Annotated in this window: 54 protein-coding genes (1 of these 54 only partly in view); 25 read left to right on the top strand and 29 right to left on the bottom strand. The window is 72.8% G+C overall.

Translation table 11 applies throughout. From position 1 onward, the window contains the following. The 3 genes in view from Msi02_RS29280 to Msi02_RS29270 are tightly spaced (each overlapping or abutting the next) and all read left to right on the top strand, a layout consistent with a single transcriptional unit that may run on beyond the window. On the top strand, positions 1-679 hold the 3' portion of the coding sequence (locus Msi02_RS29280) for an ABC transporter ATP-binding protein (protein WP_204051218.1). 335 nt of this gene lie to the left of the window's left edge; only the last 679 of its 1,014 coding nucleotides appear in the window; its start codon lies beyond the left edge, outside the window; its stop codon occupies positions 677-679. After that, complete coding sequence (locus Msi02_RS29275) at positions 676-1,683, top strand: ABC transporter ATP-binding protein (protein ID WP_079316988.1); 1,008 nt, start codon at positions 676-678, stop codon at positions 1,681-1,683. The genes Msi02_RS29280 and Msi02_RS29275 overlap by 4 nt, the downstream gene beginning before the upstream one ends. Beyond that, complete coding sequence (locus Msi02_RS29270; protein WP_204051217.1) at positions 1,680-2,591, top strand: GNAT family N-acetyltransferase; 912 nt, start codon at positions 1,680-1,682, stop codon at positions 2,589-2,591. The genes Msi02_RS29275 and Msi02_RS29270 overlap by 4 nt, the downstream gene beginning before the upstream one ends. Before the next feature lie 2 nt (positions 2,592-2,593). On the opposite strand, the gene Msi02_RS29265 is transcribed toward Msi02_RS29270, so the two are convergent. Continuing rightward, entirely contained in the window at positions 2,594-3,700 is a 1,107-nt protein-coding gene (locus Msi02_RS29265; RefSeq protein WP_204051216.1) for an exo-beta-N-acetylmuramidase NamZ family protein, read from the bottom strand. A gap of 29 nt (positions 3,701-3,729) precedes the next feature. Between Msi02_RS29265 and murQ the strand changes: the two genes are divergently transcribed. Further along, entirely contained in the window at positions 3,730-4,632 is a 903-nt protein-coding gene (murQ, locus tag Msi02_RS29260; RefSeq protein WP_079317004.1) for an N-acetylmuramic acid 6-phosphate etherase, read from the top strand. Positions 4,633-4,635: 3 nt separating this feature from the next. After that, positions 4,636-5,655, top strand: coding sequence for a serine hydrolase domain-containing protein (locus tag Msi02_RS29255; protein ID WP_204051215.1), 1,020 nt, complete (start codon positions 4,636-4,638; stop codon positions 5,653-5,655). 60 nt (positions 5,656-5,715) lie between these two features. Here Msi02_RS29255 and Msi02_RS29250 read toward each other — a convergent pair whose 3' ends face one another. Beyond that, positions 5,716-6,519 carry an SDR family NAD(P)-dependent oxidoreductase gene (locus Msi02_RS29250; protein ID WP_204051214.1) on the bottom strand — a complete coding sequence of 268 codons (804 nt, stop codon included), beginning with the start codon at positions 6,517-6,519 and terminating at the stop codon, positions 5,716-5,718. A gap of 109 nt (positions 6,520-6,628) precedes the next feature. Between Msi02_RS29250 and Msi02_RS29245 the strand changes: the two genes are divergently transcribed. Then, positions 6,629-7,225: a TetR/AcrR family transcriptional regulator gene (locus Msi02_RS29245; RefSeq protein WP_204051213.1), complete on the top strand. Its 597-nt coding sequence runs from the start codon at positions 6,629-6,631 to the stop codon at positions 7,223-7,225. Positions 7,226-7,253: 28 nt separating this feature from the next. Here Msi02_RS29245 and Msi02_RS29240 read toward each other — a convergent pair whose 3' ends face one another. Further along, the gene (locus tag Msi02_RS29240) at positions 7,254-7,853 is read right to left on the bottom strand and encodes a TetR/AcrR family transcriptional regulator (protein ID WP_079316978.1); all 600 of its coding nucleotides are present in this window, start codon (positions 7,851-7,853) and stop codon (positions 7,254-7,256) included. A gap of 140 nt (positions 7,854-7,993) precedes the next feature. On the opposite strand from Msi02_RS29240, the gene Msi02_RS29235 reads away from it, so the two are divergent. From Msi02_RS29235 to Msi02_RS29220, 4 genes are all read left to right on the top strand, one after another. After that, positions 7,994-8,938, top strand: a complete 945-nt coding sequence (locus tag Msi02_RS29235; protein ID WP_204051212.1) for an SDR family NAD(P)-dependent oxidoreductase — start codon at positions 7,994-7,996, stop codon at positions 8,936-8,938. A gap of 237 nt (positions 8,939-9,175) precedes the next feature. Further along, positions 9,176-9,724, top strand: a complete 549-nt coding sequence (locus Msi02_RS29230) for a TetR/AcrR family transcriptional regulator (protein ID WP_079316974.1) — start codon at positions 9,176-9,178, stop codon at positions 9,722-9,724. 23 nt (positions 9,725-9,747) lie between these two features. Continuing rightward, on the top strand, positions 9,748-11,904 hold the full coding sequence (locus Msi02_RS29225; RefSeq protein WP_204051211.1) for an MMPL family transporter: 2,157 nt from the start codon (positions 9,748-9,750) through the stop codon (positions 11,902-11,904). A 102-nt stretch (positions 11,905-12,006) separates the two neighbouring features. Next, a complete protein-coding gene (locus Msi02_RS29220) occupies positions 12,007-12,867 on the top strand; it encodes a universal stress protein (RefSeq protein ID WP_204051210.1) in 861 nt (286 codons plus the stop codon). 95 nt (positions 12,868-12,962) lie between these two features. On the opposite strand, the gene Msi02_RS29215 is transcribed toward Msi02_RS29220, so the two are convergent. From Msi02_RS29215 to Msi02_RS29185, 7 genes are all read right to left on the bottom strand, one after another. Then, on the bottom strand, positions 12,963-13,307 hold the full coding sequence (locus Msi02_RS29215) for an RNA polymerase-binding protein RbpA (protein WP_079316970.1): 345 nt from the start codon (positions 13,305-13,307) through the stop codon (positions 12,963-12,965). A gap of 153 nt (positions 13,308-13,460) precedes the next feature. After that, entirely contained in the window at positions 13,461-14,810 is a 1,350-nt protein-coding gene (locus Msi02_RS29210) for an MFS transporter (RefSeq protein WP_204051209.1), read from the bottom strand. A gap of 144 nt (positions 14,811-14,954) precedes the next feature. Beyond that, positions 14,955-15,752, bottom strand: coding sequence for a glycerophosphodiester phosphodiesterase family protein (locus tag Msi02_RS29205; RefSeq protein ID WP_239108794.1), 798 nt, complete (start codon positions 15,750-15,752; stop codon positions 14,955-14,957). A 158-nt stretch (positions 15,753-15,910) separates the two neighbouring features. Further along, positions 15,911-16,480 carry a TrmH family RNA methyltransferase gene (locus Msi02_RS29200; protein WP_204051208.1) on the bottom strand — a complete coding sequence of 190 codons (570 nt, stop codon included), beginning with the start codon at positions 16,478-16,480 and terminating at the stop codon, positions 15,911-15,913. Continuing rightward, complete coding sequence (locus Msi02_RS29195; RefSeq protein WP_204051207.1) at positions 16,477-17,853, bottom strand: S8 family serine peptidase; 1,377 nt, start codon at positions 17,851-17,853, stop codon at positions 16,477-16,479. Before Msi02_RS29195 ends, Msi02_RS29200 begins: the two co-directional genes overlap by 4 nt. Positions 17,854-17,861: 8 nt before the next feature. Beyond that, on the bottom strand, positions 17,862-18,461 hold the full coding sequence (locus Msi02_RS29190; protein WP_079316958.1) for a class I SAM-dependent methyltransferase: 600 nt from the start codon (positions 18,459-18,461) through the stop codon (positions 17,862-17,864). Between the two features lie 177 nt (positions 18,462-18,638). Continuing rightward, a complete protein-coding gene (locus Msi02_RS29185) occupies positions 18,639-18,995 on the bottom strand; it encodes an ArsR/SmtB family transcription factor (RefSeq protein WP_079316956.1) in 357 nt (118 codons plus the stop codon). Between the two features lie 128 nt (positions 18,996-19,123). Here Msi02_RS29185 and Msi02_RS29180 point away from each other — a divergent pair, with 128 nt between their 5' ends. After that, positions 19,124-20,593 (top strand): MFS transporter, encoded by a 1,470-nt coding sequence (locus tag Msi02_RS29180; RefSeq protein WP_204051206.1) that lies wholly within the window; start codon positions 19,124-19,126, stop codon positions 20,591-20,593. A gap of 30 nt (positions 20,594-20,623) precedes the next feature. On the opposite strand, the gene Msi02_RS29175 is transcribed toward Msi02_RS29180, so the two are convergent. Further along, positions 20,624-21,598 (bottom strand): helix-turn-helix transcriptional regulator, encoded by a 975-nt coding sequence (locus Msi02_RS29175; protein ID WP_204051205.1) that lies wholly within the window; start codon positions 21,596-21,598, stop codon positions 20,624-20,626. A gap of 135 nt (positions 21,599-21,733) precedes the next feature. On the opposite strand from Msi02_RS29175, the gene Msi02_RS29170 reads away from it, so the two are divergent. Next, a complete protein-coding gene (locus tag Msi02_RS29170) occupies positions 21,734-22,129 on the top strand; it encodes a RidA family protein (protein WP_204051233.1) in 396 nt (131 codons plus the stop codon). Between the two features lie 57 nt (positions 22,130-22,186). Here Msi02_RS29170 and Msi02_RS29165 read toward each other — a convergent pair whose 3' ends face one another. Genes Msi02_RS29165 through Msi02_RS29155 form a run of 3 tightly spaced genes read right to left on the bottom strand, consistent with a single transcriptional unit; the run spans position 22,187 to position 25,091 of the window. Next, positions 22,187-23,134 (bottom strand): VWA domain-containing protein, encoded by a 948-nt coding sequence (locus tag Msi02_RS29165; RefSeq protein WP_079316950.1) that lies wholly within the window; start codon positions 23,132-23,134, stop codon positions 22,187-22,189. Then, on the bottom strand, positions 23,131-24,051 hold the full coding sequence (locus Msi02_RS29160) for a DUF58 domain-containing protein (protein WP_204051204.1): 921 nt from the start codon (positions 24,049-24,051) through the stop codon (positions 23,131-23,133). The genes Msi02_RS29165 and Msi02_RS29160 overlap by 4 nt, the downstream gene beginning before the upstream one ends. Continuing rightward, entirely contained in the window at positions 24,048-25,091 is a 1,044-nt protein-coding gene (locus tag Msi02_RS29155) for an AAA family ATPase (protein WP_079316946.1), read from the bottom strand. Before Msi02_RS29155 ends, Msi02_RS29160 begins: the two co-directional genes overlap by 4 nt. A 106-nt stretch (positions 25,092-25,197) precedes the next feature. Between Msi02_RS29155 and Msi02_RS29150 the strand changes: the two genes are divergently transcribed. Next, complete coding sequence (locus Msi02_RS29150; RefSeq protein ID WP_239108793.1) at positions 25,198-25,950, top strand: hypothetical protein; 753 nt, start codon at positions 25,198-25,200, stop codon at positions 25,948-25,950. An 8-nt stretch (positions 25,951-25,958) separates the two neighbouring features. Here the strand turns inward: Msi02_RS29150 and Msi02_RS29145 are convergent, their stop codons facing one another. Next, positions 25,959-27,182: a beta-ketoacyl-[acyl-carrier-protein] synthase family protein gene (locus Msi02_RS29145; protein WP_204051202.1), complete on the bottom strand. Its 1,224-nt coding sequence runs from the start codon at positions 27,180-27,182 to the stop codon at positions 25,959-25,961. A 414-nt stretch (positions 27,183-27,596) separates the two neighbouring features. Here Msi02_RS29145 and Msi02_RS29140 point away from each other — a divergent pair, with 414 nt between their 5' ends. Beyond that, on the top strand, positions 27,597-28,415 hold the full coding sequence (locus Msi02_RS29140) for a methyltransferase (RefSeq protein WP_204051201.1): 819 nt from the start codon (positions 27,597-27,599) through the stop codon (positions 28,413-28,415). A 17-nt stretch (positions 28,416-28,432) separates the two neighbouring features. Here the strand turns inward: Msi02_RS29140 and Msi02_RS29135 are convergent, their stop codons facing one another. Genes Msi02_RS29135 through Msi02_RS29120 form a run of 4 tightly spaced genes read right to left on the bottom strand, consistent with a single transcriptional unit; the run spans position 28,433 to position 32,860 of the window. Continuing rightward, entirely contained in the window at positions 28,433-29,080 is a 648-nt protein-coding gene (locus tag Msi02_RS29135; protein ID WP_204051200.1) for a response regulator, read from the bottom strand. After that, a complete protein-coding gene (locus Msi02_RS29130) occupies positions 29,077-30,429 on the bottom strand; it encodes a sensor histidine kinase (protein WP_239108792.1) in 1,353 nt (450 codons plus the stop codon). The genes Msi02_RS29135 and Msi02_RS29130 overlap by 4 nt, the downstream gene beginning before the upstream one ends. Before the next feature lie 43 nt (positions 30,430-30,472). Continuing rightward, positions 30,473-31,804: an alpha-amylase family protein gene (locus tag Msi02_RS29125; protein ID WP_204051199.1), complete on the bottom strand. Its 1,332-nt coding sequence runs from the start codon at positions 31,802-31,804 to the stop codon at positions 30,473-30,475. A 42-nt stretch (positions 31,805-31,846) separates the two neighbouring features. Then, a complete protein-coding gene (locus tag Msi02_RS29120) occupies positions 31,847-32,860 on the bottom strand; it encodes a hypothetical protein (protein WP_204051198.1) in 1,014 nt (337 codons plus the stop codon). Positions 32,861-33,001: 141 nt separating this feature from the next. On the opposite strand from Msi02_RS29120, the gene Msi02_RS29115 reads away from it, so the two are divergent. After that, positions 33,002-33,769, top strand: a complete 768-nt coding sequence (locus Msi02_RS29115; protein WP_204051197.1) for a sulfite exporter TauE/SafE family protein — start codon at positions 33,002-33,004, stop codon at positions 33,767-33,769. Here the strand turns inward: Msi02_RS29115 and Msi02_RS29110 are convergent. From Msi02_RS29110 to Msi02_RS29090, 5 genes are all read right to left on the bottom strand, one after another. Next, positions 33,759-35,390: a hypothetical protein gene (locus Msi02_RS29110; RefSeq protein ID WP_204051196.1), complete on the bottom strand. Its 1,632-nt coding sequence runs from the start codon at positions 35,388-35,390 to the stop codon at positions 33,759-33,761. The genes Msi02_RS29115 and Msi02_RS29110 overlap by 11 nt on opposite strands. A 253-nt stretch (positions 35,391-35,643) precedes the next feature. Further along, complete coding sequence (locus tag Msi02_RS29105) at positions 35,644-36,660, bottom strand: zinc-binding dehydrogenase (protein ID WP_204051195.1); 1,017 nt, start codon at positions 36,658-36,660, stop codon at positions 35,644-35,646. Between the two features lie 155 nt (positions 36,661-36,815). Next, positions 36,816-37,532, bottom strand: a complete 717-nt coding sequence (locus tag Msi02_RS29100) for a DUF3618 domain-containing protein (protein ID WP_204051194.1) — start codon at positions 37,530-37,532, stop codon at positions 36,816-36,818. Continuing rightward, positions 37,508-37,906 carry a phage holin family protein gene (locus Msi02_RS29095; RefSeq protein ID WP_079319590.1) on the bottom strand — a complete coding sequence of 133 codons (399 nt, stop codon included), beginning with the start codon at positions 37,904-37,906 and terminating at the stop codon, positions 37,508-37,510. The genes Msi02_RS29100 and Msi02_RS29095 overlap by 25 nt, the downstream gene beginning before the upstream one ends. After that, complete coding sequence (locus tag Msi02_RS29090; RefSeq protein WP_204051193.1) at positions 37,903-38,865, bottom strand: hypothetical protein; 963 nt, start codon at positions 38,863-38,865, stop codon at positions 37,903-37,905. Before Msi02_RS29090 ends, Msi02_RS29095 begins: the two co-directional genes overlap by 4 nt. Positions 38,866-39,471: 606 nt before the next feature. Here Msi02_RS29090 and Msi02_RS29085 point away from each other — a divergent pair. The 4 genes from Msi02_RS29085 (at position 39,472) to Msi02_RS29070 (ending at position 44,314) form a co-directional block, all read left to right on the top strand. Continuing rightward, positions 39,472-40,791, top strand: a complete 1,320-nt coding sequence (locus Msi02_RS29085) for an ABC transporter substrate-binding protein (protein ID WP_204051192.1) — start codon at positions 39,472-39,474, stop codon at positions 40,789-40,791. A gap of 208 nt (positions 40,792-40,999) precedes the next feature. Beyond that, entirely contained in the window at positions 41,000-42,073 is a 1,074-nt protein-coding gene (locus Msi02_RS29080) for a carbohydrate ABC transporter permease (RefSeq protein WP_239108791.1), read from the top strand. After that, a complete protein-coding gene (locus tag Msi02_RS29075) occupies positions 42,066-42,905 on the top strand; it encodes a carbohydrate ABC transporter permease (RefSeq protein WP_079319586.1) in 840 nt (279 codons plus the stop codon). Before Msi02_RS29080 ends, Msi02_RS29075 begins: the two co-directional genes overlap by 8 nt. A 38-nt stretch (positions 42,906-42,943) precedes the next feature. Further along, on the top strand, positions 42,944-44,314 hold the full coding sequence (locus Msi02_RS29070; RefSeq protein ID WP_204051191.1) for a GH1 family beta-glucosidase: 1,371 nt from the start codon (positions 42,944-42,946) through the stop codon (positions 44,312-44,314). A gap of 28 nt (positions 44,315-44,342) precedes the next feature. Here the strand turns inward: Msi02_RS29070 and Msi02_RS29065 are convergent, their stop codons facing one another. Continuing rightward, a complete protein-coding gene (locus tag Msi02_RS29065) occupies positions 44,343-45,392 on the bottom strand; it encodes a LacI family DNA-binding transcriptional regulator (RefSeq protein ID WP_079319584.1) in 1,050 nt (349 codons plus the stop codon). 184 nt (positions 45,393-45,576) lie between these two features. Here Msi02_RS29065 and Msi02_RS29060 point away from each other — a divergent pair, with 184 nt between their 5' ends. The 3 genes from Msi02_RS29060 to Msi02_RS29050 all read left to right on the top strand — a co-directional run bounded on the left by Msi02_RS29060 (position 45,577) and on the right by Msi02_RS29050 (position 47,434). Next, complete coding sequence (locus Msi02_RS29060) at positions 45,577-46,110, top strand: GNAT family N-acetyltransferase (RefSeq protein WP_204051190.1); 534 nt, start codon at positions 45,577-45,579, stop codon at positions 46,108-46,110. A 48-nt stretch (positions 46,111-46,158) separates the two neighbouring features. Next, the gene (locus Msi02_RS29055) at positions 46,159-46,602 is read left to right on the top strand and encodes a protein-tyrosine phosphatase family protein (RefSeq protein ID WP_079319582.1); all 444 of its coding nucleotides are present in this window, start codon (positions 46,159-46,161) and stop codon (positions 46,600-46,602) included. Between the two features lie 79 nt (positions 46,603-46,681). Continuing rightward, positions 46,682-47,434, top strand: a complete 753-nt coding sequence (locus Msi02_RS29050) for a sulfite exporter TauE/SafE family protein (protein ID WP_239108790.1) — start codon at positions 46,682-46,684, stop codon at positions 47,432-47,434. Here the strand turns inward: Msi02_RS29050 and Msi02_RS29045 are convergent. Further along, positions 47,419-47,610 carry a hypothetical protein gene (locus Msi02_RS29045; protein ID WP_204051189.1) on the bottom strand — a complete coding sequence of 64 codons (192 nt, stop codon included), beginning with the start codon at positions 47,608-47,610 and terminating at the stop codon, positions 47,419-47,421. The genes Msi02_RS29050 and Msi02_RS29045 overlap by 16 nt on opposite strands. A gap of 32 nt (positions 47,611-47,642) precedes the next feature. On the opposite strand from Msi02_RS29045, the gene Msi02_RS29040 reads away from it, so the two are divergent. Next, positions 47,643-48,323: a hypothetical protein gene (locus Msi02_RS29040; RefSeq protein WP_204051229.1), complete on the top strand. Its 681-nt coding sequence runs from the start codon at positions 47,643-47,645 to the stop codon at positions 48,321-48,323. A gap of 152 nt (positions 48,324-48,475) precedes the next feature. Further along, the gene (locus Msi02_RS29035) at positions 48,476-48,685 is read left to right on the top strand and encodes a hypothetical protein (protein ID WP_079319579.1); all 210 of its coding nucleotides are present in this window, start codon (positions 48,476-48,478) and stop codon (positions 48,683-48,685) included. 16 nt (positions 48,686-48,701) lie between these two features. Here the strand turns inward: Msi02_RS29035 and Msi02_RS29030 are convergent, their stop codons facing one another. The 3 genes from Msi02_RS29030 to Msi02_RS29020 are packed head-to-tail and all read right to left on the bottom strand — an operon-like array spanning position 48,702 to position 53,698. Next, complete coding sequence (locus Msi02_RS29030; RefSeq protein WP_204051188.1) at positions 48,702-50,774, bottom strand: prolyl oligopeptidase family serine peptidase; 2,073 nt, start codon at positions 50,772-50,774, stop codon at positions 48,702-48,704. After that, positions 50,774-52,555, bottom strand: a complete 1,782-nt coding sequence (locus Msi02_RS29025; protein ID WP_204051187.1) for an N-acetylglutaminylglutamine amidotransferase — start codon at positions 52,553-52,555, stop codon at positions 50,774-50,776. The genes Msi02_RS29030 and Msi02_RS29025 overlap by 1 nt, the downstream gene beginning before the upstream one ends. A gap of 3 nt (positions 52,556-52,558) precedes the next feature. Then, positions 52,559-53,698 carry a carboxylate-amine ligase gene (locus Msi02_RS29020; RefSeq protein WP_239108789.1) on the bottom strand — a complete coding sequence of 380 codons (1,140 nt, stop codon included), beginning with the start codon at positions 53,696-53,698 and terminating at the stop codon, positions 52,559-52,561. Between the two features lie 213 nt (positions 53,699-53,911). Between Msi02_RS29020 and Msi02_RS29015 the strand changes: the two genes are divergently transcribed. Beyond that, entirely contained in the window at positions 53,912-55,306 is a 1,395-nt protein-coding gene (locus Msi02_RS29015) for a cellulose binding domain-containing protein (RefSeq protein ID WP_204051186.1), read from the top strand. Positions 55,307-55,490: the final 184 nt, after the last annotated feature.

Raw genomic sequence — 55,490 nt, 5'->3', positions numbered from 1 at the left:
GAAGACCATCGGCAAGCAGCTGCTCGACCTCGGCCGCTCCCACGACGTGGAGGACCTGCGGGGGCTGGTGCGCGACGCCAAGGACCTGCTGGCCCGCATGGGCATGGACGGCGCCCGGGTGCTCGACTCCTACCAGCACGAGCTGTCCGGCGGCATGCGCCAGCGGGTCGGCATCATGCTCGCGCTCGTCCTGAACGCCAAGGTCGTCGTTCTGGACGAGCCGACCACCGCCCTCGACATGATCACGCAGGCCACGATCCTGCGGATCATCCGCGAGGTCCACGAGGAGCGGGCGCTCACCACGCTCGTCATCACTCACGACGTCGGCGCGGTCGCCGAGGTCGCCGACAGCCTGGCCGTCATGTACGGCGGCCGGGTGGTCGAGCACGGCCCGGTGGCCGAGGTGCTCGGGGACGCCCGGCACCCGTACACCCAGGGCCTGATCAGGGCGATCCCGCGCCTGTCCGGCGACCTGTCGCTGGCCCGGGCGCTGCCCGGCCGCCCGCCGACGCTCGGGACGCTGCCCAAGCAGGGTTGCGTGTTCCGCGAGCGCTGCGAGCGGCGCATGGAGGTGTGCGAGACCGACGAGCCCATGTCCGTCAACCGTGACGGCCGTACGGTCGCCTGCCACGCCACCGACCGCCACCTCACCCTGGTCAAGCGGAAGGAGTTCGTGTGATCACGGGGACCGGCATCACCAAGATCTTCAAGCAGCGCGGCGGCGTGCTCGGCGCCCGCGAGGTGCCCGCGCTGCGGGGAGTGGACTTCGCCGTCGCCAAGGGCGGCGCCGTCTCGTTCATCGGCGAGTCGGGCAGCGGCAAGACCACCCTCGGCCGGATCATCGCCGGGCTGGAGACCCACGACGCCGGCGAGATCGTCATCGACGGCGTGCCGATGTCGTCGCTGAGCCACCGGAAGCGGCAGCCGTACTTCCGCCGCGTCCAGCTCATCCACCAGGACCCCTACTCGGCGCTCAATCCCACCCGGACGATCCACCAGACGCTGGAGGCGCCGCTGCGGCTGCGCGCCCGGCAGACGGGCCGCCCGAGGTCGTGGGTCGACGGGCGGGCCGCGGAGCTGCTGGCGATGGTCGGCATCGACCCCGGCTACGTGCTCCCGCGCTACCCCCACCAGCTGTCGGGCGGCATGCGCCAGCGCGTGGTGATCGCCCGCGCGCTCACGATGGACCCCGAGGTGCTCGTCGCCGACGAGGCCGTCTCGATGATCGACGTGTCGCTGCGCCTGGGCATCCTCGCCCTGCTGAAGGACCTGCGTGAGCGGCTCGGCGTGGGCGTGCTGTTCATCACCCACGACATCGCCACCGCCCGCTACATCGGCGACGACGGCGAGCTGTACGTGCTCTACCGCGGCCAGGTCGTCGAGCGGGGCGCCACCGAGAAGATCATCGCCGACCCGGTCCACCCGTACACCCAGTCGCTGCTGTCGGCGATCCCGGTGCTGCACGGCCTGGAACGGCCGGGCGCCGAGCGGGTCGTGCCGAGGGAGATGCAGCGGGAGGGAGAGCCCGACGGCGGCTGCCTGTTCGCCCGGCGCTGCCCTTTCAGCACCGAGCGCTGCGAGAGCGAGATGCCCGTGCTGGGCCGCGACGGCGGTACGGAGCAGGAGCACGCCTGCTTCCACCCCAGGCGGCGCAGCGTGATCCCGGTGGGGGTGGGCGAGTGACGGACATCCTTCCCGCCGAGGTGGACGAGCGGCTGGAGCGCCTGGCCGCCGCCGCGCTGTGGGCCGACGTCGACGACGCCCCCTTGGTCGTACGCCGCCTCGCCGACCCGCCGCCGGAGCGTACATGGACGGTCCTGGCCACGCCGGGCCGCGAGGGCGTGGTGTTCACCTCGATCGGCGCGGACGGCTCGGGCCACGTCGACCTGATCGCCGTCGACCCCGCCGCGCGGGGCCGGGGGATCGGGCGGGCGCTGGTCGGCGCGGCCGAGGAGTGGATGCGGGCATACGGCGCCACCGAGGCGAGGTTCGCCGGCAACCCGCCCTGCTACGCCTGGCCCGGCATCGACGTGCGCTACACCCCGGCCGCCTGCCTGGCCGAGAGCCTGGGGTACGAGCGCTACCGGGTCGCCTGGAACATGACGGCCGACCTGCCGGCCCGCTACGACGAGGCCGAGCACGAGGCCGACCTGGCGAAGCTCGCCGCGGCCGGCGTGACGGTCGCGGCGGCGCCGACCGGAGAGCGGGAAGCAGTCGTGGCCTTCGTCCGCGAGCAGTGGAACGACAAGTGGGCCTGGGAGGCCGAGCAGGCGACCGGCCTGCACTATGCCTATCGCGACGGGGCCTATCGCGACGGGGCCTATCGCGACGGGGCCTATCGCGACGGGGAGATCCTCGGCTTCGCCGCCTGGGGCGCCCGGCCGCTGTGGTTCGGGCCGATGGGCACGGCCGAGGCCGCCCGCGGCCTCGGCGTGGGCCGGGTGCTGCTGCGCCGCTGCCTCGCCGACCAGGCCGCCGCGGGTCAGACGTCGGCGCAGATCGGCTGGGTGGGCCCGCTCCGCTTCTACTCCCGGGCGGTGGGCGCCCGCACCGAGCGGGTGTTCTGGCTCTACCGCCGCGCGCTGGACTGATGTCAGCCGTACAGCAGTTCGCCCTGGGGCGGGCCCGGCGGGGAGCACAGCCTGCGGGGGTCGCGGCCCGCCTCCAGGTGCTCGCGCAGCGACGCCGAGCCCCACAGCAGGTCGAGGAACGGCTCGCAGGCGAAGTCGCCCGGATAGAGGGTGCGCAGCACGTGCAGGACGGACACCCCCGTCAGCACCGGCCGGAAGGCCGCCCGGTCGGTCACGTGCACCTGCACGCCGCGCACCACGACACTCGCGTGCCTGCCGAACGTCGGGGTGAACCACGTGTCGCGGAAGCGCACGCCGGGCAGGCCGAGGTCGTTCAGCGCGGCGGCGAACCGGCCGTCCGCGTACGGCGCGCCGACCAGCTCGAACGGCCGGGTCGTGCCGCGGCCCTCGGCGGCGTTCACGCCCTCGAGCAGCCCGGTGCCGGGGTAGACCAGGGCGGTGTCGAGGGTCGGCATGTTGGCCGACGGCATCACCCAGGGCAGCCCGGTGCGGTCGAAGTGCCACTGTCTGCGCCAGCCCTCCATCGGCACGACCTCCAGCTCCACGCCGATCGCGCGGTTGACGGACAGCGCGATCTCGCCCGGCGTGAGGCCGTGCCGTACGGGCAGGGCCGCGCGGCCGACGAAGCTCGCGTAGGCCGGGTCGAGCACCGGGCCCTCGGCCACCGCCCCGCCGATCGGGTTGGGCCGGTCGAGCACGACGAACCGCAGCCCGAGCCGGGCCGCCGAGCCCATCAGGTCGTACATCGTCCAGACGTAGGTGTAGAAGCGGGCGCCCACATCGCACACGTCGAAGACGAGCGCGTCCACCCCGGACGACGCGACCAGCGCGTCCAGGTCGCCGCCGGTCCTCCGGTAGGTGTCGAGCACGGGCAGGCCGGTGACCGGGTCGACGGTGTCGCCCTCGCCGCCGCCCGCCTGGGCCGTGCCGCGCAGGCCGTGCTCGGGGCTGAACACCGTGGTCACGGGCACCCCGGCGGCCAGCAGGGCCGGTGCGGCGGCGGTCAGATCGGGCAGGACTCCGGTGGGGTTGGTGACGAGGCCCACCCGCCCCCACCTGGCTTCCGGCGCGCTCACCAGCAGCTCAAGCCCCGTACGCACGCGATCCATGAAGACTCCGAAGCCGAGGAACCATGACCATGACGCAATCACTCGCCGCGCTCGCCACCGAACAGAGCGATCCCCGCTACAGCGGGATCGACACGCTCCCGACGGAGGAGATCGCGCGGCTCATGAACGCGGGCGACGCCGCCGTCCCGGCCGCGGTGGGCCGGGCCGTCCCGGCGATCTCCACGGCCATCGACGCGATCGCGGCGCGGATGGCCGACGGAGGCAGGCTCCTCTACGTGGGCGCGGGCACCTCCGGGCGGCTCGCGGTGCTCGACGCCTCCGAGTGCCCGCCGACCTTCGGCACCCATCCCGACCTGGTCCAGGGCATCATCGCGGGCGGCGAGGCCGCGCTGGTGCGCTCCGTCGAGGGCGCCGAGGACGACGCCGAGGCGGGCGCCGCCGTGATCCGGGACAAGCACGCCGGCCCGCTCGACTCCGTCGTGGGCATCTCCGCCAGCGGGCGCGCGCCGTACGTCGTCGCGGCGGTCGAGCAGGCCCGGCGGCTCGGCGCGCTGACCGTGGGCCTGGCCTGCAACGCCGGGACCCCGCTCGCGCGGGCCGCCGACCACGCGATCGAGGTCATCGTGGGGCCGGAGGTGGTCACCGGCTCGACCCGCCTGAAGGCCGGCACGGCCCAGAAGCTGGTCCTCAACATGATCTCCACGATCACGATGATCCGATCGGGCCGGACGTACGGGAACTTCATGGTCGACGTCGTGGCCAGCAACTCCAAGCTGGTCGACCGGGCGGCCCGCATCGTCTCCGACATCACCGGCACGCAGGTGCCGCAGGCCAGAGAGGTTCTGGAGAGCGCGGGACGGGACGTGAAGACGGCCGTCGTGATGATCGAGCGGGGTGTAGGCGCCGACGACGCGCGGGCGCTGCTCGCGGCGCACGGCAACCGGCTCGGCCCGGCGCTGAGGAGCGCTTGACCCATGCTGGAGGAGGTCCTGCGGGCCGCGGTGCCCGAGGTCGCCTCGGCGGCGGTCGCCGTGATCGCCGTGGACGGGCGCACGGTCGCCATGGCCGCCGTGGGGGAGGCCGTGCGGTACGCCGACCCGTCCGGGGACCTGCTGGCGGAACGGCCGCCCGTGGCGATGGACGCGCTCTTCGACATCGCCTCCCTGACCAAGATGTTCACGGCCGTGGTGCTGGTCTCGCTGGCCCAGGAGGGCGCGCTCGACCTCGACGAGCCGGTGGCCGTCCGGCTGCCCCGGTTCTACGGGCACCGGCCCGAGATCACCGTACGGCACCTGCTGACGCACGCCTCGGGCCTGCCCGCGAGCCGCCGGGTGGAGAACGAACCGGAGGAGGCCCGCTGGGACCTGGTGCTGTCCACTCCCGTGCAGGGGCCGGCGGGTACGCACGTGTACTCCGACGTCGGCATGATCACGGCCGGGCGGGTGGCGGAGGCCGCCGGCGGGGCGCCGCTGGACGTGCTCGTGCGTGAGCGGGTCACCGGGCCGCTCGGGCTCGGCGCCACGACGTACGGGCCGGTCGAGCCGGGCCGGGCCGTCGCCACCGAGTTCAAGCGCGGCACCTGCGTGCGGGGTGAGGTGCACGACGAGACGGCCCACGCGCTGGGCGGCGTGGCCGGCCACGCCGGGCTGTTCTCCACCGCCGCCGACCTCGTGCGTTTCGGCGAGGCGCTGCGCACCGGCGGCGGCCAGGTCCTGTCTCCCGCCTGGACCGCCGAGATGCTGCGCGACCAGGGCGTGCCGGGCGCCGCCTTCCGCCAGGGGCTCGGCGTGCGGATCGACGACCCGGCCATCGTGGGGCCGCTCGCGGGCGCGTTCGGCCACTCGGGCTTCACCGGCACGTCGCTGGTCGTCGATCCCGCCCGCCGGCTGACTGTCGTGCTGCTCACCAACAACGTCCACCCGCTGCGGGGCCGGCCCGGCATCCGCGATCTCCGGCACGCCGTCGCGGCCGAGGCCCTGCGCCTGGCCGGCTGAACCCGGCGGTTCCGGCTTCGTCCGTTCCGGCCACCGTGGAAAGCGCTACCTGGTCTCGGGTCAGGCCGCCGCCGAGCGGTTCATCATGGCGCCGATCATCATGGTGGCCTGGCGGCGGGTGAGGAGCCGGCCGAGAGCGGCGGCGGTGCGGTTGACCCGGCCGGCGATCACGCTGGGCGGCGGGTTGCGGCGGTCGAGGGCGGCGAGAGCGGTCTTCACGACGTCCGCAGCGGCCATGCGCCGGGTGCCGCCGTCCGCGCCGCCTCCGGCGACGTCGAAGAATTCCGTCTCGGTGGCGCCGGGGGACAGGGCGAGCACGCGCAGCCCGGTGCCGCGCGACTCGTACCACAGGGCCTCGGTGAAGCTGAGAATGAACGCCTTGGTCGCGCCGTAGACGGCCATCGTGGGGTTGGCCTGGTAGGCCGCCATGCTCGCGACGTTGACGAGGAACCCGTCACCGCGGCGGCGCAGCCGCTCGATGAACGTCCGGCTGATCTCCACGACGCTGGTGACGTCGAGGGCGATCTCGGCGGCCAGCCGTTCCGGGTCCTCCTCGTGGAACAGGCCATGGGTGGCGAAGCCGGCGTTGTTGACGATGCCGGTGATCTCGATGCCGCGGCGGGCGAGCTCGCGGTCGAGGACGGAGCCGATCTTCGGCGTGGTCAGGTCCGCGGCGATGGGGGTCGCCTCGACGCGGTGCCGCTGGGCGAGCTCGGCGGCGAGAGCCTCAAGCCGGTCCTGCCTGCGGGCGACGAGCACGACGTTCGCGCCGCGGGCACTGATCTGGCGGGCGAACTCGGCGCCGATGCCGGAGCTGGCGCCGGTGATGAGGACGGTCTGACCGCGGTAATCGACGGTGGACATGGCGACTCCTTCTCAACGGGCTGCTGCGTCACCGTACGACCGTCTGGCACTGAGTGTCAATTAGACATCGAGGGCAGGCCTGGATAGGCTCACGGCCGGAGGAGGCAGCATGAGCAGCGAGAGCCTGTGGAGTCGCACCCGCCGGGCCGCGTTCGCGGAGATCGCCGAAGTCGCGATGGAACTGTTCCTGGAGAAGGGCTTCGAGGCGACGACGATCGACGACATCGCGGCCGCCGCGGGCATCTCCCGGCGCTCGTTCTTCCGCTACTTCGGCACGAAGGAGGACGTCGTCCTCGGCAACCTGGCCGGCGAGGGCGCCCGCGCCGCGGCCGCGCTGGCCGAGCGCCCCGACGACGAGCCCCTCTGGACGGCGCTGCTGAACGTGGTCGCGCTCATCGACGAGGCGCCCGGCGAGCGGGAGCGGCTGCTCAAGATCTCCGAGATGATGTACGGCACGCCTTCCCTGCGCGCCCGCAGCCTGGAGAAACACCTGCAATGGCAGGCCGACCTGCTCCCCGAGGTCAAGCGGCGGCTCCCGGCCGATCCCGGCGACGGCCTGGCCGACCTGCGGGCAGCCGCCGTCGTCGCCGGCGCGATCGCCTGTCTCGACGCCGCCGGCGAGACCTGGACCCGTCAGAAGGGCGCCGTTCCCCTCCGTGAGCTGCTGAAGGTCGCGTTCGACTCGATCGGCCACGCCGTCGGATGAAGAGGGGATCGCCGGGCGCGGCCTGTCGTCAGGCGTCCGCGCCGGGTGCTCTCCGGCGCAGGCCGTCCATCAGCAGGTCGAGCAGGCGCCCGGCCTGTTCGCGCTGCTCGGGCCCGCCCGTGGCGAGGCAGATGCCGTTCATGCCGGTGAGCACGTCCTCGGCCGCCACGTCCCGCCGCAGCGTCCCGGCGGCGCCGCCCGCGTCGAGCAGCGTGCCGATCGCGCCGAGCAGCCGGTCGCGGCTGTGCGCGTACGGGTTCGCCCCGGAGGCGATCACGGCGCGTAGCGCGTCGGCCATGCCCCGCTTGGTCGCCAGGTAGTCGACGAAACGGTCCATCCAGGTGCGCATCGCCACGTCGGGCGGCATCTCGCCGGCGAGCTCGGCCGCCGCGTCGCACAGCTTCGCCAGCTCGTTGCGGTAGACCGCCTCGATCAGCGCCTCTCTCGTGGGGAAATGGCGGTAGAGCGTGCCGATGCCGACGCCCGCCTCCTTCGCGATCGCGTCGAGCGTGACGTCCGGCCCGTCCTGGGAGAACGCCCGCAGGGCGACGTCCAGCAACCGCTCACGGTTGCGCCGGGCGTCGGCGCGCAACGGCTTGGCTCCGGACGGTCGAGCGGGGGTGGACACGGCTCCTCCATATGGACTCGGCTTGCTAACCGGAGGATTCTCCGGTTAGAGTTCCAGACGTACCGGAGGTTCCTCCGGTTTCCTGATTGTAGCGGCCGGGCTCTCCAGGGGCCCTGCCGCCGTAGGGGACGGGGACGAACATGACTCACACCAACCGCATCACGACGCCGTTCACCGGGCAGTCCACCGCGGCCGAGGTTCTGGAGGGGGTCGACCTGCGCGGGCGGCGGGCGGTCGTGACCGGCGGGGCGTCGGGGATCGGCGTCGAGACCGCCCGGGCGCTGGCCGCTGCGGGCGCGGAGGTGACGATCGCGGTCCGCGACCTCGACGCGGGCAAGCGGACCGCGGAGGACATCGCCGCCACCACCGAAGGCGCGGCCGTCCTCGTCGCGCCGCTGGACCTCGCCGACCGGGCCTCCGTCGCCGCGTTCGCCGCCGCGTGGGAGGGCCCGCTGCACATCCTCGTCAACAACGCCGGGGTGATGGCGTGCCCGGAGACCCGGACGCCGGAGGGCTGGGAACTGCAGTTCGCCACCAACCACCTCGGTCACTTCGCCCTGGCCGTCGGCCTGCACCCGGCGCTCGCGGCGGCCGGTGGCGCCCGCGTCGTGTCGGTCAGCTCCAGCGCCCACCTGCGCTCGCCGGTCGTCTTCGACGACATCCACTTCCGGGAGCGCCCGTACGACCCGTGGCTGGCGTACGGGCAGTCGAAGACGGCCAACGTGCTTTTCGCGGTCGAGGCCGCCAGGCGGTGGGCCGGTGACGGCATCGCGGTCAACGCGCTCATGCCCGGCGGCATCCGCACCGCACTGCAGCGGCACGTCACCGAGGAGGAGCTCGAGCGCCTGCGCGCCCAGGCGGGCGGTGGCGGCATCACGTGGAAGACGGTCGAGCAGGGCGCGGCCACGTCCGTGCTGGTTGCGGCCTCGCCACTCCTGGACGGCGTCAGCGGGCGGTACTTCGAGGACTGTCAGGAGGCGGAGCCGAATCGGGAGGGCACCCGCCGGGGGGTCGCGGCGTACGCGCTCGACCCGGAGGCGGCCACCCTGCTCTGGCAGGTGTCGGCGGACCTGCTCGACCTGTGATCCGCGCATCGTGATCCGTGCCTCATGATCCGCGCCTCATGATCTGCGGCACGGTCCGCCCGCGCCCAGGCCCGGCCTTCCCAGGCCGGGCCTTCGCATTATGTGCCGCCGTCGGCGGCGCCCTCGCAGCCTACGGCTGGATTCCGGGCTCGCCCTCTGCGTGTGAACCCGGTCACTAGACCCCTTTCACTGGCCGATCGGTCAAATTCTGGCCGATCGGTCAGCTAGGGTGTCCGCATGGCACGTTCCGCAACCACCATGCGCGCGGACATCCTGGACTCGGCCCTGCGGCTGTTCGCCGCCCACGGCTTCCGCGGCACCTCCCTGCAGGACATCGCCACGGACGCGGGCTGCTCCAAGGCGTCCTTGCTCTACCACTTCACGAACAAGGACGCGATATTGACCGAGCTGCTGGCGCCCGTGGGGCCGGAGTTCGCCGAGCTGGAAGGGCGGCTCGCCGGGCTCGACGGCGAGGAGGCCGCTCGTGCCGCCGTCGCCGGGCTCGTCGACCTGTCCCTGCGCTTCCGGCTGCAGGTGAAGATCCTCCTGCAGGACGTGGACGCGCTGATCTGCCGGCCGGAGCTGCCCGACGTGGACGGCATCACCGGGCGGCTGACGGACGCCCTGTCCGGCCGCTCGGCCGCCCCCCAGGCCCGGGTCTGGGCCTGGATGGCGATGCTGGGGATCATCCTGACCAGCGCCGGCGAGCTCGCGCTCCCCGAGGAGACGCTGCGCGCGGAGCTGACCCGCGGTGCGTTGCGCACGCTCGGTCTGCAGACCGACTGACCTCCCGAAGAAAGAGATCTGCTTTGGCAACCCTGCTGTACCGGCTGGGCCGGTTCTCCTTCCGCAGACGCGGGCGCGTGGTCGCCGTGTGGCTGCTGCTGCTCGTGGTCCTGGGCCTGGCCGCCGCGGCCTTCCACGGCCCGACCGGCGACAAGTTCGCCATGCCCGGCACCGAGTCGCAGCGGGCGCTGGACGCCCTGGCCAAGGAGTTCCCGCAGGCCAGCGGTGCCACCGGCACCATCGTCGTCGCCGCTCCGCAGGGCAGGAAGCTGGACGCCGCCGCGGTCGCGCCCGTGGTGAAGGAGGCCGCCGCCGTCCCCGGCGTCGTCGCCGCCATGGATCCGTTCCGGGTCGGCTCGGTCTCCGCCGACGGCCGCTACGCCCTGGTCCAGGTGCAGTTCGACCGCGGGCTCAAGGACGTGACAGAGGCCCAGCGCGCGGCGTACCTGAAGGCCGGCTCCTCGGTGGCCGGGCTGCGGGTCGAGCACGGCGGCGAGATCCTGAACGCCGCGCCGGAAGTGGGCGGGTCGGAAGGCATCGGCGTCGTGATCGCCGCGGTGGTGCTGATCGTCACCTTCGGCTCGCTGGTGGCCGCCGGCATGACCCTGCTGAACGCCCTGATCGGCGTGGGGGCCGGCATGGGCGGGCTGTTCGCGCTCAGCGGCCTCGTCGAACTGACCTCCGTCACGCCGGTGCTCGCGCTAATGCTGGGCCTGGCCGTGGGCATCGACTACTCGTTGTTCATCACCTCCCGCTACCGCCAGTTCCTGGCCGAGGGCGTGGCGCCGGAGGATGCCGCGGGCCGGGCGGTCGGCACCGCCGGATCCGCGGTCGTGTTCGCCGGGGCCACCGTGGTCATCGCGCTCGCAGGTCTGTCGGTGGTCGGCATCCCGTTCCTGAGCGTGATGGGCCTGGCCGCCGCCGGCACCGTGGCCGTCGCCGTGCTGGTCGCCCTCACGCTGCTGCCCGCCTTCCTGTCGTACGCCGGAGCCCGGGTGCTGCCCCGCAAGCAGCGCACCGGTGAGAACGCGAGCGCGGGCGGCCGGGGTTTCGGCTACACGTGGGGGCGGGTGGTCACCCGGCTGCGCGTGCCGATCCTGCTGGCCGGGGTCCTCGCCCTCGGCGCGCTCACGCTGCCGGCCCAGGACCTGCGGCTGGCTCTGCCCGACGCCGGCACCGCGGCCCCCGGCACCCCGGCCCGCGAGGCCTACGACCTGACCAGCGAGGGATTCGGCGAGGGCTTCAACGCCCGCCTGATCGCCGTGGTCACCGCCGCCGACCGCGCGGCGACGACCGCCGCCGCCGGTGAGGCCGCCCGCTTGATCCAGCAGACCCCCGGCGTGCTGGCCGTGGCACCGCCGCAGCCCAACGCCGCGGGCACCACCGCGCTGCTGACCATCATCCCCAAGGCCGGGCCCACCGCCGCGGCCACCGAGGACGCCGTCCACGCCATCCGCGCCAAGGTCGCCGCGATCGGCGGCGCCGAGATCGCCGTCACCGGCGCCACGGCCGTGGGCATCGACGTCTCCGACAAGCTCGCCGACGCCATGCCGGTGTACCTGCTGCTGGTGGTCGGCCTGTCGGTGCTGCTGCTCATGCTCGTCTTCCGCTCGATCCTGGTCCCGGTCAAGGCGGCGCTGGGCTTCCTGCTCACCGTCGGCTCGACCTTCGGCATCACCGTGGCGATCTTCCAGGAGGGTCACCTGGCCGGCCTGCTGGGCGTGGACGTGCCGGGCCCGCTGGTGAGCTTCCTGCCGATCCTGCTCATCGGCATCCTGTTCGGCCTGGCCATGGACTACGAGGTGTTCCTGGTCTCGCGGATGCGCGAGGACTACGTGCACGGCGACACTCCCCGCCAGGCGACGATCAACGGCATGGGGCACAACGCGCGGGTCGTCACCGCCGCGGCGCTGATCATGACGGCCGTGTTCGGCGGGTTCGTGTTCATGAACGACCCGATCATCAAGTCGATGGGCTTCGCGCTGGCCGTCGGAGTGCTCGTCGACGCCTTCGTGGTGCGTATGACCCTCGTCCCCGCCGTGATGTCCATGCTCGGCCGCGCCGCCTGGTGGCTGCCCCGCGCCCTGGACCGGGCGCTGCCCGACCTCGACGTCGAGGGCGAGCGCCTGCGCCACCACCTCACGGCCCGCGCCGCCTCCCCGGAGCACGCCCTGTTGTAGGAGTGGGGGCCGGAGGTCCCGTCCCGGCGGGACCTTCGGCGGCGCTCGCACGCCCCGCCGGGGGAACGGTCTGATGGGAGGACCGGCCGAGGGGAGGGCGTCATGATCGTGGTGGGTGTCGACGGCTCGCACGCCGGCATGGAGGCCGCCTGCTGGGCGGCCCGGGAGGCCGACCTGCGCGGCGTCCCCCTGCGGATCGCCAACGCCATCCCGGCATGGGCGTGCTCGACCGCGCGGCAGGGGCCGTACACCAGCGTCGCCGCGTGGATGCGCGACGGCGCCGCCGCCGTGCTCGGCGCCGCCACCGAGCGGGTTCGCGCGGAGGCGCCCCGGGTGCCGGTCGACACCGCGATCCTCGCCGGCGACCCGCGACCGGCGCTCATCGAGGCGGCCGTGGACGCCGATCTCCTGGTGCTCGGCAACCACGGGATCGGCGGCTTCCGCGGCCTGCTGCTCGGCTCGGTCGCGTACGGCGTGGCGGGTCACGCCCCGTGCGACGTGGTCGTCGTGCGGGAGGTGCCCTCGGCGCCGCGCCCGGAGATCGTGGTGGGCATCGACGGATCGTCCGCCTGCGCCAAGGTGCTCGACTTCGCCTTCGCCGAGGCGGCGCTGCGCGGGGAGGGCCTGCGGGCGGTGCACGCCTACAGCACGCTGGAGGCGGGCGGCGGCTTCGCCCCGCTCCCCGACGACTTCGACGACGAGAAGGTCGAGGTGCGCATGGTCAGGGAGGTTCTCGCCGGGCGCCGTGAGCTCTACCCCGACGTCAAGGTCGTCGAGGAGGTCGTCCGCGGCCACCCGGTGGACGTGGTGCGGCAGGCGTCGGCGGGCGCCGACCTGCTCGTCATCGGCTCCCAGGGCCACGGCGAGTTCGGCGGCCTGGTCCTCGGATCGGTCTGCCAGGCGATGCTTCACCACGCGACGTGTCCCATGGCCGTCGTCCGCGCGCCCGCGCCGACCGGCTGAGCGGACGGATCGAACGACCCGTTCGCCGGGCCGGACACGCGAACGCCCCCGGCGGCCTGGAGGGATTCCAGGCCGCCGGGGGCGTGATCGGCGTCCTACGCGCTCTTGCGCCGCTGCTCGCGCAGAATGGCGAGACGCTCGTTCAGCACCTCTTCGAGGTCCTCGATCGAGCGACGCTCCAGCAGCATGTCCCAGTGGGTCCGCGGGGGCTTCGCCTTCTTCTGCTGGGGCTGCTCCGCGTCCACCCGCAGCGCCGGGCTGCCGCAGTGACGGCACTCCCAGGTCGTGGGAATCTCGGCCTCGACGGCGAGCGGGACGGTGGTGAGATGGCCCTTGGGGCACGTGTAGGTCACCTCCTGGCGCGGGGCCAGATCGGTGTTGCGGTCGTTCTCGTAGCTGGTCGCGCCGAGCCGGGTACCGCGAAGTGCACGCTCGCCCATGTCTTTAAGCCTCCTGAGGTCCCCGCCTTCGAGGGGTTCGTTCGCCACCGCGTACAACGCCTGATACCGTGTGTGGATTCCCAGCCGAGACCTGATCCAATCGCGCTTTTTCCGTCCCACTGGTCTCAGATGTGGCCGGCGGACATGCGGCGCTCAGATGTGCTCGGGCACCTCGTTCCCCGCCTCGCGGATGGCCCGGGGCAGGTTGACGACGGTGAGCAGCACGAACCCGATCACGAAGAACACGATCAGCGAGACGATCGCGGTGCGATAGCTGTCGGTGAGCTGGAGCGCCAGTGTGAGCACCAACGACCCGAGGAACGCCGAGCCCTTGTCGCTGATCTGGTAGAGGCTGAAGTACTCCGCCTCCCGGCCGGGCGGGATCACCAGGGAGTACAGCGAGCGCGACAGCGCCTGCGTGCCGCCCATGACGATCGCGATGGCGAAGGCGATCGCGTAGAACTGGACCGCCGCGCCCTTCTGCAGGAAGTAGGCCACGCCCACCACCGCGGTCCACACGACCAGGCTGGCCAGGACCGTGCGCTTGGTGCCGATCCTGGCCGCGATCCGCGCGAGGCCGAGTGCGCCGCCGACGGCGATGAACTGCACCATGAGGATCGCCCCGATCTGGTGCGTCTGGCTCAGCCCCAGCTCCTGGTCGGCGTACGTCGCGGAGAACCCGATCACCGTCTGCACGCCGTCGTTGTAGATCAGGTAGGCCGCGAGGAACAGCAGCGTACGGGGGTAACGCCGCAGGTCGGCGAGGGTGCGGCCGAGCTGGCGTACGCTGCCGGCCGCGGCCCGGACCGCGGTCGCCTCGTGGACCGGCACCCGCCGGTTGCGCAGGCGCAGCATCGGGATCAGGGCGAACGCGCCCCACCACAGGCCCGCCGACGCCAGGCTCACCCGGACCGCCAGGCCCTCCTCGACCGCGCCGGACAGGTAGAGCACCAGGTTGAGCGCGAGCAGCAGGCCACCGCCGAGGTAACCGAAGCCCCAGCCCCTGCTGGAGATCGCGTCGCGTTCCTCGGCGCCGGAGATCTGCGGCAGGAAGGAGTCGTAGACCACGCGCGCCGCGCCGAAGGTCACGTTGGCGACCAGGAACAGCACGCCGCCGAGCAGGTAGCCGCCGCCGGAGACGAGGTAGAAGCCTAGTGTGGCCGCCGCGCCCAGGTAGGCGAAGACCCCCAGGATCTGCTTCTTGCGTCCGGTGTGGTCGGCCAGGGCGCCGACGATCGGCATGATCACGATCTGCAGCAGCACCGAGATCGTCACCAGGGCCGTGAAGTACGCCTTCGGCCGCAGGTCCAGGCCGAGGAACGACACGAAGCCGTCCTCGCCGCCCGCCGCCGTCGTGGCGATCGACGTCAGGTACGGCCCGAGGAAGACGGTCAGGACCGTCGTCTGGAACGCCGAGTCCGCCCAGTCGTACCAGTACCAGCCGCGTTGCTCGCGCCGCCGCGCGCCGGGGATCTCCTCGTGGACGACCTGGGGAGCGGTCATGGTCTCTCCTCACGGGGGTGGAGCGTCGCCGGGGGCTTCAACGGGGGCCTGGCTTCAACGGGGGCCTGGCTTCAAAGGGGCAGGATTCGGCAGAGGCTCAGCGGGTTCGGCGGGGTGGTCCGGGCCGGGCGGGATGGCGCGGGGTCACGGCTCGGCCGGGCGGGGGTGCCACTGCCCGCGTGACTTGAGCACGTCACGCAGCCCGCTGATGTTGTCCGTCATGATCCCGTCGACGCCGAGATCGAGCAGGTGGGCCATCGTCACCGGGTCGTTCACCGTCCACACGTGCACCTGCATCCCGATCGCGTGCGCGGTCCGCACGAGGGCGCGGGTGGTCACCCGCAGCCCGCGGAACCCGATGGGCGCCTGCGCGCACGGCACCCCCGCCCGGGCCAGCCCGGACAGCAGCCGGCCGTACCCGCCGCCCATCGCGGCCGTACGCAGGGCGGCCAGGCCGCGCGGGCCGAGCGAGAAGCAGACCTCCCGGTCGATCGCACGCCGGGCGCGGGCCAGCCGCGCGTCGGAGAACGAGGTCAGGCACACCCGGTCGTAGGCGCGGGTGCGGCGGATCGCCCGCGCCAGCGGCACGATCGCGGCGCTCTCCTTGACGTCGATGTTGAACCGCACGTCCGGCCAGGCGCCGAGCAGATCCTCCATCAGCGGGATCTCGTGCCGCCCGCCGATCCTGGCCCTGCGCACCTCGCGGTAGGGCAACCGCGAGATGCGGCCGGTGCGGTCGGTGACCCGGTCGAGGGTGTGGTCGTGGAACGCGAGCAGGACGCCGTCGGCGGTCGCGTGCGCGTCGGTCTCCAGGTAGGTGTAGCCGAGCTCGACCGCCCGGGAGAAAGCGGCCATGGTGTTCTCGCGGGCCTCCGCCGCCCCGCCTCGGTGCGCGAAGGCGAGTGGTCCGGGGTGGTCGAGGAACGCGAAACGGCGATGCACGAAAGGAGTATGCCGGGTTCCGGCCATACAGTCAGCGCAGCAAGGTGAACATTTGCGTCACAAGAGTCCCTTGTCATCTTCGGGGTGGATGTTCCGCTTCGGCGTGTCGCGGTCCGCCCCGTGTCCGCCGGGCCGCCGGGGCTGTTTCCATAGGGCGGCTACCCGGCGGGCGACGCCCATTCCTGCCGCCTGGCCTCCGCCATGGCGATCGCCGCGGCGACCGCCACGTTGACCGATCCGACCCTGCCGACCTGGGGGATGTAGGCCACCGAGTCGGCCGCCTCCAGGCAGGCGGGGGAGCAGCCGTGGTCCTCGCTGCCGAGCACCAGGCAGACGTCGCCGTCGAGCTTGGCCTCGTGCAGGGGAACGGCGTCGCCGGTCAGTTCGACGGCGACCACCCGGAAGCCCTCCTCCCTGGCGGCGCGTACGGCCTCGGCGACCGGGACCGGCTCGTGCCACTCGACCAGCCGGTCGGTGCCGAGCGCGGTCTTCTGCGCCTTGGGGTTGGTGGGCGGGGTGGCGTTGCCGGCCAGCCAGACCGTCTCCGCGCCGAAGGCGGCGGCCGTACGGAAGATCGATCCGATGTTGAAGGGGCCGGTCACCGATTCGAGGATCAGCGCGAGACGGCCCTCGGTGTTGCGGCGCCAGGTGCGGTTGAGCCGCTTGACGTCGGTCGGCTTGAGCTGCCTGCGCGGGTTGGAGCCGCTCTTCGGCCGCTCGTCGGTCATCGCTCGCTCGCAGTTCCGGGCTCCTGGGGAGGCCCATCGGGTGGCATGGTGGGTTCTCGCCTCGGCGGCTCGTGGGAAGGTGCGTCCGGCGCGGGCGGCATGGTGAACCGCCGTCCGGGCGGGGGCTCGCTGGGAGGACCGTCCGCCGGTCCTCCCCGATTCCCGAGGAAGTCCGGGTGGCCGTTCCCGGGCCTGGCAGGCCGTGTCACCCGCCCGACGAGAATGCCGACGGTGAACACGACGATGATAACCAGGATCAGCACGGGGACCACCAAGGTGGTGCTGAGGCCCTTCCCGGGCCTCTCCGCGCGCACCGGGGCCTGAGAGGTGTGCTCCGCGCTCTCCGTGGGTGTGGTCCGAGGGTGCTTCCATTGGTCGAACCGCTCGTAAGGCGGATTCGGCGAGCCGGGCGGCACGGGGTAGGCGTCCGGGTGCATGGCCCGGTTGATCCGGACGATGCCGTACCCGGTCTGGTCGTCCTTGCCGGGTGTGTCCACGTCCAGGGCCGTGCCGATGAGACGGCGGACGACCTCCCGCGCCGGCATGGCCGGATTCGCCGCCCGTACGAGCGCGGCCGCCCCGGACACGAGCGCCGTCGCGTCGCTCGTCCCGCTGGAGTGGGGGTAGGAGTACTTCTCGCTCTTGCTCGCCACCGGGATGTCGACGCCGGGTGCCGCCACCGACACGTACTCGTTCGACTCCGTGCTCTCCCACGGCCGTGAATGGTCGTCCGTGGCCCCCACGGACAGGACGCCCGGGCACGACGCCGGGAACATGATCGGATTGCCGTGGTCGCCGTCGTTCCCCGCCCCGGCCACGATGACCACGTCGTGCTCGACGGCGTAGGCGACCGCGTCCCGCACCTGAGAGGGGCACACCTCCAGGCTGTGATCCGCCTGCGAGATGTTGATCACTTGTGCGCCGTGGTCGGCCGCGAATCGGATTCCCCGCGACAGTGACGTCTCGAACTCGATCGTCGAGGTCGGCGCGTCGGTGACGGCCACCGGCAGGATCCGAGCCTCCGGCGCGATGCCGACGAGATGGGTGGTTCCGCCGCCCTGACCGGCGATGAGGATCGCCATGCCGGTGCCGTGACCATTGTCGCTGAAGTCGGTGTGGCCGTCCGTGCCGTGTCCCGTCGTGTCGCCCCCCGGTAACAGTGCGCGGGCGATCTCGGGCAGGGGCCTGACACCGGTGTCCACCACGGCGACGGTGACTCCCCGTCCCCGGGTGGTCGGCCACACCTTCGTCTGGATGGACCATGGCGGGAACCACCACTCGTCCGATCGAGGAGCCGGCGTCGCCGGACGAGGCAGGGCCTGAACGGGAGACTGGAACACGGCCAGCGCTCCGACGGCCGCGAGTCCGGCCATCAGCCGCCTCACCGCTCGCGCCCGTCCACCCGCAGTACGCGGTATGCGGACCGGGAGGCCAGCCGTGAGGTGGGCCGGCCCTGCTCGCTCAGCCAGCGCTGCAGGGAGTCGGAGCCAAGGTGCTTCTGCACGACCAGGTACGCGCTGCCGTCGGGGGTGAGCCGGTCGAGCCACCGGGTGAGCATCTCGTGGAGCGCGGCCTTGCCGATCCGGATGGCCGGGTTCGACCAGATTGCCCGGAACCTGACGTCCTCGGGCATGTCGTCGACATGGACGGACCTTACTTTGTCAAGGCCGGCGCTCTTGGCGTTCCGCTCGCACAGCTCCACCGAGCGGCGGTTGACGTCGACGGCCCACACCGTGGCCCTCGGCGCCCGCGACGCCATCGTCAGCGCGATGGGGCCGTAACCGCATCCGAGGTCGAGGAGGTCGCCCTCGGCCGGGGGCGGGGGCACGGTCTCCAGCAGCACCCGCGTCCCCGGGTCGATCCGTTCGGGGGAGAACACCCCGCGGTCGGTCTCCAGTCGCAGGTGCAGATCCGGGAGGACCAGGGTGACCGAGCCGGGCCGGCTGGCCGCCTGGGGGCTCTCCTCGAAGTAATGGGCCACGTGCCCAAACGTACCAACGCCCCGGACCGCCGATCTCCACGGCTGAAGGAATCCGGGACGCCTGAAACACTTCGGTCCTTCCGGACACGTACGAGATGACGGGCGGCCCGCTCGGACCTGGGGCGCGCGGCGGTGGCAGGGGAGTGACAGCCGAGCACCCGTTGTCCGACGCGTGGTTCACGTGCCGGGGCGGAGCCGTTCACGGTCCGCCTCGATCGTCTCGTCGTGGACGGCGCCGGACAGGATCGCGTCGAGCAGCCCGGGGTAGCGGGCGTCCAGATCCTCCCGCCGCAGGGTGAGCAGGTTCTCCCGGCCCGAGGGTCGTTGCCAGATGACGCCGCTGTCCCGTAGCACCCGCCAGTGATGGGTCATGGTGGACTTCGCGGTGATCCCCAGCGTGTTCAGGACGCTGGTGCAGTTGTGCTCGCCGCCGGCGTCGAGCAGGCGTACCGCGGCCAGGCGTACGCCGTTTCCCAACGCCGACAGCACGTCTTCGATCCGGATCTGGTCACGGTCGGGATGACGATAGGCCATGGTCCCACTGTACTCCGATTGTCGAACGGTAGTCCCTCGATGTGGCACACTACGACCGTACGTAAATCTACGTACGATTCGGGCGGGCTTCGCATGCCCGTCACCCGGCTCCCTTCGAAGGGCGATCCATGTCCACAACATCCGCGCCACCCGGGCGATCCACAGGCGAGGTCAAGCCGCGGCTCGGCTGGACCCTGGCGCTGCTGGCCCTGGCTCAGCTCATCTACGCGCTCGACCTCAACATCGTGTTCGTCGCGCTCCCCCAGATCGGCACCGGCCTGGGCTTCCCCGGCCAGACCCAGCAGCTCGTGGTCAGCGCCTACGTCGTCTTCGCCGGCGGCTTCCTGCTGTTCGGCGGCCGGGCGGCCGACCTGCTCGGCCGCCGCCGCGTCTTCGTGCTCGCCCTGGCCCTGTACGCCGTCTCCTCGCTGGCGGGCGGGCTGGCCACCACTCCCGCCGTCATCATCGTCGCCCGCGCCGTCCAGGGCATCGGCGGTGCGCTGCTGCTGCCCTCCACGCTGGCGCTGCTCAACAACCTGTTCGCCGAAGGCCCGCAACGCAACCGCGCGCTGGCGGTCTGGGGCGGCGCCGGCGCGAGCGGCCTCACCATCGGCGCACTGCTCGGCGGCCTGCTCACCCAGAACTTCGGCTGGCCCGCCGTCTTCTTCGTCAACGTCCCCCTGGCCGGGCTCGTCGCACTGGCCGCCCTGGCCGTTATCCCGCGCGACCCGGCCAGAGGGGAACGACGCAGATTCGACGTACCCGGGGCGCTGAGCGTCACGGGCGGATCGACACTGCTGGTCTTCGCCCTGGTCGAGGGACCCGAACTGGGCTGGGGCAGCCTCCCGGTGATCGCCGCCTTCCTGCTGGCCGTCGCGCTCCTGGTGATCTTCACGCTGGTCGAGGCGCGCAGCGCCGACCCGCTCATGCCCTTCCGGCTCTTCCGCAACCGCAGCTTGACCGTCGGCATGCTGGTGACCTTCATCTACATGGCCACCTTCGGCGTCCTGCCGTACTTCCTCACCGTGCTGCTGCAGAGCGTCCACGGCTACAGCGCCCTGCAGACCGGGCTGGCCTTCCTCATCCCCTCACTGGCCATCGCCTTCGGCACCCAGGGCGGCGAACGCCTGGCCACACGGATCGGCACCCGCACCACGCTGCTGATCGGCTTCGCCATCGGCGTGGTGGGCACCGCCGTCCTCGCCCTCGGCTTCGACGCCGGGGCCGGCTACGGCCTGCTGGTTCCCGGCCTGATCGTCTCCGGCCTCGGCCAGGGCATCGTCTGGACGGCCATGTGGATCGCCGCCGCCACCGGCACCGCCAGTCACGAACAGGGCGTGGCGAACGGTATCGCGTCCACCGCGCTCAACATCGGCAACGCCATCGGCCTGGCCGTCTTCACCGTCATCGCCGACATCGGCGTCGAGGGCAAGGCCGGCGAGGCCCTGCGTGCCGCCACGGCCGACGGCGAGTTCCTCGTCGTCCTGCTCACCGCGGCCGTGATGATCGCCGGCATCCTGACCACGCTCACCCTGCCACGCCTCATCCGTCAGATCCGGGCCACCCCACAACGGGACGAGTCCCACGCGACCGGCTGACCGCACAAGCGCGGCGAACGACCGCAACTCTCAGGATGACGCTGCGTAGCGGGCGGCGATCGCGGCGGCGCGGTTGCGCAGCGAGTCGCGCAACCACTGCGGAGACAGGGCTTCCGCGTCGGTGGTGAGCTGCCACAGCGCCCATTCGGCGTGTCTCGGATCCTGGAAGGTCACCTCCAGCCGCAGCCGGCCGTCCGAGTCGGATTCCTCGGCGCGGACGGCCAGCGCGGTGCTCACCAGGTCCTCCCGCCGCGCCGGGTCCACCCGTACCAGCACGGTGACTTGAGCGCCTCCGGTCCGGAACCGCCTGCTGCGTTCCTGCCAGGCCCGGTCCAGATCCACCCGGTCCGGTCGCTGTGCGGGCTCGGCGAGTTCCTCGGCGGCCAAGATTCGGGACAGCCGATAGGTGCGGTCCGCGCCAGACCTCGTGGCCAGCAAATAGCCCCGGTCGCGTACGGTGACCAGGCCGATCGGGTCCACCGTGCGCCACTGAGGGGCCTGGTCCACGGCCGCGTAGTGGATCCGTAGCTTGTGTCCGGCGAACACGGCGCGCAGGACCTCGGCCACTATGGCGTCGGGGACCTCCTCGGTGACCTGCCGGCGCGAGAGGAGGTCGATCTCCGGGTCGATGAGCAATCGCTCGGCCGCGCCGGCCGCGGTGTCCCGATAGCTTTCGGGCAGCGCGTCGACCACCTTGAGCATCGCCGATGCGAGCGCCGAGCCGAGGCCGAGTGCCTGCGCGCCGCGCCGAGATCCGGCGACCAGCAGGGCAAGGGCCTCGTCGTGGTTCAGTCCGGTGAGCTCGGTCCGGAAACCGGGCAGCAACGCGAATCCGCCGTGCCGCCCGCGTTCGGCGTAGACCGGGACGCCGGCTGCGGACAGCGCCTCGATGTCGCGCAGCACGGTGCGGGTGGACACCTCCAGCTCGCGGGCCAGCGCGGCCGCGGACAGCCGGCCGTGCTGCCGCAGCAGCAGCACCAGCGAGACCAACCGGTCGGCGCGCATGCGGGAACTTTAGCGAAATATACGACACAGGATGTCGTGATTAGTTGGGAGGCTCATCAGCGCGACCGGAAAGAGGCGGCTACCGAGCCGGTCGACGTACCTGATGTCGACGAATCGAATGGAGCTGATGTGGCAGTGGAACGAACGGCGGTCAACCCGTGGGCGTGGTCGGTGGCGCTGGGGTACAACCAGGGTGAGCTCGTCTCCGGGCACGCCCGGACCCTCTACTGCGCCGGGCAGACCGCGATGGACGGCGACGGCAGGCCACGGCATGCCGGTGACATGGCGGCGCAGCTGGCGCTGAGCCTCGACAACCTGGAGGCCGTGCTCGGCGAGGCCGGCATGTCCCTCGCGAACCTCGTCCGGCTCAACGTCTACACCACCGACGTCGATCGGCTCTTCGAGCACTACGGCGTGCTGGCGTCGCGGCTGGGCGCCGCCGGGGTGGCGCCGTCCACCACGATGCTCGGGGTGACACGGCTGGCGATCCCCGACCTGATGGTCGAGCTCGAGGGGACCGCCGTCGCGTGAGGCCACCTCGCCGCCTCCGGCGGGGTTGCCGGGGTTTCGACAGCGCCGGGTGACGGGTCAGGGGAGGCGGGCGCCCAGCAGCATCGCCGCGGCGGCGGCCAGCAGGGCCGCGACGATCGCCGCCACGAGGAACCGCTGGGTGATCTCCTGGTGCACGACCTTGTAGCCGAGCGAGGTGCCGATCTGCGCGTACACGTCGCGCAGTTCGCTGCCCGACTCCGCGGTGTACGCCCGGCCTCCGGTGCCGTCCGACAGCGACTTCAGCGTGGTCTTGTTGACCGGCACCTGCACCGCCCGGTTGTCGATCGTCACCGTGCCCTCGGGCGTGCCGTACGCGATCGTGGACACCGGCACCTTGGCGCTGACCGACGCCTCGATGGCCTCGTTGACCGACCGTCCGGAGGTGTTGTCGCCGTCCGACAGCAGCACGATGGCGGACGGGGGCGGATCGGTGACCGCCCGCTGGTCGAACGACCTGATCGAGTCGAGGGAGTTGAACACGGCCTCCCCGATCGCCGTGCCGGGCCGGGTGGTCAAGCTGGAGATCGCGGTGTTCACCGCGGCGTGGTCGGTGGTGGGGGAGATCACGACGGCGGCCGATCTGGCGAAGGCCACCACTCCGACGTTGAACCGCTCGGGCAGGTCTCGCACGAACTGCTGGGCGGCCTGCTTGGCCGCGACGAGCCGGGTGGGCGGGACGTCGGCCGACTCCATCGACAGCGACACGTCCACGGCGACCATGATGGTGGCGCGGTCGCGGGGCACCCGCACCTCGCCCGCCGGTCGCGCCGCGCCGAGGACCAGCAGGCTCATCATGACGAGGAACAGCACGGCCGGCACGTGCCGCCGCCAGGTGGGCCGCTCGGGCGCCACCAGCGACAGCAGCGCGAGGTTCGTGAAGCGCACCGTGTAGCGGCGGCGCGCGAACTGTGCCGCGACGTACGCCGCGACCAGCGCGGCGACCAGGACGAACAGCCAGAGCCAGCCGGGGGCGAGGAAGGTCATGCGCCCGCCCTCCTGTTCGCGGCCCGGCGCAGCAGGTGGGAGGCCCGCCGCTGGCGCAGCACGAATTCGGCGATGTCGAACACCCAGTCGCGGTCCGTGCGCAGCACCAGGTGGGCCGCCCCGGCCCGGCGCAGCGCCGCCCGGGTCGCCCACCGTTGCTCGGCCGCCGCCTCGGCGTACCGCTCCCTGAGCGTGCGCGACAGGTGGACGCCGCGCGAGCGCCCGGTCTCGGGGTCGGCGAGGGTGACGAACCCGACGTCGGGCAGCTCCAGCTCGCGGGGATCGATGATCTCCACGGCGAGCACCTGGTGCCGCGCGGCCAGGCGGCGCAGCGGCGGTTCCCAGGAGTCGGGCGAGTCGAGGAAGTCGGAGACGACCACCCGCAGCCCGCGCTTGCGGTGCGCCGTCGCCATCATCTCCAGAGCCTCCCCGAGGTCCACCGCGCCCTGCGCGGGCGGCGCGCTGAGCAGCGAGTGCAGCAGAGCGTACAGCCGGGGCCGGCCGGGCTTGGCCGGATAGCGGTGCACGTCGTCGCCGTACAGGATGTAGGCGCCGAACCGGTCGCCCACCCGGCTGGCCAGGATCCCGATCGCCCCGACGGCGCTGACGACCAGATCGCGTTTCGACATGTCGGCCGTGCCGAACTCCATGCTGGCCGACAGGTCGGCCACCGCCCAGGTCTCCAGCTCCCGGTCGGCGATCAGGTCGCGCACGTGCGGGACCGTCGTGCGCGCCGTCACCGCCCAGTCCATGCGGCGCACGTCGTCCTCGCCGGGCACGTACACGCGGGTGTCGCCGTGGTCGCTGCCGGGCCCGGGGATCAGCCCCTGGTGGCGGCCCTGCAGCAGCCCGTCCAGCCGCCGCACCACCGTCAGCTCCAGCCGCCGCAGCGCCTGGTCGGGGTTCGCCCCGCTCACCGCATGCCCTGGTTCCACACGACGAGCGGCGGCGGCACCGCCTGCACGACCCGGCGTACGACGTCGTCGGGGTCCACCTCGTCGGCCAGCGCGTCGAAGGTGAGCATCAGCCGGTGCGACATGACGTCGACCGCCACGTCGCGGACGTCGTCGGGCAGCAGGTAGTCGCGCCCGCGCAGCAGGGCCAGGGCCCGCCCGGCGGCGATCAGGCCCAGCGTGGCCCGGGGGCTCACCCCGATCTCGATCGTGTCCTGCAGGTCGGCCAGGCCGTAGTCGGCCGGGGCGCGCGTGGCCATGACCAGCCGTACGACGTAGTCGGCCACGAGCTGGTGGACCGAGACCTCCTCGGCCATGTCCTGCAGCCGCACCAGCGTGGCCGGGTCGAGCACCGGCCGGGGCACGGGCGGGCGCACGCTCATCCGCTGCAGGATCTCCAGCTCCTCGTGGGCGCTCGGGTGGGACACGCGCACCTTGAACAGGAACCGGTCGCGCTGCACCTCGGGCAGCGGGTAGACGCCCTCCGACTCGATCGGGTTCTGCGTGGCCAGCACGACGAACGGCCGGGGCAGGGGGTGGGTGCGCCCCGCGAGCGTCACCTGCCGCTCGGCCATCACCTCCAGCAGGGCCGACTGCACCTTCGCCGGTGCGCGGTTGATCTCGTCGGCGAGCAGGAAGTTGACGAACACCGGCCCGAGCTCGACGTCGAACCGCTCGGAGCTCGGGTGGTAGACGCGGGTGCCGACGATGTCGCTGGGCACCAGGTCGGGGGTGAACTGGATGCGGGCGAACGTGCCGCCCACGACGGTGGCCAGCGTCGAGGCGGCCAGCGTCTTGGCGACCCCCGGGACGCCTTCGAGCAGGCAGTGCCCCCGGGCGAGCAGCGCCACCAGCAGCCGCTCGACCATGTGCTCCTGTCCGACGATCACGCGCCGGACCTCGGCCAGCGCCTCCCGCAGGGCGTCCAGCCGGGCCTCGTCCTCCTCCTGCTCCGTCACGCCCTCGCCGGGCTCCGGGTCACTGCGTTCATCGGCAACGGTCATGCTCGTTATTCAATCGTGACTCGGCTGGAGAATCCATTTCTCTCCCATTTGCCCGTCCCGGCGCGTGCCACACCCCCTGACGCGCCCGTGTGTTTTGATGTGGAGGATGGTCACTCCGCTGCAGTACGGCGACCCGCCCCACGTGGGGCCGTTCGCGCTGCAGGCGCGTCTGCAGACGGCCCCGGCCGGGCTCGTCTATCTGGGCCAGGCGCCCGACGGCCGGGTGGTGTCGGTGGCCGTCCTGTCCAGTGGCGCCGCCCTCGACGCCGCCGCCAGGGACCGGTTCGTCACCGCGATCAAGGATGCGCAAGGCCGGACGGGCGTACGCGGGTGGGGCGCCTCGCTGGTGGACCGGGTGCGCGGCAGGGTCTCTCCCGACACGCCTCCCGTCCTGGCGATGCAGGACGGGCCCGCGCCCTGGGTGGCCGTGCCGTACCTGCCGAACGGCCCGGGGGCCGAGCGGTTCCTCGACCCGGTCACGGTGTCCGGCACGTTGATCGGGCGGCGGCACGGGCCCGACTTCGCGCATTACTGGCTGGGCGACCGCACCCCCGCGCTGCCCGCCCCGCCCGGGCCGCCCCCGCCGCCGGTGGCCACCCGGCGCTCGGTCGTGCTCGCCTCGACGCTGCTGGCCACGCTCGTGCTCGCGCTGCTGCTGGTCACCTGGATGCTGCTGTTCCGCGGCGAGGACGAGCCGGAACCGCCCCGGCCGCTGCCGAACACGCAGTTCGTGCCCACCCCGCCGCCCGAGCCCGCCTCGCCCGAGCCGCAGCAGCCCACCCCGGGGCCGTCCGGCAGCGGCGACGGCAGCCAGAGCCCCTGGCCGGACGACCTCTTCGACGGGCGCGGCCCGATCTGACGCGCGGCTCAGGCGGTGGTGAACACCAGGGACGCGTTGTGGCCGCCGAAGCCGAAGGAGTTCACCAGCCCGGCCGCCCAGCGGCCGCTGCGCGGCGCTCCGGCCACCAGGTCGAGCTTCACCTCCGGGTCCGGGTCGTCGAGGTTGCGGATCGCCGGGATCACCCCGTCGCGCAGGGCGAGGACGGTGGCGATCGCGCCCAGCGACCCGGCCGCCCCGCACAGGTGGCCGGTCATCGACTTGATCGCGGTGACCGCGGGATGCGTCCCGATCGCCTCGGCGATCGACGCGTTCTCGGTCAGGTCGCCCGTGGGGGTCGAGGTGGCGTGGGCGTTCACGTGGCCGACGTCGAGAGCGTCCAAGCCGGCGTCGGCCAGGGCGAGCCGCATCGCGCGCGCCTGTCCGGCCGCGTCGGCGGCGGTGATGTGGAAGGCGTCGGAGGTGACCCCGGCGCCGGCGAGGGTGGCGTGCACCCGGGCGCCGCGGGCGGCGGCGAACTCCTCGCGTTCCAGCACGACCAGCGCGGACCCCTCGCCCAGCACGAAGCCGTCGCGCCCCACGTCGAACGGCCGTGACGCCTCCCGCGGCGCGTCGTTGCGCGTGGAGACGGCCTTGGCCTGGGCGAACCCCGCCAAGGTCAGCGCGTGCACGCACGCCTCCGCCCCGCCGGCGACGACCACGTCGGCGCGCCCGAGCCTGATGAGGTCCAGGCCCATCGCGATCGCCTCGGCGCCGGTGGCGCACGCGCTCACCGGCGTGTGGGCGCCTCCGCGCGCGCCGAGCTCGATGCTGACCACCGCTGCCGGTCCGTTGGGCATCAGCATGGGCACCGTGTAGGGCGAGACCCTGCGCGGGCCGGACCTTTCGAGGATCTCGTTCTGGCTGAGCGTGGTCAGGACTCCGCCGACGCCCGTGCCGATCACCACGGCGAGGCGCTCGGGCTCGACGCCGGGCGCCCCCGCGTCCGCCCACGCCTCCCGCGCGGCGACCAGCGCCGCCTGCTGGCAGCGGTCGAGCCGCCGCGCCGTCACCCGGCCCAGCACCTCGGCGGGGTCCACCGGCAGCCGGCCGGCGATCCGTACGGGCAGGCTCTCGGCCCAGTCCTCCTCGATCAGGCGGATGCCGGACCGTCCTTCCAGCAGGCCCGCCCAGGTGGTGTCCACGTCCGCGCCCAGCGGCGTGATGGCGCCCAGCCCGGTGACCGACACCCGCGCCCTGATCCCGTCCCCCATCGAGGACCCCCTTTTCCGTGATGGCCGCACCGATTCGTCCCGTACGGCGGTGTGCGAATCGCGCCGGCCGTTTCCGGTCCTCACGCTGCCAAAGCGCCCCCACCTCGGGCAGGCGTGACGATCAACCAAAAAGCCGCGGAAGATTTGTCGGCGCCGCGCAGCCCGCCGCTCCGCACCCGGTCCGTGTTTGCCTGTCCCAGCGCGTTGTGCCAACCTCGTGTGCGTCTTTCTGAAAGGGCTGATCGTGACGCTCGGAATGGTTCTCGGCGACGCCTCCTCTCGCGCTTCGACGCGGGAGCGGTAACCCTTCCTGCCCTGTCACCCACGCCCGTGCCGTAGCACGGGCGAGCCCGCCGTGCTCCTCGTCGAAGTGCTCTTCGTGCCCACGCACACGTCGATCACGAGGAGTACGTCGTGTCCACCATCCACTGGACCGAAGCCCGCATCACCCGATCCGCCCGCTGGCATTCCGAGAGCGCCGCCCCGCCGCCCCGGCGGATCGTCGTCGCGGACGATCGCATGAAGGCCGGCACCGCCCACCGGCTCGCCTGCGAAGGCACGGCGTTGCTGTGGAGAGGCGACTACCACGACGCACGTCAGCTCCTGCGGGCGATGAGCCGCCGCATCGACCGCAAGCCCCTCGCTTCCGGGAACGACCTCCGTGAGGCCTTCCGCGTTCACCGCCGGGCCCGCGGCGAGCGAGCCCGCATCCTGGGCAGGCTCGTCGTGGTGCTGGCCGCCGTGCTGGCTCGCCGGGGGTTCGATCACGTCGTCGCCACCGACATCAACCCACGTGCGCTGGCGTGCGCCCGTGACAACGTTCGCCGGCTGGGCCTCGCCGCCCGCGTCGACGTGACCGGTCCCCGCCTCTTCCCCGAGGGGCGCGCCGATCTCGTCGTCTGCAACCCTCCCTGGATTCCCGCCCGTCCGAGCTCGGCCCTGGAGCAGGGCGTCTACGATCCGGACAGCGGCATGCTCCACGGCTTCCTGGACGGACTCGCCGCCCACCTGCGGCCGGGCGGCGAAGGCTGGCTCATCCTGTCGGACCTGGCCGAGCACCTCGGACTCAGGCCACGCGGCCACCTGCCGGCCCTGATCGAGGCGGCGGGCCTGCGCGTGGTGGACAGGATCGACACCAGGCCACGGCACCCACGGGCGACGGACGGCGGTGATCTCCTCCACGCCGCCCGAGCAGCGGAGATCACCTCGCTGTGGCGCCTGACCGGCAGGTGACCGGGGTTCGGAAAGGTTCAGCGGGGGGAGACGAAGCCCGACTCGTAGGCGGCGACGACCGCCTGCGTGCGGTCGCGGGCGCCCAGTTTGGCCAGGACGTTCCCCACGTGGGTCTTGACGGTCTCCGTGCCGACGACGAGCTCGGCGGCGATCTCCGCGTTCGACAGGCCGCGTGCCATCAACCGCAGCACGTCCCCCTCACGCGTGGTCAGCCGGCCGATGCCGGGGACGGCGCGGGCGGCGCCGCGGGCCGCGACCAGCGACCGGATGGCGGCGGGGAACAGCAGCGACTCGCCCGCCGCCACCACCCGGATCGCCTGGACGAGCTCGTCCGCCCTCGCCCGCTTGAGCAGGAAGCCGCTCGCGCCGGCCCGCAGCGCCTCGTAGACGTAGTCGTCGTTCTCCAACGTCGTCACCACCAGCACTTTGGGCGCGCCCTCGGCGACGGTGAGGGCCCGCGTCGCCTGGATGCCGTCCACGGCCGGCATGCGTACGTCCATCAGGACGACGTCGGGCCGGAGCGAGCGGGCCAGCGACACCGCCGCCGCGCCGTCGGCGGCCTCGCCCACGACGCTCAGGCCGGGCTCGGACTCGATGATGATCCGCAGGCCGGTGCGGATCAGGTCCTCGTCGTCGGCCAGCAGCACCCCGATGCCTTCGCTCATGTCTCCGTCCGCCCCTCGCCGGAGCTCTCGCTCGTGCCTTCGCCCGCGCTCTCGGCGCGTATGCCCGGGAGCAGGGCGGCGTCCGCGCCCGGAAGCGGGACGCGGACCTGGACCCGCCACGTCTCGCCGTCGCCTCCCGCCTCCATCCGGCCGCCGAGCAGCGTCACCCGTTCCCGGATGCCGTCCAGCCCGTGCCCCGCTGTGCCGGGCATGCCGCCGCTCCTGCCGCGCCGGCGCGGTCCGGCCGGGCCTCGCCGGTGGTTCGGACGGACCTCGTTGCGCACGCACACCTCCAGGACGCGGTCGTGTACGCCGGCGTCGACCTCGATCGGGCCCGTGCCGTGCCGGATCGCGTTGGTCAACGCCTCCTGTACGACGCGGTAGGCCTCCCGGGAGATCACGGGAGGCACGGCGGACAGGTCGCCGAGCCGCCGGGAGACCGGCCTGTCTCCGGTGAGGGCGGCGTCGAGCAACGCGGGGAGGTCGCCGAGGGACGGCTTGGGGGAGGTCCGCCCCGCGCCCTCCCGTAGGACGCCGATGACGTGGTCGAGCTCGTCCAGCGCGCTCCGGGCGGAGGTCTCGATCACCTCCAGCGCGGCCCGGGCGGCGGCGGGGTCGCGGTCGAGCACCCGGCCAGCGGCGGCGGCCTGCACCGTCACCACGCTGAGGGCGTGGCCCACCGAGTCGTGCAGCTCCCTGGCGAGCCGGTTGCGCACCGCCAGCCGGTGGGCCGCCTGCCGCGCCAGGGCGAGCCGGTCGGCCGCGGACGGCCCGAGGAACGCGGGGGCCAGGCGGGCGAGCAGCGCCCCGGCGCCGACCGCGAGGAAGAGCAGGCAGACGAGCACGGCCAGCCCGGCCGGTGGCCCCCACGCCGTGGCCCAGCCGCTGCGGATCCCGGGATCCACCAGCCCGAGATGATCCCCGGCCAGCGGAAGGACAGCAAGCCAGACCGCGAACGGCACCATGGCCAGGGTCACCCCGCTCGCCAGGCCGCCGATTCCCAGGTGCAGGGTGAACCACGCCGCGGTCCTGCGGCGTTCGGACCATGTCCGCCGTACGGACGACGGCGGGGGCTCGACGGCCGCGCCCAGCAACGCGCGTGCGGCGGCGACCTCGAAGGCCCGGACCGGCAGGAACAGCCCCGACACGGCCACCACGGGGAGCACCGCGATGAAGATCAACGGTTGAACCGACAGCAGCGGATCGCCGACGTCGGGAGTCGGACGCCACAGCGCCGTCGCGACCTCTCCGGCCATCATGTAGGGCATGAGCAGCGCCCCACCGACGATCAGGCAGGCCCACCTGCGGTAGGTGACCCTGTCGAGCAGCGGGGCGAGAACGCGCTTCACGTTCCGATCGTCCCGCACGCGCGGCGAACGCGGTGCCGTCCGGTCACGGCCTGTGGACAAGCATCCGCCACCCGTGCGCGGGCACGAGAGCGGGGTCCCCGTCCGAGCCGGCCGCCCCTGTCCAGCTCTCCGTCCCGGCGCCGCTCTCCGCGATGGTCAGCCGGGAGACGTCCACGGGGAAGCGGTAGGCGTCGTCGCCGATGTTGAGCAATGTGACGACTTCTCCCGCCGGTCCCTCGCTGCGCAGCGCGAGGGCCTTGTTGGCGACGTGCTCGGCCTTCGTACGAGCCCGGACCAGCCAGGGGTGCCGGCGGCGCAGCCCGATCAGCCGCTGGTGGAGCCGGTAGACGGGCATGCCGTGCGGCGCCAGACCGCAGGGCCCTTCCGGGAAGGCGGGCCGGATCGCGTCGTCGCCCCCGGCGCGTTCCTCCTTGATCCCGAGGAACGCCTGCTCGTCGCCGTAGTAGAGGCTCGGCACCCCGCCCACGGTCATCAGGACGGCCAGCGCGTGCCCCAGGTGCCGCGGATCGGTGAGCCTGCTGGCCAGACGCGTCACGTCGTGGTTGCCGACGAACGTCATCGGCGCGAACACCTCCAGCAGCCGGTCGTGCCGGTCGAGCGCCCAGGCGAGTTCGAAGAAGTTGCCGTCGTTGAGGGAGCTCCAGATGGCCTTCCACAGCTCGTACTGCGTCACCGAGTCGAGCCCGCCCTCGGTGACGTACGCCGCGTAGTCGCCGTGGATCACCTCGCCGGCGAACCAGGCGTCGGGATGCTCCCGCCGCACCCGGGTGACGGCCTCCCGCCAGAAGGCGCGCGGCACCGCGTACGCCGCGTCGAGCCGCCAGCCGGACGCGCCGCGGCCGAGCCAGTGGCTCATCACCCGTACGACATGGTCGAGGACGGCGGGCTCCGCGTGGTTCAGCGCGACCAGGTGGTCGTGGCCCTCGAACACGGCGAAGCCGCCGGCGCCGTCACCCGGGCGGAACCAGCGGGCGGCGGGGGAGTCCGGCCCTTCGGCGAGCGCCCGGCCGAAGACCGGAAACCCCCTGCCCACGTGGTTGAACACCCCGTCGAGCAGCACCCGGAGCCCGCGCCGCCGCGCCTCGGCCACCAGATGGTCGAAGTCGTCGTCGTCCCCGAGCCGGGGATCGACACGGAAGTGGTCAACCGTGTCGTACCCGTGCGTCTCGGACGCGAAGATCGGGCCGAGCTGGAGACCGGAACAGCCGAGGTTCACGGCGTAGTCGAGCCAGCTCTCCAGACGCCGCAGCCGGTGCCGGACCGGCGCTCCCTCGGGTGCCGCCGTCAGCGGGGCGCCGGTGAAACCCAGAGGGTAGACATGCCACCAGATCGCATGGTCGCTCCACGACGTCACAGCCGCTCCTCACCGTCGTCCGTCTGGTCCCGGTCCGTCTGATCACAGTGTCGTCGTCTCCGCCTCCTCCCGTGTGGGCGGCCCCTCGGCGCCGGCATACCGTACGAAGGCGAGGTGCCCCCTGCCGCAGGCGCGGCAGACGCCCCGCGTGCGGTAGTGGTAGCCGACGGCCGCCGTCCCCATCGCCAGCCCCCAGGCGAGGAACCAGGGATAGATGACGTCGAACACCCAAGGAGAGACGCCCTCAAGGGACGGCTTCGCGAGGCCGAGGGCCACCGCGACGCGCAGTCCCGTGCCGAGGACGCCGACCGGGACCAGCATGACGCTCCCCACGAAGGCGGCGGTCAGCGGCATCCACCGCGGCATGCCCAGCGGCGGCCGCCAGGTCCGGGCGAAACCGAGCCCGAGCGCCATGCCGATCAGCGCCAGCACCCCGGTGTCGCCCAGCCCCGGCGTCCACAGGTGCACGTCCCCGAACGCCCGGGGATCGGTGAGGCCGAACGTGCCCCCGAGACCCCACTGCACCTTCAGCGCGCCGTACCCGGCCGCGAGCAGCACGGTCAGGTATCCGGCGCGGACGCTCAGCCTCTGCCACGACCCCCGGGCCTGCCACGTCCCCCGGCCCCCGCCGGCGGGAGACGTGCGCCCGGCGGCGCCCTCCACGCCGCCGGCCCCCGGGCCGCCCGTACGGTTCGGAACCAGGTCCGCGGAGGAGTCCTCGTCGCAGTCTCCCGTCCGGCCGCAGCGTGCGCAGGCGCCGCGCGCGCGGCGGCGACGCCGTACGGCGGTCACGAGGAGCGTCGTGCCGGCGGCGAGCGCGGCGGCGCGGGCGGCGGCCATCGGCAGGTCGAAGCCCAGGTCGACGACGCCGCTCTCCCCGCTGACCGCCGCGATCGCCGCCATGATCCCGCCCACGATGTCGAAGGCGATCCCGCTCGCCCCGGCGCCGGCCAGCGCGAGCCCGGCCACCGCCATGGCGGCGGTGGCGAGCGCGCCGGGGTGCTGGGACGGGGTGCGCCGGGGCGGGGACTTCGGATGCAGGTGTGGCGTTTCCATGACTTCAGCCTCGCGGTCGCGTCCTTGCCGGGCCTCCCCTCCGGGCGGGACGCGCCTCCCCCATGTGGGGGAAAAGCCCCGCCCGCTAGGCTCGCTCGTCGAGCCGTCGGTCAAACGGGCGCAAAGGGGGAACGCAGCCACATGGGTGCCGGACAGGTCGTGCTCCTGCTCCTCGCCGCCGTGGCCGCCGGATGGGTGGACGCCGTCGTCGGCGGGGGAGGGCTGCTGCAGCTTCCGGTGCTGCTCCTGGCCGGTCTCACGCCGGTCCAGGCGTTGGCGACGAACAAGTCCGCCGCGATCTTCGGGACGGGTTCGGCCGCCGTCACCTACGCGAGGAAGACGAAGCTCGACCGGGCGGTGGCCGTACCGGCCGCGGCGCTGGCGGTCGCCTTCGCCGGCCTTGGCGCCGCCTCGGCGGCCCTGCTCGACGCGGATGTGCTGAAGCCGCTGGTCATGGTCGTGCTGCTGGGCGTGGGGGCGTTCGTGACCCTGCGGCCGGGGTTCGGCCGCCTGCCCCACCCGCACCTGCGTACGCGTGCACGGGTGGTGACGGGCGTCGCGGTGGCGGGCGTCGGCATCGCCTACTACGACGGCATCGTGGGGCCGGGCACCGGAACGTTCCTGCTCATCGCGTTCACCTCGATCCTCGGGATGGACTTCGTCCACGCCTCCGCCACGGCGAAGGCCGTCAACACCGGCACCAACCTCGGCGCGCTCATCGTCTTCGCCGCGCAGGGCCACGTGGTGTGGGCGCTCGGCCTGGCCATGGCCGCCTGCAACATCGCCGGAGCGCAGATCGGCGCGCGGATGGCGCTCAACCGGGGCGCGGGATTCGTCCGCGTCGTCCTGCTGTGCGTGGTGGCCGCCCTGGTCGCCAAGCTCGGATACGACCAGTTCTTCAGTCGATGAGATCGCACAGGCCCGGCCCGAGGTCGTCGTCCACCATGCGCAGCGCGGTCTCCGCCCTCGACGCGAGCGCGAGCGGAGGCACCTCGGCCACCAGATGGGAGTGCGCGATCCGGTCGAGGGCGGCGCCGACCAGTGGCGCCGTGACCCGGAGGGTGGCGGGAAGGGCGACGCCGCCGGTGGAACCGCCGTGGAGCACGATGTTGCGGCACCGATATAGCCGCCGCAGCGACACCTCCAGGTAGCCGCGCACCCGCTCCAGCACACGCCGGCGGTCGGCGAGCAGCGCCTTCATCCGGAACACCGACGCCACGTCACTGCCGGTCCGCCAGGACCGCACGAGCGGAAGCCCGTCCCGGCACTCCAGCTCCGCGGCGATCAGTGTGGAACGTTCCCGATTGGACGCGCAGGCCGCCAGCTTGTCCGGGAGGGCGTCGCCGGGCACCTCACGTACCCGATAGGAGAGCGCGGTCAGCTCGGCACGCGGCCAGGAACAGGCGACGAGCGCGGCGGCGCGGGAGGCGGCCACGACCTTCTCCCGCTCGTCGGGATCTCTCGCCTCGGTCAGCAGGGACTCGAGAGCCGCCCAGCCTCCCGCGATGGCGGGCGCCAGCGGTCCCTGGTTGAGCGCGGAGGCGATCTCCAGGGCCTCGTCCACCGTGCTCCTGGCCTGCTCGCCGAACCGCTGCACGTCCTGGCCGACCACGTACAACTGCCGCTCGGCGGCCAGCGAGAGCACCTGCGCGCCGCGCGGGGGCAGCAGGAGGGGAAACGAGCGGTCCTCGCCTCCGATGTACGCCTCGCCCAGCGGGACGACCGCCCCCGCGGCCGTGAAGCGCGCCCGCGCCTGGAGCCGCTCGACCAGGTCGGAGACGATCTCCACGGCACGCTCGGCATCCCTGGCCTCGACCGAGTAACTGAGTCCGCCGACCACCTCCCGGTGCCGCTCCGCGCTCGCGCCCGCCATCAGGGGCCGTGTCTGCTCGGCCGTCAGCCAGTTGGGCAGCCAGCCGGCCAGTTCCTCGTGACGGCTGAGCGAGCGGAAGGGGACGACGACCCGCCACTGTCGCGGCGGGCGGGCCAGCAGGGCGGACGCCTCGGCGATCAGGTCCGTGGCCGACAGGTTCAGGTGGCCGCCGCGGAGCCAGCGCTGCACACCGGCCAGGCTGTGCCCGCTGTCGAGCAGGTGGGCGGCGACGGCCCGGGCCACGCGCTCGGCCCGGGGCGGCTCCTGAGCGGCGGCGCAGGACGACCAGCGGTCGAGGTAGCCGGGCCGCCCGATGTCGATGAGATGGCGCAGCTTGCGGCGGCCGTCGCTGGCCAAGGTGAGGGTCGTCTGCAGGACCTCGCGCAGCTCCCGGCGGTAGACGGAGCTGCCCAGGGCGGGATCGTCGCCGAGCAGGCGCTCCAGCGCATGGCGCTGCCAGTCCACCGCCGACTGCGACAGCACCCGCCGATCGACCCACACACCGGCCTCGTACAACTCCTCCAGGGCCAGGAACGAGCCGACATCCCACAAGCGGATCGGCCAGGGGGCTCCCTGCCGGGTGAAATCGAGCAGCCGGGTGGTGACGTGCCGGGAGTAGGAGGACCGGGGGTCACGACCGGCGGGGATCGCATGCATGCTGACGCAACCTCGGGGGGTGTGCAGGGCATTGGGGTAAATAAAGAGGGCGCGGCCCAAATAGACCGCGCCCTCGGGGGCGAGTGCCCCGGTGAAGCCTGTGTTCGCTTGCGCGATGCTCAGAACATACCCGGTTCCGCGTCGGGCGCACCGGGATTTCGCGAGAATCCTGACGCGTGTCGTCGTGTCCCTGTCGGCATGGCTGTCAATTCGACCGTGTCTGCCCCACTTCACGGCATCAGGCCCCAGGGTCTCAGCCCTGGGGTTCCACCACGACCTTGAGGCCGCGCCGGGATACGGCGGCGGCGAAGGCGTCCGCGGTTGCCGCGAGTGGGAAGCGTTCGGTGACCAGCGACGACACGTCCACCGACCCGTTCTCGACGAGGCGGATCGCCCGGGGATAGGTGAGGTTCATCCGCCGGACCAGCGCGAGCGTGAGGCCCTTGCGCCGGGCCAGCGACGCGGGGAACGACGTGCGGTCCTCGTCCGGGATGCCGGCCAGCACGACCCGGCCGCCGGGCCGGGCCGCGGTCATGGCGACGCGCACCGCGTCGTCGTCGCCCGCCACCTCGAAGGCCACCCGTACACCGAGGCCGTCCAGCCCGTCGATGCCGGTCCACGCGTCCGGTCCCGCCTCCTCGGGGGACAGGGCGTGGTCGGCGCCGAGCCGCAGTGCGGCCGCGCGGCGGTGCGGCAGGGGATCGACGGCGACCACTGTGGAGGCGCCGGCGAGCCGGGCGAGCTGGACCACCAGCAGACCGATCGGCCCGCAGCCGACGACGGCGACGGGCGCGCCGAGCGCCAGATGCCCCAGGTCCACGGAGTGGATCGCCACACCGAGCGGTTCGAGCATGGCCCCGTCGCTGTCGGAGAGCGCGTCGGGCAGCGGGTGCAGCAGGTCGTCGGGCCAGGCGAGGCACTCGCGCAGGCCGCCGTCGAGCGTGCCGTGCCCGGCGAAGCGGACGTCCGGGCACAGGTTTCCGTAGCCCGTCGCGCACACCCCGCACCGGCCGCAGGGGATGGCGGGGTCGACAGCGACCCGCGTGCCGTGGCGTGGGCCGCCCTCGATCACTCCGGCGATCTCGTGCCCCACGACGAGCGGATCGTCCAGAACGGCGTCGCCGATGCCGCCCTCCGAGTACCAGTGCAGGTCGGAGCCGCACAGGCCGACGGCGGTGACGCGCACCAGGCTCTCGCCGGGCCCGGGAACGGGCGGCGGCTCGTCGGACACCCGGATGTCGCCCGCCTTGTGCAGCCGGGCGGCCCTCACGTCGCGGTCCCTCGCTTCATCGCCGCCCTCCTCGATCCGTCCTCCACCTTGATCGTAACCGGCCTCCCGGCCGCCGCCCGGCCCGGGGGAGGGCGTACGCCGAGGGCCGGGCCCTGCTGCCGGGCCCGGCCCTCGGAACGTTCCCACGCGGGGCGCTATGACCGGGCCTGCCCGGTCATCTGCCGCGCCTGGTCGCGGGTCTGCTCGGTGACCTGCCGTGCCTGGTCGCGAGCCTCCTCACCCGTGGTCCTGGTCGCCTCCGCGGCGGTTTCGCGCACCTGCTGGACCGCCTCCCTGGCGTCCTCGCCCACGCGCTGCGCGGTCTCCTGGACGGCCTGCTTCACCGGCTCGACCATCTCGCCGGCCCGGTCCTTGACCTGCACGGCCGCGCGTTCCTCGGCGGAGGTCTTCGGCAGCAGGCTCGCGGCCAGCAGCCCCGCGCCGAAGGCGATCAGCCCCGCGGCGAGCGGGTTGCCCTGCGTGCTCCGCATCGCCTGCCGGGGCGCCTCGCGCACGGTCTGGGCGGCCTGCTGGGCGCCGTGCCGCACCATCTCGCCCGCCTCTGCCGCGGTGCCGCGGACCGTCTCGCCCGCCTGCGTCGCCGCGTCACGGACCGTCTCGCCGGCGTGCGCCGCGGCGTCCCGCATCGTCCCCGCGGCATCACCGGCCTGATCGCGAACCGTGTGGGTGGCGTGTGCCGGCACTCCCATCACCTTCTCCTTCACCGACTGCGCCGCCTGGCGCATCCTGTCCGTACGGCGCCGCACGATGCGCGCCGGGCTCGCCCGGTCGGCGAGCCGGTCCACGTCGGCGGCGAGTTCCGCCCGCGTGACCTCGATCTCGGCCCTTATCTCCTCTGGGCTCGCGCCCATCGCACGTCCTCCTTCAGCGTCTCGATGGTCTGCTCGGGGGTGGGGTTCACCTCGCGCATGCGCTCCTTGCCCCGCGCGAACAGCACGCCGCCGATCACCGCCCACACGGCCGCGACGATGAGCGCGGCCCAGGCCAGGTCCATGACGTTGCCGAGCCCGAACACGACGGCCAGCGTGACGAGGAGCGCCACCATGTATCCGGCGAAGCCGGCCCCGCCGAGCATTCCGGCGGCCTTGCCGGCCTTGGCGGCCTCCTGCCGGATCTCGGCCTTGGCGAGCTCCACCTCCTGGCGGAACAGCGTGGACAGGTCCTCGCCGATCTCCCCGACCAGCTTGCCCAGCGAGGGCTCGGCGGGTGGGCTGGGGTAGCTCATCGCGGGCCACCCCCGTTGCCCGGCGTCCCCGGGTACCCGTCCGCATGACCGTCCCGGATCTCCTCCGACGGGTAGCGCGCGCCGGTCGCGTAACCGGTCCCGGTGCCGTTGCGCGTTTCGTCACCGGCTCGATATCCGGTGCCGTTGCCGTACGGGGGTGAGCCGGCCGCGCCGGTCCCCGGGCCGCCGGTGCCCGCGCTCCCGCTCGCCGGCTCTCCGGCCAGGGTGTGCCGCGTGCCCGTGCCGTACGTCGCGGACGGGCGGGTGCCGTACGGGGCGGTCGAGGGCGATCCGGAACCGTATGCGGCGCCGCTTCCGCCTCCGGAGGCGGTGCCGTATGCGGAGCCGGAGTCGAACCGCCTCGCCGCGTCGCCCGTGTGGTGGTCCTCGGCCGAGTTGACGGCCTTGACGGCCCGTCCGACGAGGAAGCCCGCCACCGCGGCGCCGGCCAGGAACAGCCCCGGGCGGCGGCGCGCGAAGTCCTGCACGTCGCGCACCGCGCCCTGCAGGCCCTGGGTCTCCAGGTAGTCGGCGGCGCGGCGCCCCTGGTCCGCGACCTGCTGGACCACGTCGCGCATGGGGGAGTCGGGCTTGGCGTTGTCGCCGATGGCCTCCAGCTCGCCGGTCCACTGGCGGATCGTGTCGGCCGCGCGTCTGCTCTGGTGCCGCGCCTGCTCGTCGGTGTGCCTGCGCAGCTGGTGGAGAACGTGCCGCGTCTGCTCCCTGGCCTCGTGGGCGACCGTACGCGCCTGGTCCTTGGCGGTCACGGCCACCTCGCCGGCGGCCGCCCTGGCCTCGTGGGCCGTCTCCTGCGCCGCCTGCCGGACCTGCTGCGCCGTCCCCTGCTGCGCCGTGCCCTGCTGTGTGGGCCCCTGCTGTCCGGCCTGTGGACGGCCAGTGCCCTGCGGCAGCGCGCTTCCCCCGTCGTACGTTCGCGTCTCGGTATGGAAGTCGCTCACTGAAGCCTCCTTGGGTCGAAATCGTCCCTGGAGCGGCGAGCTACCCCCGAAGTCCGAACGGACGCACAAATCGCCCAAAAAAGTAAAAATCGCGTATTGACCTGGTCAAGCGCAGTGCGTACAGGCCCGTGAAGCCGGAGTGGGCCGGGCGACGGGAAGGCCGGGGACGTGCCCGGCGTGCGGTTGGGAAAGGGCGACCTCTCTTCGGCGGAGATGCGGAAGGCTGGTGGGAGAGCGCTTTCCCAGAGCCTGGACCCGGCCGGCCGCCCTGTCAAGGCCGGCCTTTCAATGCGGCGGAAATCCGCAGTTCACGCAGGGGAAACCGGGCCGGAGCGGTCCGCTGCGCCGAGCGTGGGGGAGGGTCGCCCCTTGACACTCTCCGCCTTCCGCGACACTCTCCTCCTTGGAGAGCGCTCTCCAAGCCGACGGCGGTGCGGAGAGCCCGTGCTCGCGTCGCCGGCGCCCGTCACCTGGGACGACTCCCGCACCTGCGGGGCCGTCCGCGCCGCGCTGTCGCAGGTCCGCGCTGTCACAGCACCCGTTCACCCCCCAGGCCGCCGCCCTCACGGGTGGGCGGTCGCACCCGCAAGAGTGAGGACAACACCCGTGCGCAGACACAAGCCATATCTCGCCGCCGTCGCCGGAGCCCTCGTGCTCGCCGCGGCGGCCTGCGGCGCCGACGACTCGTCGTCCACGGCCGGATCGGCCGGTGGGAGCGCGGCCCAGACGATCACCTACTGGGCGTCCAACCAGGGCACCAGCCTGGAGAACGACAAGGAGGTGCTCAAGCCCGAGCTGGACAGGTTCACCAAGGAGACCGGCATCAAGGTGAACCTGGAGGTCGTCCCCTGGGCCGACCTGCTCAACCGGATCCTCGCCGCGACCACGTCGGGCAAGGGCCCGGACGTCGTCAACATCGGCAACACCTGGTCGGCCTCGCTGCAGGCGACCGGGGCGTTCGTGCCGTGGGACGACGCGCTGCTCAAGTCGCTCGGCGGCAAGGAGCGCTTCCTCGGCCCCAGCCTCGCCGCGACCGGCGCCCCCGGCCAGCCGCCCACCGCCGTGCCGATCTACGGCATGACGTACGGCCTCTTCTACAACAAGAAGATGTTCAAGGAGGCCGGCATCGACAAGCCGCCGGCCACCTGGGACGAGCTGATCGCGGACGGCAAGAAGCTGACCAAGGACGGCAAGTGGGGGCTCGCGGTAGAGGGCGCGAGCGTCAGCGAGAACGCCCACCACGCCTTCATCTTCGGCCAGCAGCACGGCGCGGACCTGTTCGACGCCTCCGGCAAGCCGCACTTCGACTCCGACCAGGAGGTCGCGGCCATCAAGCAGTATCTCGACCTGATGGCCGCTCACAAGATCGTCAACCCGAGCAACGCGGAGTACGCCAACGGCACCGAGGCGGTGCAGGACTTCGTCTCAGGCAAGGCCGGCATGCTGATGTGGCAGTCGATCGCCACGCAGCTCAAGCAGGCCGGCTGGACCGAGGACGACTACGGCCTGGCCCCGATCCCGCTGCCCGACCCGTCGCAGGGCGGCAAGCAGGTCAACGCGATGGTCGCCGGCATCAACCTCGCCGTGTTCAAAACGGCCGCCAACAAGGACGGGGCGTTGAAGTTCGCCCAGTTCATGACGTCCAAGCAGACCCAGCAGAACCTCAACAAGGCGTACGGCTCGCTGCCGACCGTCACGGACGCCTACGACGACCCGGCGTTCGAGAGCGAGACGATCAAGACGTTCCAGCAGATCCTCTCGACCACGGCCGCGCCGCTGCCGCAGGTGGCGCAGGAGAGCCAGTTCGAGACGCTGGTGGGCAACGCGATGAACCAGTTGTTCGCGGACGCCGCGAGCGGCAAGCCGGTCACGGAGGAGGCCGTCAAGGCCAAGCTGACCGAGGCCAACCAGCAGATGGGCGGCTGAGCGGCCGATGACCCGGCGCCGGGCGGAGGCTCCGCCCGGCGCCTCAATGCAGACCCTCAAAGTCGAGAGGAAGTCCGTGAGTCCTCCGTCCCCTCAAGAGGACGGCTTCTCGCCGTCCCCGGCCGAGGTGGCCGGGGCAGGCGACGGCCAAGCCCTGACCGATGCCCCACTGGGGCGTACAAGGACGGCATCAGGGGAGCGATCCCCCATGAATCCGGCGGTCCCCGCACCGGATTCGACGACGGTGCCCGCAACGTCCCGGCCCGCCACGTCCCGGCCCGCCACGTCCCGGCCCGGCGCGGGACGAAGGCCCGCGTCTCCGGGTGGCCCTCCGCCTCCGGTCGGCAGGCGGCGCGGGATCGCCGGCCGCGTCCCCGCGCGGCTGCGCCGCGTCGCCCTGCCCTACCTGCTGATCCTTCCGGCCGTGCTGCTCGAACTGCTCGTCCACCTGGTGCCGATGCTGATCGGCATCGGGATGAGCTTCCTGAAGCTCACCCAGTTCTTCCTGCGCAACTGGTCGGCCGCGCCCTTCGCGGGGCTGGACAACTACAGCGTCGCCGTCGACTTCGACGGCGCGGTCGGCCGCTCGCTGCTGCACTCGTTCCTCGTCACCGTGGCGTTCACCGTGCTCACCGTCGGGCTGTCGTGGCTGTTCGGCATCTGCGGTGCGGTGCTCATGCAGGGCTCGTTCCGGGGCCGGGCCGTGCTGCGCGCGCTGTTCCTCGTGCCGTACGCCCTGCCGGTCTACGCCGGGGTGATCACTTGGAGCTTCCTGCTCCAGCGCGACTCGGGGCTCGTCAACCACGTGCTCGTGGACCAGTTGCACCTGTTCGGCGAGCGGCCGTTCTGGCTGATCGGGTCCAACAGCTTCGTGTCGATCATCGTGGTCTGCGTGTGGCGGTCGTGGCCGTTCGCCTTCCTCGTGCTGATGGCCGGGCTGCAGAACATCCCCGCCGACCTCTACGAGGCGGCGGCGATCGACGGCGCGGGCTGGGGCCGACGGCTGCGCGCGGTCACGCTGCCCATGCTGCGCCCCATCAACCAGGTGCTCGTGCTGGTGCTGTTCCTGTGGACGTTCAACGACTTCAACACGCCGTACGTGCTGTTCGGCAAGTCGGCCCCGCACGAGGCGGACCTGATCTCGATCCACATCTACCAGAGCTCGTTCGTCACCTGGAACTTCGGCTCGGGCTCGGCCATGTCGGTGCTGCTCCTGCTGTTCCTGCTGCTGGTGACCGCCGTGTATCTGGTGGCGACGTCCCGGAGGAGGAGCGATGCGTGACCCCCGCTGGCTGCCCTGGGCGCGGTGGGCCGGTCTCGGCCTGCTCGGCCTGTTCACCCTGACCCCGCTCTACGTGATGCTGACCTCGGCGATCAAGCCGCTGCAGGACGTGCAGGGGGATTTCCACTGGATCCCCACGACGATCACGCTGCGGCCGTTCGCCGACATGTGGCGGACGGTCCCGCTGGCCCGCTACTTCGCCAACAGCCTGATCGTGGCGTCGGTGGCCGCGCTGGTGTCGGTCGTCATCGCGATCTTCGCGGCGTACGCGATCAGCCGCTTCCGCTTCCCCGGCCGCCGGATCTTCTCGGTCACCGTGCTGTCGACGCAGATGTTCCCCGGCATCCTCTTCCTGCTCCCGCTGTTCATGATCTACGTGAACCTCGGGACCGCGCTCGGGGTCGAGCTGTACGCCAGCCGCACCGGGCTGATCATCACCTATCTGACCTTCTCGCTGCCGTTCTCGATCTGGATGCTGGCCGGATATTTCGACTCGATCCCGACGGCCCTGGACGAGGCCGCCCAGGTGGACGGCAGCGGCCCGATCGGGGCCCTGCTGCGGGTCGTCCTTCCCGCCGCGACCCCCGGTATCGTGGCCGTCGCGATCTACGCGTTCATGACCGCGTGGGGGGAGGTGCTGTTCGCCTCGGTCATGACCGACGAGTCGAGCCGCACCCTCGCCGTCGGCCTCCAGGGGTACGCCACCGAGAACGACGTCTACTGGAACCAGATCATGGCGGCCTCCCTGGTCGTCAGCGTCCCCGTGGTGGCCGGGTTCCTGCTGCTGCAGCGCTACCTCGTGCAGGGCCTCACCGCGGGCGCCGTGAAGTGAACTCTCACCGTCATCATCGAATCAAGGAGAACCAGCGAATGGAGCCGCAGCGCGGCCACGCCCCCGATGTAACCGCTTTCGAGGACTTCGTCTGGGGCGTCGCCACCTCGGCCTACCAGATCGAGGGCGCGGTCCTCGAGGACGGCAGGCTGCCCTCGATCTGGGACACCTTCTGCGAGGTGCCCGGGGCGATCGACGGCGGCGACACCGGGGAGGTGGCCTGCGACCACTACCACCGGTGGCGCGAGGACGTCGGCCTGCTCGAACGACTCGGCGTGGACGCCTACCGCTTCTCGGTGGCCTGGCCGCGCGTGGTGCCCGACGGCACAGGACCGGTCAACCCGCGCGGGCTCGCCTTCTACGACCGCCTCGTGGACGCCCTGCTCGACGCCGGCATCCGGCCGTTCGTGACCCTCTACCACTGGGACCTGCCGCAGGCGCTGCAGGACCGCGGCGGGTGGCCCGCGCGCGACACCGCCCAGCGCTTCGCCGACTACGCCGCCGTCGTGGCCGAACGGCTCGGCGACCGCGTCGCCGACTGGACGACGCTCAACGAGCCGCTGTGCTGCTCCTGGCACGGGCACCTGGAGGGCTCCATGGCGCCCGGGGTGAAGGACCTGGAGGCCGCCGTCCGCACGTCCTACCACCTCCACCTCGCCCACGGCCTGGCCACACAGGCCGTACGGGCCGCGGCGCGGCTGACGCCGTCGATCGGGATCGTCAACAACCTCAGCCCGTGCGACCCGGCGACCGACAGCGAGGAGGACCACGCCGCCGCGCGGCGCCTCGACGGGCACGTCAACCGGTGGTGGCTCGACCCGGTCACCGGCCGCGGCTACCCCGAGGACATGATCGCGGTGTACGGCGTCGATCTGCCGATCCGGCCGGGCGACCTGGAGACGATCGCCGCCCCGCTCGACTACCTGGGTGTCAACTACTACTTCCGGCAGGTGGTGGCGGCCGACCCCGAGGGGCCCGTGCCGTACGCGCGGCAGGTCGAGGTGCCGGGGGCGACGACCACAGCCATGGGCTGGGAGGTCGACGCGGGCGGCCTGGAGCGCCTGCTGATGCGCCTCGCCCGGGAGTACGCCGCGCCCCGCCTGTACGTCACCGAGAGCGGGTCGGCCTGGCCCGACACGGTCGGCGCGGACGGCACGGTCGACGACCCGGAACGCCTGGCCTACCTGGAGGACCACATCGCGGCCTGCGGCCGGGCCATCGAACAGGGGGCGCCGGTGGCGGGATACTTCGCGTGGTCGCTGCTGGACAACTTCGAGTGGGCCTACGGATACGACAAGCGGTTCGGCCTGGTGCACGTCGACTACGAGACCCAGGCGCGGACCGTCAAGTCGAGCGGCCACCGCTACGCCGAGATCATCACGGCGAGCAAGCGGCTGCGGGTGGCCTGACCGAGGGGAACGGGGCGCCGGTGGTCCGTCAGGCGGACTCGCGGACCACCAGCGTCGGCTGCACGATGACCGAGGTGACCTGGAAGTCCGGGTCCGCGACCTGCGCGAGCAGCAGGCGGGCCATCTCGGCGGCCATGTCCTCCATCGGCTGGCGCACGGTCGTCAGCGGCGGGCGGCAGGCGACCGCGGCGCTGTCGTCGAACCCGATCACCGCGACGTCCTCGGGCACCCGGCGCCCGAGGTCGCGCAGCGCGAGCAGCGCGCCCTGCGCCATGAGGTCGTTGGCGACGAAGACGCCGTCGATGTCCGGGTGCTCCTTGATGAGCCGGTGCATGCCGGCCTCCCCGCTCGCGGGCATGAAGTCGCCCTCCACGGCCGGCACGTACGGGTGGCCGTGCCCGGCCATGGCCTCCTGGAATCCCGACAACCGGTCCTGGGCGGCGGGCACGTCGAAGGGGCCGCTGATCGTGGCCACCCGGCGGCAGCCGCGCGCCACCAGGTGGTCGGCCGCCAGCGCCGCGCCGGCCCGGTGGGCGAGGTCGACGTAGCTGATCGGGATCGGCCGGGCGGGCCGCGCCCACAGCACGGCGGGCAGCCCGGCGTCCACCAGCAGCTTCGGCAGCGGGTCCTCGCCGTGCGTCGAGACGACCAGGGCGCCGTCGGCGCTGCCCTGCCGGAGGAAGGACACGACGTCGTCGCGGGTCTGCGCCGAGTCTGCCAGCATCAGCACCGGGTGGATGCCCCGCGGCCGCAGGTATCCCACCACGCCGCTGGCGACCCGGCCGAAGAACGGGTCGGCGAAGACGCGGGACTCGAACGGCTCGCCGCCCTTGGCGTCGCCCGCGCCCGACACGACCAGCGCGACCGCTCCCGTACGGCGGGTGACCAGGGACCGGGCGGCCCGGTTCGGCACGTAGCCGGTCGTCTCGATGGCCCGGTGCACCGCCTCCTGGATGTCCGGCGCGACGTTGCGGATACCGTTGATCACGCGCGAGACGGTCGCCCGGGACACTCCCGCCACACGGGCCACGTCCTCCAGCGTGGGGGCTCCCGACGTGTGCGGGAGATCGGTGCTCATGCAGCCATTTATAGCACGAGGTGGAGAGCGCTCTCCGGTGTCGTGCGCCGGGCGCACGGCGTGAACCGGTCGGCATGCGAGGATCGGCTCCGCGCCCACCGCCCCGGGCGGACACGGCGAACGCCCCCGTCCCGGCGGGCGAGGCCGCCCGCACACGACCGACACGTGAGGAAGAGCGACAGGAATGGCCGATCACCTGACACTTCGACCTATCACCGAAGCCGATCTGGACGCCTTCGACGCGGCCTTCCAGAGCGAGAGCGGCGCGACTCCCCACCAGTGGTTCGGATTCACCCCGGCCGTGGCGCTGCGGGAGGCGCTGCGCACCCGCGGGCTCCTGGCCGGAGCCGACAACATGCTCGCCGTCACGGTGGACGGAGAGCTCGCCGGACGGGTCGAGTGGCTGGAGCGGCGCTGGGGGCGTCGTGACACGTCGCTGTGCTGGGAGATCGCCGTCGGCCTGCTGCCGGACTGGCGCGGCAGGGGAATCGGGACCCGGGCCCAGCGGGAACTCGTCCGTTACCTGTTCACGCACACGCGGGTGGAACGCGTCCAGGCGACCACCGACCCGGAGAACGCGGCCGAGATACGGTGCCTGGAGAAGATCGGGTTCCGGCTCGAAGGCGTGGTCCGGCGTGCCCAGTGGCGAGGCGGGCGCTGGCACGACCAGCTCCTCTACTCGATCCTGCGGGACGAGTTCGACCTCGCGTCCGGATGAGCCCGGAAAATCCGTCGCCGGGGCGGCGCGGCGGGGGCAAGATGAGGCATGCCCATCGATGATCTTCCTGGCGCCATCCGGCTTCCCGACGGCACGCCGGTGCGGGGCCGGGGCCTGAGACGTCCCACGCCGCCTGGCGTCCTGCCCGACCACGGCCTCTACCTGGGCAGCCGGCGGCTCAGGCGCAAGCATGACCACGGCCTCACCTGGCCGCACGAGTGGATCGACTGGCCCGACTTCCTCCTGCCCCGCGACCGGGAGCACGCGATCGGCCGCATCCGGGCCCTGCACGAGCACGCGCGCGCGGGCCGCCGGGTCGAAGTCGCCTGCGGCGGGGGAGTGGGGCGCACCGGCACCGTGATCGCGTGCCTGGCCATCCTGTCGGGCCTGCCCGCCGACCGGGCCGTCGCCTGGACCCGGGCCGAATATCACCCGCGGGCGGTGGAGACGCCCTGGCAGCGCCGCTGGGTGCTGCGCTTCCCCGCGTCCTGACGGTGGCCGCCGGGACCCCGGGCACCATGAGGAGGAGGCCGGTCGAGGCCGTCCGGATCCCGTATGGTTGGGTGCCTTTGTGCTTGTGGACGTGCTGGGGCTGGCCGGGGTCGGCCTGGTCGCCGGAGTGGTCAGCACGGTGGTGAGCCTGGCCTCGATCGTGTCGTACCCCGCGCTGCTGGCCTTCGGCCTGCCGCCGCTGGCCGCGAACGTCACCAACACGGTCGCGCTGCTGTTCACCGGTGTGGGAGCGGCGGCCGGGTCGCGGCCCGAACTCGCGGGTCAGGGACGTCTCGTCGGCCGCCTCGGACTCGCCGCCGCGCTGGGCGGCGCGACCGGCGCCGGGCTGCTGCTGGTCACGCCGTCGCGGACGTTCGAGATGGTCGCCCCGTGGCTGGTCGCGGGCGCCTCGCTGCTGCTGTTGCTGCGCCCGCCACGCCCCGGGCAGGTGAGCCTCGGCGGGGAGAGCGGCCTGGCGCTGCGCGTGGGCGTCTTCTGCGTCGCCATCTATACGGGCTACTTCGGCGCCGCCGGCGGGATCATCATGTTCGCCGTGCTCGCGGCGGCGCTCGACCGCCCGGCGGCGGGCGTCAACGCGGTCAAGAACGTCGTGGCGGCGCTCGCCAACGCCGTCGCGGCCGTCTGGTTCGCCGTCTTCGGCCCGGTCGACTGGGCGGCGGTGGGCCCCCTGGCCGTGGGGTTCCTCGTCGGCGGCTGGCTCGGCCCGGCGGTCGCGCGCCGCCTGCCCGGCCAGACACTGCGCCTCGCCGCGGCCCTCTGCGGCCTCGCGGTCGCGGTCAAGCTCGGCGTCGACGCCTACCGCGGCGGCTGAGCGGTTCTGTCCGGCGACTCCGCCGCGGCGACGGCCTCGGCGTGCCGGGCCCGCAGGCGCTCCCGGATCTCCCCGGGCGTGTACGCACGCCGCCGCCGCTCGGCCCGGGCGATCACCACACCGGTCGCCGCGACACCCGCGAAGGCCGCAAGGCCGAGTATCTTCCACCACCGCATGTGCCTAGGCTACTGCCGTGGCTCATACGCGGATAAGTCTCGACAAAGCGATCGAACTAGCCCGTACCGGCGACCTTTGGGTGTTCCGCGGACGCAGTGTGCCGGACCGCGCCATCCAGGTGACCACCAACAGCCCGGTGAACCACGTCGGCATGGCCGTCGTCATCGAGGACCTGCCGCCGCTCATGTGGCACGCCGAACTCGGCCGGTCGCTGCCCGACATGTGGTCGGGCACGCATCAGCGCGGCGTCCAGTTGCACGACATGCGGGACGCCGTCTGCGTCTGGGCGGCCAGGTACGGCCAGCGCGCCTGGCTGCGGCAGTTGGAGCCGTCCGCCACCAGGGAGATGGAGGACGCCGTCCTGCGGACGATCGCGCGGCTGGACGGCACGCCGTTCCCCTCCACGGCCCGCCTGGCCGGGCGCTGGCTGCGCGGGCGGCTGCCCTCGCTCCGGCGCGGGGCACGGGACGACACACGGGACGGCGCCCGAGCCGGTGCGCTGGACAGCGCGTTGGACAGCGCACTGGAGACGGCCTACTGCGCCGAGGTCGTCGCCCTGACGTACGAGGCGATGGGCCTGCTGCCCGCCGGCCGCCGCCCGAACTGGTACGACCCCGGAAGGTTCTGGAGCGGCGACAACCTCGTCCTCAGCGACGGGCACCGGCTGGGCGGCGAGATCGCGGTCGACGTCCCCGGCGGCGAGGCGCCCTGACGGAGCGTCGGGGGACCCGTGATGCCTACTCGCCGGTAGGCGCTTGTTCAGAAGTTTTTCCCGCGGCCGTCAACCTGGGGCCGCCGAGGCGCGTCAGGTGTAGGCACCGTTCGTCCAGACCCGGAGGGCAGAGCCCCATGCCTACTCCTGAGATGAGACGCGAGGATCTCGCCGGAAGCACCGACCGAGAGCGGCAGGCGCGTCTCGCGCTCGACGCCATACGCCGCCAGGGTCCAGAGGCGGTGCAGGAGGAGACGCTCCGCATGAAGTCCGAGTTGTTCCGGTTGTATGGCTGGGAGGGGTACCAGCGGGTCATCGCCAAGATGGAGAGCGACCTGGCGCGGCTGCACGAGTCACGCTGACGGACAGCCGCCGGGGTCACCCGGAGGACACGCTGGTCAGGCGCCGTCCGAGCCACTCGGTCACTCGCCGCACGAACACGACCCGGTTGGCCCGCCGCCGGATCTCGTGCCCCTCGTCCTCGAACAGCAGCAGCTCGCAGGGCACGCCCCGGGCCCGGGCGGCGCGGACGACCTGCTCGGCCTCGTACACCGGGACGTTGGTGTCCCGCGCGCCGTGCACCACGAGCAGGGGAGCCGTCAGGCGGTCGAAGGCGTGCAGGGGCGACAGGGCGTGCAGCAGGTCGCGGTCGGTCTCCGGATGGCCGTACTCGCTCACCGCGGCCGCCGCGATCCACGGCTCCGTGCGCTCGTAGAAGGTGGCGAAGTCTGCCATCCCGCACACGTCCACCCCGGCGCGGAAGAGCCGGGGATACGTGACGAGCGCGGCCAGCGTGAGGTAGCCGCCGTACGACCAGCCCAGGCACGCGAGCCGGGCGGGGTCGGCGAGCCCCGCCCGCACCAGGGAGGCGGCGCAGTCGGCCACGTCGTCGATCGCGCGGAAGCGCAGCGCGTGGTTGTCGGCGTCGCGGAAGGCCCGGCCGAACCCGGCCGAGCCGCGTACGTTCGGCGCGAACACGCCGATGCCGGCGGCCACCAGGCACTGGTACAGCGGGGTGAACACCGGTCGCTCCTGGTCCTCGGGCCCGCCGTGCAGGAAGACCGCGTACGGCGCCGGGCCCGGGACGCCGGGCGGCCGGTAGAGCCAGCCGCTGAGCTCCAGCCCGTCGCGGGCCGGGACGCGCACGAGCTCGGCGTCCACGGCCCCGGCGAGCGGGCCGGTTCCGGCGACCGGCAGGTATCGGCCCGTGTCCAGGTCGCACAGCACGACGTGCGACGGCTGGGCCGGTCCCTCGACGGCGAGCACGGCCACCCGGCCGTCCGGTGCGAGCCTGACCGAGGAGACCACCTCACCGGGCGGAGCGGGGAGCGGGCGTCGCACCCACCCGGGGCCGCCGCCGAACCCCGCACCGAACCCCGCACCGGGCCCGGTGTCCGAGGGGCCGGTGTCCGCGGGGCCGGCGTCATCCGAACCGCCGCCGGGCGCCTCCAGCACCTCCAGTTCCGAGCGCCCGGCCGTGTTCCACACCAGCACGAGGCGCCGCCCGTCCACGGTGAGCGCGAAGCGGTCCAGTTCGGCGTCCGGGCGCTCGGCCACCACGACCGGCAGGCCCTCCCGGCCCCCGCCGACCGGCACGTCGACCGGCGCGCCGACCAGCCCGTCGACCGGCACGGCGACCAGCGCGGCGCGGTCCCGGCCCGCGTCGGTCAGCAGGTAGGCGGTGCCTCCGCCGGGGGAGAGCACGCCGTGTTCGGTCGAGCCGGGCAGCTCCGCGAGCAGCGGCCGCTCGGCGACGCCCCCGGCCAGACCCGTGCCACCCCCGGGAAAGCTTGGGCCACCCCGGGACAGGCCCGCGTCACCTCCCGGGAGGTTGATGCCGCCGGGGGAGAGGTCCTTGACGTACATGCGCCTGACCCCGCGGGGGCCGCACCGCAGCAGCACCCTCGCGTGGTCGCGGCTGACCGCCTCCGGGTGCAGCAGCGGCCCGGCGGCGACCGTCTCCCGGCTGCCGGTGGCCGCGTCGATCAGCAGGGCCTCGGTCAGTCCGGCCGCCGAGACCTCGGTCACCAGGAGCAGGTCGCCCCGGCCGGTCCACTCGGCGAACCACGCCGAACCGCCCTCGGGCGCGGCCAGCGGACGCAGGTCGCCGCCGTCGGCGCGGACCGTCCAGACCTGCGTGTGCTCGCCGCCGCCCGGCGCCACGAGCACCGCCAGCCGGTCCCCGGCCGGCGACCAGCTCACGTCGGCGACCGGCTCGGGTCCGGTGTCGACGACCCGTGCCCGCCCGCCCGGCTCCAGCGGCTGGACCCAGACCCGCGGCGCGCCGTCCCGGTCGCTGACGTACGCGACGGCGCGCCGGTCCGGCGCCAGAGCCGGCGTCCAGCAGCCCCAGACGTCGAGAAACCCGGCGTCGAGGAACACGGTGTCGGGAAACCCGGCGTCGGGAGACCCGGTGCCGGGGAACACAGCGCCGAGGAGGTGCTCCACCATCAGATTCCTTGCGCCTGCAGCCACATCTCCAGCAGTCCGAGCTGCCACAGCACGTTGACCCCCGTCGTGGTGCGGTGGGCCTCCCGGTTCTCCAGCAGCTCCTCGACGTACGCCTTGTCGAACAGGCCGCGGGAGCGCGCGGCGGGCGCGGTGAGCGCGTCGCGCACCAGGTCGAGGAAGGGCCCGTCGATGTGCCGGATCGCGGGCACCGGGAAATAGCCCTTCGGCCGGTCGACGACCTCGCGCGGCAGCAGCGCCCGGGAGGCCTCCTTCAGGATGCCCTTGCCGCCCCCGGCCAGCTTCAGCTCCGGAGGGCACGCCGCCGCCAGCTCGACCAGCTCGTGGTCGAGGAATGGCGTACGGGCCTCCAGACCATGGGCCATCGTCATGTTGTCCACCCGTTTGACCGGGTCGTCGGCGAGCATCAGCCGGGTCTCCAGGCGCAACACCGCGTCGAGCGCGGTCTCGGCGCCCGGCCGGTCGAGGTGGCGGCGGACGACGTCGGCGCTCACGTCCTCCTCGACCAGGTGGTCCGGTGCGACGATGCCGGCCAGGTCCTCGTGCGGCCGGTCGAAGAACTCCCGGGCGTACGTCGCGAAGGCGTCCTCGCGCGGCACGGCGGCCAGCGGGGGGAACCAGCGGTACCCGGCGAACACCTCGTCGGCGCCCTGCCCGGACTGCACGACCTTGACGTGCCTGGCCACCTCCCCCGACAGCAGGTGGAAGGCGACGCAGTCGTGGCTGACCATGGGCTCGCTCATGGCCCGCACCGCCTCCGGCAGGCCGGAAAGCAGGCGGGAGTCCTCGATGAGGATGCGGTGGTGGTCGGTGCCGAAGCGTTCGGCGACCAGGTCGGAATAGCGGAACTCGTCCCCCGCGTCGCCGCCGGCCGCGTGGAAACCGATGCTGAACGTCGACAGGTCCCGCTGGCCCTCCTCGGCCAGCAGGGCCACGATGACGCTGGAGTCCAGCCCGCCCGACAGCAGCACGCCCACCGGTACGTCCGCGACCATGCGCCTGCGGACCGCCGCGCGCAGCCGGTCGAGCACGGCCTCGCGCCAGTCGTGCGCGTCCATCCCCTCGTATCGCGGCAGCCGGGTGAAGGGCGGGTTCCAGTAGACCGTGTCGTGGGAGGTCCCGTCGGCCTCGACCGTGCGTACGGTCGCCGGAGGCAGCTTGCGCACGCCGGAGAGGATCGTGCGGTCGCCGGGCACCAGCGAGTGGAAGGTCATGTAGTGGTGCAGCGCGACCGGGTCGATGTCGGTGCTCACCTCGCCCCCGGCCAGCAGCGCGGGCAGGGTGGAGGCGAAGCGCAGCCGCCGCCCGTCTTCGGACACGTACATCGGCTTGATGCCGAGCCGGTCGCGGGCGAGCGTCAGCCGTCCCGTTTCCGGTTCGAACACGGCGAAGGCGAACATCCCCGCGAAGCGGTGCACGCAGTCCGGGCCCCAGCGGTGGAACGCCTTGACCAGGACCTCGGTGTCGGAGTCGGAGAAGAAGCGGTAGCCCTCGGCCCGCAGTTCCTCGCGCAGCTCACGGTAGTTGTAGAGGCAGCCGTTGAAAACCGCGGCCAGGCCGAGGGCGGGGTCCGCCATCGGCTGGGCCGCCTTGTCCGACAGGTCGATGATCTTCAAGCGCCGGTGGCCGAGGGCGACCGGGCCCTGTGACCACAGGCCCGACCCGTCCGGGCCGCGATCGTGCATCGCGTCGGTCATCCTGCCCACCGCGCCGATATCGGCGCGCCGCCCGTCGAACCGGATCTCGCCGGTCAGTCCGCACATGTCCTACCTCCCGGCCGCCGCGAGTCGCCGGTCTCCGGATCTCGTCTCCGCCAGCAGGAGGTCCACCACGTCGGTCAGGCGGCCGCCGCGCCGGAACGCCTCGCGCTGCCGGGCGGCCGATCCGCCGTCGGCCAACGCCCGGGCCGCGAGCGACGAGACGAGCGCCCAGTCGCCGGACTCCTCCAGCTCCGGCCGGAGCCCCTCCAGCATCCGGCCGACGACCGTGCGGGCCGGTCTCGGCACGCCCTCGACGGGATCGACCAGCTCGCCGTCCAGTCCCGAACGCGCCGCCCGCCAGGAGGCGGCCCGCACCAGCTCCGTACGCACGGACTCCGCGGCCGCGGAGGGCGGCTCGCCGGCGGCGAGGGCGTCCAGCTCCCGGCTGACGAGCGCGCGGAACAGCCCGGCGATCAGCACGATGTCGTCCACCCGCGGGCAGGCGTCGCACAGCCGCAGCTCGACGGTCGGCACGTGCGCCGACGGCCGTACGTCGAAGTAGAGCATGCCGGGATCGCTGATGACCCCCGACCGGATCAGCTCGTCCACCATCGCGTCGTACTCCTCGGCCGACTCGAACCGCGCCGCCGGCCCCGCGGTCGGCCAGCGCTGCCACACCATCGACCGGAAGCTCGAGTAGCCGGTGTCGGCCCCCATCCAGTACGGCGAGCTGCAGCTCAGGGCCAGCAACGTGGGCAGCCAGGGAGCCAGCCGGTGTGCGACGGCCACCGCGAGGTCGCGGTCGCGCACCTCGGCGTGCACCTGGGTGCCGCAGATGAGCTGCTCGCGGGCGAGCGCCTGGTAGTCGGCCAGCATCTGCTCATAGCGCGGATCGGGGGAGATCTTCATCGTCTCGGCGTCGACCAGCGGGACCGTGCCCGCGGCCACGATGCCGAGGCCGAGGCCGTCCGCCGCCGCGATCGCGTCGGCCCGCAGCCCGGTCAGCTCCCGGGAGAGGTCCTCCAGGCTCGTGCACGGGCGGGTGTTGGCCTCCACCATCGAGCGCTGCAACTCCTGAGTGAACCGGTCGGGCGGCAACTGCTGGAGGAGCAGGCCGGCGCGCGGGACGAGCTGCCGGGTTCCCAGGTCCACGACGTGGAACTCCTCTTCGACGCCGACCGCCATATCCCGTGCGAGGTGTGTCATGTAGCCGCTCCCAGGCTGATGAGTGCTTTTGCCTCCTCTGCCCCGAAAGTCGGCTTACGCACGTCTCTGGTTTCGGATGGTGATGAAAGTTACAGGCCCTCACCGAGGACGGCCCAGCTCACCGGGGTCGCCCGTGGGCGCGCCTTGACCGGCCCGCCACCCCGTCGCCACGATCTCGACGTTCAGAGCACGACCGTGACCGCAGGGAGCCCGATGACCGGCCGCGCAACCTCCGTCCGACGCCGCATCTGGGCGGCCGCCGTCGCCGCGGTGCTGCTCACCGCCTGGCCCGCCGCCACCCCGGCCGGCGCGGTCGACGACCCGCCCGCGCCGGTGACCGGCAGCGCGACCTACTTCGACGGCCTCGGCTCGCCGTACGGCGGCTGCGGCCTGCCGCAGTCGGAGCTGGACTCGCAGGACTTCGTCGCGCTCAACGTGTACGACACGCCCGGCGACTACTCCTTCTACCCCCGCCCGCTGACCGGCGCGAACGCCTCCAAGGCCGGGCTGTGGAACAACGGCCTCAACTGCGGCCGGTACGTGAAGGTGAGCATCTCCGACTACTGCACCGGCGTCAACGACGGCGCGCCCGGCCAGGCGTTCTGCCGCAACGGCTCGTGGGTCTCCGACGCCTACAACGGCGCCACGCTCACCATGCTCGTCGCCGACAGCTGCGGCGACTCCAACGGCTGGTGCCGCGACGACCGGTATCACCTGGACCTGTCGAAGCCGTCGCTCAACAGGTTCGTCAAGAACGGGGCGCCGGTCGGGGACATGTACCCGAACCACTGGAACAACCGCCACGTGACCTGGTCGTTCGTTCCGGCACCCGGCTACAGCGGCGACATCAGGATCGGGTTCATGAAGGGCGCGCAGGCGTGGTGGCCCGCGATCGCGGTCTCCCACCTGCCCAACGGCATCCACGGGGTGGAGTACTACGCCGACGGCGCCTGGAAGCAGGCCCAGATGAACTCCGACATGGGCCAGTCGTACATCATCGGCGGGGTCACGCAGGGCGCGACGCGGTTCCAGATCCGGGTGCGCGACGCCTCCGACGCGCTGGTGAACGGCGGCCGGGTCTACAGCTTCGCCCTGCCCGCGTCCTGCGGATCGCAGTGCGGCGCGGACTACACGGAGGCGACCTACACCACGACGACGCCCAGCGGCTCGCCGTCACCGTCGCCGTCCGCGTCGCCCTCGGCGTCACCGTCGGCCTCGCCCTCCGCCTCGCCGTCGGCGTCCCCCTCCGCGTCTCCTTCTGCGTCCCCGTCCGCGTCGCCCAGCCCCAGCCCGTCCCCGTCGGCGAACCCCGGGACCTGCCAGGTGACCTACCAGGTGGCCAACTCGTGGCAGGGCGGATTCACGGCGAACGTCACGGTCAAGAACACCGGCACCGCGGCCTGGCAGAACTGGACGGTCACCTGGGACATGCCGTCAGGAGTGAGCCTCGTCAGCGGCTGGAGCGCGACCGTGACCTCCAGCGGCACCCGCTGGACGGCCAAGGCGCCCTCGTGGGCGACGAACCTCGCGCCCGGCGCGTCGGCGAGCTTCGGCTTCCAGGCGTCCGGCCCCTCCTCGCCGGGGGCGAGCGGGTTCACCTGCTCCTGACCCTCCTACCGGTTCCCGGCCTCCGGCCGGCTCGCGGCGGTGCCTCGGCGCCACGCGAGCCGGCCGCTCCATGTCTGCCACGTCTGCCCCGGGGGAGGAGAAAGGTCCCGCGGTGCAGGGACCAGCGGCCCTGCCTCCGACGAGGCGCAGGCGGTCGGATAGGGGACAGGAGCAGAAGGAGGAG

Source organism: Microbispora siamensis (assembly GCF_016863095.1).
GTDB classification, from domain to species: Bacteria; Actinomycetota; Actinomycetes; order Streptosporangiales; family Streptosporangiaceae; genus Microbispora; species Microbispora siamensis.
The sequence above is the reverse complement of the archived record's forward strand: the minus strand, read 5'-3'. Positions and strand labels throughout refer to the sequence as shown.

Bases quoted from the DNA above. Each gene is read 5' to 3' on its own strand.
- Msi02_RS29265 (WP_204051216.1), bottom strand. From the start codon at position 3,700: ATGGATCGCGTGCGTACGGGGCTTGAGCTGCTGGTGAGCGCGCCGGAA.
- murQ (WP_079317004.1), top strand. From the start codon at position 3,730: ATGACGCAATCACTCGCCGCGCTCGCCACCGAACAGAGCGATCCCCGC.
- Msi02_RS29255 (WP_204051215.1), top strand. From the start codon at position 4,636: ATGCTGGAGGAGGTCCTGCGGGCCGCGGTGCCCGAGGTCGCCTCGGCG.
- Msi02_RS29250 (WP_204051214.1), bottom strand. From the start codon at position 6,519: ATGTCCACCGTCGATTACCGCGGTCAGACCGTCCTCATCACCGGCGCC.
- Msi02_RS29245 (WP_204051213.1), top strand. From the start codon at position 6,629: ATGAGCAGCGAGAGCCTGTGGAGTCGCACCCGCCGGGCCGCGTTCGCG.
- Msi02_RS29235 (WP_204051212.1), top strand. From the start codon at position 7,994: ATGACTCACACCAACCGCATCACGACGCCGTTCACCGGGCAGTCCACC.
- Msi02_RS29230 (WP_079316974.1), top strand. From the start codon at position 9,176: ATGGCACGTTCCGCAACCACCATGCGCGCGGACATCCTGGACTCGGCC.
- Msi02_RS29220 (WP_204051210.1), top strand. From the start codon at position 12,007: ATGATCGTGGTGGGTGTCGACGGCTCGCACGCCGGCATGGAGGCCGCC.
- Msi02_RS29215 (WP_079316970.1), bottom strand. From the start codon at position 13,307: ATGGGCGAGCGTGCACTTCGCGGTACCCGGCTCGGCGCGACCAGCTAC.
- Msi02_RS29210 (WP_204051209.1), bottom strand. From the start codon at position 14,810: ATGACCGCTCCCCAGGTCGTCCACGAGGAGATCCCCGGCGCGCGGCGG.
- Msi02_RS29200 (WP_204051208.1), bottom strand. From the start codon at position 16,480: ATGACCGACGAGCGGCCGAAGAGCGGCTCCAACCCGCGCAGGCAGCTC.
- Msi02_RS29195 (WP_204051207.1), bottom strand. From the start codon at position 17,853: ATGGCCGGACTCGCGGCCGTCGGAGCGCTGGCCGTGTTCCAGTCTCCC.
- Msi02_RS29185 (WP_079316956.1), bottom strand. From the start codon at position 18,995: ATGGCCTATCGTCATCCCGACCGTGACCAGATCCGGATCGAAGACGTG.
- Msi02_RS29180 (WP_204051206.1), top strand. From the start codon at position 19,124: ATGTCCACAACATCCGCGCCACCCGGGCGATCCACAGGCGAGGTCAAG.
- Msi02_RS29175 (WP_204051205.1), bottom strand. From the start codon at position 21,598: ATGCGCGCCGACCGGTTGGTCTCGCTGGTGCTGCTGCTGCGGCAGCAC.
- Msi02_RS29165 (WP_079316950.1), bottom strand. From the start codon at position 23,134: ATGACCTTCCTCGCCCCCGGCTGGCTCTGGCTGTTCGTCCTGGTCGCC.
- Msi02_RS29155 (WP_079316946.1), bottom strand. From the start codon at position 25,091: ATGACCGTTGCCGATGAACGCAGTGACCCGGAGCCCGGCGAGGGCGTG.
- Msi02_RS29150 (WP_239108793.1), top strand. From the start codon at position 25,198: ATGGTCACTCCGCTGCAGTACGGCGACCCGCCCCACGTGGGGCCGTTC.
- Msi02_RS29145 (WP_204051202.1), bottom strand. From the start codon at position 27,182: ATGGGGGACGGGATCAGGGCGCGGGTGTCGGTCACCGGGCTGGGCGCC.
- Msi02_RS29135 (WP_204051200.1), bottom strand. From the start codon at position 29,080: ATGAGCGAAGGCATCGGGGTGCTGCTGGCCGACGACGAGGACCTGATC.
- Msi02_RS29120 (WP_204051198.1), bottom strand. From the start codon at position 32,860: ATGGAAACGCCACACCTGCATCCGAAGTCCCCGCCCCGGCGCACCCCG.
- Msi02_RS29115 (WP_204051197.1), top strand. From the start codon at position 33,002: ATGGGTGCCGGACAGGTCGTGCTCCTGCTCCTCGCCGCCGTGGCCGCC.
- Msi02_RS29110 (WP_204051196.1), bottom strand. From the start codon at position 35,390: ATGCATGCGATCCCCGCCGGTCGTGACCCCCGGTCCTCCTACTCCCGG.
- Msi02_RS29100 (WP_204051194.1), bottom strand. From the start codon at position 37,532: ATGGGCGCGAGCCCAGAGGAGATAAGGGCCGAGATCGAGGTCACGCGG.
- Msi02_RS29095 (WP_079319590.1), bottom strand. From the start codon at position 37,906: ATGAGCTACCCCAGCCCACCCGCCGAGCCCTCGCTGGGCAAGCTGGTC.
- Msi02_RS29080 (WP_239108791.1), top strand. From the start codon at position 41,000: ATGAATCCGGCGGTCCCCGCACCGGATTCGACGACGGTGCCCGCAACG.
- Msi02_RS29075 (WP_079319586.1), top strand. From the start codon at position 42,066: ATGCGTGACCCCCGCTGGCTGCCCTGGGCGCGGTGGGCCGGTCTCGGC.
- Msi02_RS29070 (WP_204051191.1), top strand. From the start codon at position 42,944: ATGGAGCCGCAGCGCGGCCACGCCCCCGATGTAACCGCTTTCGAGGAC.
- Msi02_RS29065 (WP_079319584.1), bottom strand. From the start codon at position 45,392: ATGAGCACCGATCTCCCGCACACGTCGGGAGCCCCCACGCTGGAGGAC.
- Msi02_RS29060 (WP_204051190.1), top strand. From the start codon at position 45,577: ATGGCCGATCACCTGACACTTCGACCTATCACCGAAGCCGATCTGGAC.
- Msi02_RS29055 (WP_079319582.1), top strand. From the start codon at position 46,159: ATGCCCATCGATGATCTTCCTGGCGCCATCCGGCTTCCCGACGGCACG.
- Msi02_RS29045 (WP_204051189.1), bottom strand. From the start codon at position 47,610: ATGCGGTGGTGGAAGATACTCGGCCTTGCGGCCTTCGCGGGTGTCGCG.
- Msi02_RS29035 (WP_079319579.1), top strand. From the start codon at position 48,476: ATGAGACGCGAGGATCTCGCCGGAAGCACCGACCGAGAGCGGCAGGCG.
- Msi02_RS29030 (WP_204051188.1), bottom strand. From the start codon at position 50,774: ATGGTGGAGCACCTCCTCGGCGCTGTGTTCCCCGGCACCGGGTCTCCC.
- Msi02_RS29025 (WP_204051187.1), bottom strand. From the start codon at position 52,555: ATGTGCGGACTGACCGGCGAGATCCGGTTCGACGGGCGGCGCGCCGAT.
- Msi02_RS29020 (WP_239108789.1), bottom strand. From the start codon at position 53,698: ATGACACACCTCGCACGGGATATGGCGGTCGGCGTCGAAGAGGAGTTC.
- Msi02_RS29015 (WP_204051186.1), top strand. From the start codon at position 53,912: ATGACCGGCCGCGCAACCTCCGTCCGACGCCGCATCTGGGCGGCCGCC.